Here is a 43,846-nt window from a genome sequence, read left to right as displayed (position 1 = left end):
CGGTCGGCCTGGGCCGGCGTCGAGCGGGTGGGGACGCGGCGCACCGCGGTGCGCCGGCCCGGGCCGTCAGCTCCCGTCCTGCCGCCGCCCGCGCTTGGCCGGGCGGCGGCTCGGCGTCTGCCCGTCCACCGGCAGTCCCAGGTGGGCGAGCACCTCGCGCACGGCCAGGCGCCCGGCCCTGCGGTAGGAGTGCTCGCTGGTGTCCACGTCGTGCACGACGGTGTGCTGCACCACCAGCGCCAACGCCACCGGGACGCCGGGCAGTTGGTCGGCCAGTTCCAGGCGGACGCCCTCGGCCAGCGCGGCGTGGTAGCGGGCGAGGTCCTCCGGGGTCGGGTCGCCGCGCACGGTGGCGCCTGCGGCGACCTCCAGGTGCAGGCCCTCCTCCCACGGCTCGAAGTCCACCGTGGCGTCCGCGACGTCGCTCGGGCAGCCCGCCTGGAACACGTAGCGGGCCCGCACGCCGCGCACGGGGCGGGGCGGGAAGGCCGGCATCGGCTGAGGGTCCATCACGGTTCCGACCGGGTGCTCAGGAGTAGGTGATCTCGACCGAGGTGACGACGACGTCCTCGACCGGGCGGTCGTCCTCGGTGGGCGTGGTGGCGATCGCGTCGACGACGGCCTTGGAGGCGGCGTCGGCGACCTGGCCGAAGATGGTGTGGCGGCGGTTGAGGTGGGTGGGGGCGCCCACCGTGATGAAGAACTGCGAACCGTTGGTGCCCGGGCCGGAGTTGGCCATCGCCAGCAGGTAGGGCTTGGTGAAGAACAGCTCCGGGTGGAACTCGTCCGCGAAGGCGTAGCCGGGGCCGCCGGTGCCGGTGCCGGTCGGGTCGCCGCCCTGGATCATGAAGCCCGCGATCACGCGGTGGAACAGGGTGCCGTCGTAGTACGGGCCGCTGCCCGGCTCGCCGGTGCGCGGGTCGGTGTACTCCCGGGTGCCCTCGGCGAGTTCGACGAAGTTGCGGACCGTCTTCGGCGCGTGGAACGGGAACAGTTCCAGCCGGATCGGGCCGGCCGTGGTGTGCAGGGTGGCGAACCGGGCAGTGGCCACGGGTGACTCCTCGGGTCGTTCAGTCGATCATCAGGGCTTTCGGGTGCGCATCCTGGCACAGTGGGGTGTTCGCGGCCGAACCGGGTGGGCCGGAAGAGGAAAGGGGTGACCGCGGTGATCGGTGCGGTACTGGTGGCGCTACTGGTGCTGGTCGTCGCCGGGTGCGGGTGCGTGGTGTGGGCCGAGCGCGGCGGGCCGCGCTGGGTGCGCGTGGTCGCGGCCGTCACGCTCGGCGCGGGAGAGGCGCTGCGGCACCTTGAGCGCAGTCGGCGCCGTCAGCGCAGGCGGCGCAGGAGTGTGAGCGGCGGGGACGGCGGCGCCGGGGACTGAGCGGCCCGGCGGCTGAGACAAGCGCATCCCCGGCCGTCGCCGTGACGGCGGCGACGGCCGGGGAGGTACGGGGGTGTCAGCTCTCGGCGGAGCGGCGACGGGAGATCGCGACCAGCGCGGCCCCGGCGGCGACGGCCGCGGCGGCGCCGCCGGCCTCCCAGCCGAGCCCGTCGGTGCCGGTGGCGGCGAGCGTGCCGGTGCGGGTGGCGGTGGCCTCGACGCCCACGCCCGTACTGGTACCCGTACCCGCGGCGGCGGCGGCGCCGGAGCCGGAGCCGGTGGCGTCGGTGGTGGTGCCGGTCAGGGCGGCCGGCTGGACGGTCTGCGGCTGCTGGGTGCCCTGGCCCTGCTGCCCGGCGGGCTTGTCGGCCGGCTTGTCGGCGGGCTTGTCGGCGGGCTTGTTCGCGGCGGCCTCGTCCAGAGCGCGGGCCTTGGCCCAGCCCTCGTTGAGGAAGGCCAGGATGTCGGCGTCGCTGCCGTCCATCGCCTTGCCCGCCGCCTCGCGCACGGCCGGGCCGCCGGAGGCCATGATCTGGGAGACCTTCACCCGGTTGTCGTCGGAGCGCAGCTTGGGCAGCTCGACCTGCAGGAAGTGGGCCACGTCGGCCGGGGTGCCGTTGAGCGCCTTCTGGGCGGCCTCGGCAGTGTCCCGGCTGATGTTCTTGTCGGCCAGGACGACCAGCACCGCGACGCGGTCGTCCTCGGCCTGGGCGGCGGGCCAGCCCTCCTTGAGGAACTTGGTGATGTCCGCGTCGCTGCCGTTCATCGCCTTGACGGCCCCCTCGCGCACGGCGCGGCCGCCGGAGGCGATGAGCTGGGCGACCTTCACCCGGTTGTCGATGGCGCGCTGCTGGGGAAGCTCGGTCTCCAGGAAGTGCCGCATCTCGGCGGCGGTGCCCTTGAGGGCCTTCTCGCCGGCCTCGCGCACCCCGGGCCCGGTCTCCTTGTCCGCGAGGATCCGCTGGATCTCGGCGCGGTCCTGGTCCTCGGCCTGGGCGGCGGGCCAGCCCTCCTTGAGGAACTTGGTGATGTCCGCGTCGCCGCCGTCCAGCGCCTTGCCGGCCGCCGCGCGCACGGCCGGGCCGCCGGAGGCCATGATCTGGGACACCTTCACCCGAAGGTCGTCGCCGCGCTGCTTGGCCAGATCGACCTCCAGGAAGTGCCGCAGCTCGGCCGCACCGCCCTTGAGGGCCTTCTCGGCCGCCTCGCGCACCCCGGGCCCGGTCTCCTTGTCGGCCAGGATCCGCTGGATCTCGGCGCGGTCGCGCTGCTCCTGGCCGTCGGTGCCCTCGGTGGGGGCGGCGTCCGGCGCCGAACCCGAGGCGGTGTCAGGGCCGGAGACGCCGGCCGGCTGGGGGGCGTCGGCGGCCGAGGCCGTCGAGGGGAACAGCACGGCGGGGGCCAGGACGGCGGCCGCGACGACGGCGGACACCCGGGGCAGCTTCATGTAGCGGAACCTGTCTTCTTCATGTGAAGGGATCATGAACGCCCCACAGCATAGATCCTCTTTTACTTTTGCCATACCAGGTATTTGTCCGGGCCTCCGGACCCCGCCCGAAGGCGTGTCCCGCCTGGTCAAGTACGCCGCTAGGGTGGGCGGATGAGCTTCCATCTGGTCGTCGGACACGGGCCCGCCGGGGCCGCCACCGCCCGCCTGCTGGCCGAACAGGGCCACCGGGTCCGGGTCGTCACCCGCACCGGACGCCCCGCCGGGCAGGCCGTCGAGGGCGTCGAACACCTCGCCCTCGACGCGAGCGACCCCGCCGGACTGGCGCGGGCCGCCCGCGGCGCCGTCGCGCTCTACGGCTGCGCCGCACCGCCGCTGCCGCAGTGGACCCAGCGCTGGCCCGCCCTCAACTCCGCGCTGTGCGCGGCGGCCGAGGACAGCGGCGCGGTGCTGGTCATGCTCGGCAACCTGTACGGCTACGGCCCGGTCGAGCGTCCGATGACCGAGGACCTGCCGCTGGCCGCGAGCGGCCCCAAGGGGCGGGTGCGGGCGGCTGCCTGGGAGCAGGCGCGGGCGCTGCACGAGGCCGGGCGGATCCGGGCCGTGGAGGTGCGGGCCTCGGACTTCTTCGGACCGGGCGTCACCGACGGCGGCCACCTGGCCGCCCGGGCGATGCCGGGCCTGCTGAAGGGCCGTCCGGTCGCGGTGCTCGGCGACCCGGACACCCCGCACAGCTGGACCTACCTGCCGGACGTGGCCCGGGCGTTGGTCGAGGTCGCGGGCGACGAGCGGGCCTGGGGCCGGGCCTGGCACGCGCCCACCACCCCCGCCCTGTCGGTGCGCGCGATGGTCGATCGCCTGGCCGCCGAGGCCGGCGCCGGCCCGGTCGCGGTGCGCCGCCTGTCCCCCGTCCTGCTGGGCGTGGCCGGGCTGTTCTCCCCGCTGCTGCGCGAACTGCGCGAGGTCCGCTACCAGTTCGACCGCCCGTTCACCGTGGACGCCTCCGCCTACGAGGCGGCGTTCGCGGTCCGGGCCACACCGCTGGAGGAGCAGCTCGCGGCGACGATCGCGTGGTGGCGCGAGCGGCTGGAGTCCTGACGGCACATCAGTGCTTGAGCGCGTCCGCCCCGCGGTAGCCGGCCGGCACGCCCTCGATCAGGATGATGTCGGCGACCATGTGCCGGGTGCGCAGCGACAGGATCTCCCGGTAGGCGGGCGAGTCCCACCAGGCCCGGGCCCGCTCGTGGTCGGGGAACTCGATGACGATCGTCCCGCCCGAACCCCAGCGGCCCTCCACCGTCTCGTACGTGCCGCCGTGGACGATGAAGCGGCCGTCGAAGGGGTCGAGGGTGGCGTCGATGCGCTCCAGGTACTCGACGATGTCGGGGCCGAACTCGACCGAGTGGACCTGGGCGATCGCGTAGGCGGTCATGGCTTGCTCCTGGAGGGTTCGTCGTGGGCGTTTCCGTCTGACGTCTCCGACAGTAGGGCGCGGGGGGCAGGGGCCGAATCAGTCACGTATCGGCAGGGGGACGTAGGAGCCGGGAGCGGGTGCCCTCCTCCTGGCCGACCACCTCCCGGCCCTGGGCCCGCCCCGGCGCAGCAGGCAGAAGCCCCGCACGGCCACAGCCCGTGCGGGGCGCCCCTGCTGCTTCAGCTGGCCGGAAACTCCCCGCCCTTGACCCCCGCGAGGAACGAGGACCAGGCATCGGCCGGGAAGAGCAGGGTCGGCCCGTCCGGGTCCTTCGAGTCCCGGACCGGCACAACGCCAGTCACACCACTGGCCATCTCCACACATTCGCTCTGCGCACCAGAGAACGAGGACTTCCGCCACTCAAGCCCTTCAGCGCCATACGGCGAGAACTCGCTCACAATCCCTAGACCTTCTCACTCGCCACGCGCCCGATGAGCGCGATCGATTCATTGCGGGGAAGCGACTCCGCCAGCGCACGGCGGAACAGATTGGTGTACTTGAAGACTTCGTCGGGCTCCTCAAGGTACAGAGTGCTGAGGAGGCTGTCGACGTACACCACATCCGTCTCAGCAGTCTCCGGAAAGCCGAGGATGGTGACCGGCCCGAAGAGCGCCGCGTGAACCTCCGACGCCTCAGGCAGAATCTGGACGTTGATGTTAGGGCGTTCGGCAGAGGCCGCCAGGGAGAGAAGTTGCTCCCGCATGACCGTCGAACCACCGACCTGATGCCTCAGTGCAGACTCCGAGATCACGGCCCACACCCGCAGCGGCAGGTCCCTGGTGAGGACTGAGCGACGCTCCTGGCGCACCTTCGTCAGAGTCTCGATCTGGTCAGGCGTCGCATCCTCTATCTGCGCCCTCACAACCGCTCTGGTGTAGTCCTCGGTCTGCAAGATCCCTGGCACCAGGAAAGTTTGGATGCTGTACATGTCCGACGCATCGGACTCCAGTGCAATGTAGTCGGCATAGTGCGGCGACAGAGTGTCCGAGTACCGGTCCCACCACCCACGAAGACGACCCTCGCGTGACAGGACTTCCAAACGGTCCCTGGCCTCCGAATCCGTCACTCCGTACAGGTCGAGCAACAGCCTGAGGTCCACCAACCGAATGCCGGACTGGGCGGCCTCGATACGGCTGATCTTGCTCTCGGCGCATGCCAGATGGCGCGCAGCTTGGGCCATCGTCTGGTTCGCCCCGGTCCGCAGCTCCTTGAGCGTTCGAGCCAACCGGCGCTGACGCACTGTCGGATTCCTGTTCGTGGGCACAGCCCGCGACCTCCCCTCTTCTGTGATCTGCCAGTCTGCCCCCATCTCACCTTCGACAACAATCTTGTTCGGCTTTCAAAGTGAAGACTTGCACCATGGAAGCTTCCAGGAGCATGCTACTCACCGTAGTCCGCTACTCGACATAAAGTGATCATGGCGGGCTCATCACCCGGGCATTCCCATGCCTTCCTCAGCCGTCTCACCCCGCACACTCCGGAGGTGGCTCCGCCATGCCTGAAACCGACTCCCCCTCCCCCACCCCCACCGAGAAGGCCTGCCGACTGCCCCGGTGCCGGACCTCCCCCGGTGTCGCCCGGCAGCGGCTCCGTGACTTCCTCGCCCCCTTCCCCGTCGGCGAACTCCTCCTGTCGACCGGCGAGTTGCTCGTCAGCGAGCTGGTCACCAACGCCGTCCAGCACGCCCGGGTCCCGCGCGACCGCCTGATCCACGTCCACTTCCGCCTCACCCCGGACGACACCCTCCGCATCGAGGTGCACGACGCCGACAGCGAGAAGCCCGCGTTCCGCAAAGCCCCCGCTTCCGCCGAGAGGGGCCGGGGCCTGCTCCTCGTCCACGAGCTGGCCCAGAGCTGGGGCTGTTCCCCGCGCGAGGGCGGCATCGGCAAGTTCGTCTGGTGCCACATCACCCCCGAGGGGGCCGCCGCGTGACCACCGTCGTCCGGGCCGGAATCACCGGCATCATGGCGCCCGCCCTCTTCCCCGGCCTCGACCATGCCCTGCCCGTCCTCTGGGAGCGCGTCCGCGAACTCCCCGTCCGGGAGGCCCACCGGGACTTCATCCGGATCTGCATCGGCCCCGGTGGCGGCCAGGGCGTCGCCCGCTGCCTCGCCCGGGGCGGCAGCTGGAGCACCACCCTCTACGTCGGCGGTATGACCGACTGGACCGCCCACCCGATCACCATCACCACCCATCAGCCCTGAACTCCCCCGTCCCCGCCCGGCGTCCGCGCCGGGCGGGGACGGCGCGCAGCTGTCGCCAGTGCCGCACCACGAGGCCGCCGGGGATCCCAACCGAGCAAGATCGGCGGCTCAAGCCGAGGGATCCCCTCACGTCCAAGGATCCTCGAAGCGGTCCCGGGCCGCCGCCTGGTCCTTGTAGTGCAGGAAGCGGGGTACCGGAATGTCCGGAAGGGACAGATCACTCAAGGGCCACTCCTCGAAGTCGTCACGCAGGAGCCGGAGCAAGAACTCAGCCATCCCACAGGGGTACACCGACCATTCGGCATCGACCCTCTTGTAGACAGCGACCGGCCAGCAGTTCGGATCAGGATCCGTGGTGGCCCAGCAGAGGGTGTCCGCGCCCGCGGTCGTGCCCCAGATGAGCATGTCCTCCAAGCGGTAGACCCCCGCCAGCGACGGATCGCTCCAATGCCGCAGCGCACTGTCCGCCAACGCCGCCTCGGAGATCCGTGAAACCCAGTCCCCGCGCAACGGTTCCCCGTGAACGGCCGGTGTGACGAAGTTCAGCGAGTCCTCGATCGATCCGCTGCCGAAGGCCGCCACGAAGGACCGGTAATCAGCCGGGAACGACACACCGTACGCTTCATCGGCCGCGGTCCAGTCGATGTCCTCGCCACGGGTCGGGCCGGGACGTGACACTCGCCGAATGATTTCCGCCACGGCATCCGATGTGCCATAGGTATTGCTGTTCACGCTATTCCACCCATCCGCTTGGCGAATACGCACCCATGTTGTGCCACTTCATGTCCGAGAAGCTGTACATGTCGTTGGGAACAAAGCTGTCGAAGAAGAGCTCGGTACCACCGGTCGAACTGTATCCCGAAGCCTTCATCTGGAACCCGACGGGAATCACTCCGCCCCCGGCGTACTTGGGCGTCACCCAGTAGTGCACGACCTGCCCTGCGTTCACGGCCTTCCTGACCAGGTCCTCGTAATGGGCCATGTTGTCGACGTGGTGGGCCGGGCTTCCGCCCATGGGGGTCGAATTGGCCGTACGGGAACAGCTGGCGATGTTCTCGTACGCCGTCCCCTCACCACCAAGGGAACCCGCGAGCAGATGGCAGATGTTGCGCCAGTTGCTGGTGTCGTTGTGCCCGAGCCACCAGGTGAAAGTGGCTGCCCACACGTGGCCCGGCGGGAGGACTGCGTTGGGTCCGGACGGCTTGGTCGCGATGTCCTTGCCCTTGTTGTGTGTCTCGACGAATGCCTTGTCGAGACAGGCTTCCACGCCAGTGGCACGACCGCCGTTGCCCGCGTCGACCGGCGAGTAGAGACGCCAGCCACCACCGAACCCGTTGCGGCAGTCACTGCCGGGGGGCCGATCCGTGTCCTCTCCCGGCTGGGGGCCAGGGGCCGACGCCACGACGGCCGGGGTGACGTTCTGCTGGGCCGTCAGCATCGCCGAGAGGTCGGCGGAGCTGTAGGAGGCCGCGATGACAGTGGGGGCCTGGTTCGGGTCCGGCGGGGTCCAGTCGAGTTGGGGAGCGGGGCGCTCGACGGCGGCGCGGGTCTTGTCGAACAGGGGCTTGGGGGGCTCCTGGTGGAAGACGGCGGGGCGCACGGGTGACGTGGGCCGCCGGCAGGTGTTGCACGTGCCGCCCGACGAGTGGGGGCGGGCGCGTCCGACGGGCCTCGGCTCGTCCTCGACCGGCTGGCCGGTCGGGTCCTGCGGGTTGTAGGACGAGGAGGGCAGTGGCCTCGGGCGGTGCCGGGCCTCCCACTTCTCCTGGTAGTACTCGCTGAGGTCGTAGGAGCCGTCCGCCGTCGAGCCGTAGTACCCGACGTAGCCCGACGGGTTGGTGTAGGCCGAGGTGTAGGGATTGTTGGTCGGGGCCTTCCCCGTGTAGGAGTTGACCTCGTCGGCGTATGCCTGGGAGGCCCGGGGCCTGCCCGCGGTCTGGCCCTGCCTGATGGTGATGGTGTTGTTGGCGAAATCGATGCCCTGGTAGCTGTTGTTGGCGGGCGCCTCCTGAACGACCTCGGGGCCGGGGACGACGGGCTCGCCGGCGCCACCGACACCACCTTCGCCACCGGCGCCGCCCTTGGGCACTTCGTGCCCGGTGGGGTCGATGCCGTTCAGCGGGCTGCCGTTGGCGTAGGTGTAGCGGTTGGCCCGGGCGGAGGACGTCGGGTCCAGGAGGGCGGAGTCGCGGCTGGTGAAGCCGCCGGTGCCCGGGCGGTACCAGCGCGCGGCCATGTTGACGTCGCCGCTGCTCGGGTCGGTCCAGCCGCTCTGGTAGCCCAGGCTGGTGCCGGTGCCGCTGGTGGCGGTGGGCTTGCCGAAGGGGTCGTAGGTGGTGGAGCCGGTGACGGTGGCGCCGTTGGCATCCAGGGTCGTGGTGACGTCGGTGTGCTGGTCGGTGCGCAGGCGCACGCTGCTGGTGGCGTTGGCGGCGCCGAGCAGGTTGCCGGCGGTGTCGCGGGCGTAGGTCCAGGTGCCGTCGCCGGTCAGCTCGTTGGAGCCGCCGTCGTAGCTGAAGCGGGCGGCGCCCCGGCTGGCGACGCGGTCGAGGCCGTCGTAGGTGTAGCTGGTGGTGCCCTCGGTGATCAGGCGGCCGAAGGCGTCGTCGGCGAGGGTGTCCTCCTTGGTTCCGGTGGTGACGGCGGCCAGGGTGCCGCGCGGGGTGTAGCGGTAGGTGCTGGTGCCGTCCGACTGCAGGCGGTTGCGCTCGTCGTAGGAGGCGGTGGCGGTGCCGTTCCCGGTGCGGTTGCCGGCGGCGTCCCACGTGTAGGCGGTGGTGGTGCCGTCGACGGTCCAGGAGGTGAGGCGGTCGGCCAGGTCGTAGCCGTAGCGGTTGTCCTTGACCGGGTCGGTGGCGCCGCCACTGACGGTCTTGCGGGTCAGGCGGTTGTCGAGGTCGTACTCGTAGGCCGTGCCGGCGAGCGGGGTGCCGGTGCCGCCGACGGCCACGAGCTGGTCGCCGGCCAGGCGACCGAGCGGGTCGTAGCTCAGACGCCGCTCGGACATGACCTGGTCCTTGCTGGTGTCGACCGGGTCGGCCTGGATGTACCACTGCTTGCTCAGGCGGCCGTCGCCGTCGTAGCCGTACCAGTTCTTGGTCTTGAGCTTGGGGTTGTTGGCCCAGTCGAGCTGGCCGTCGGCCTTGTAGCCGAAGACGGTCAGGTCGGTGTCCTTGTCCGTGCGCTTGGTGACGCGCCCGTCGGCGTCGTACTCCCAGGTCTGGGCGGGCAGCGTCAGGTCGGCACCGGCCTTGATGAGCAGGCCGCGGTCGTTGTACGCGTAGTTCTGGCCGTTCAGGGCCGGGGAGTTGTGCCGGATCAGGTGCCCGGCCTTGTCGTAGGCGAACTCCCGGTCGGCGGTGTCGGCCTCCGCGCCGGTGCCGCTCTCGTGCACCAGGCGTCCGAGCGGGTCGTAGGTGCTGGTGCGCACCACGCCGCCCGGTTCGGTGCTGCGCACCGCCTGCCCGGCCACGTCGTAGCTCGTGGTCCAGGTGCGGTCGGCCGCGGCCGGGTGAGCGGTGGTGGCCGGCTCGACGGTGGACTCCGGCAGGCCCCAGGTGTTGAAGGTGTAGACGGTGGTGTTGCCCTTGCCGTCGGTCAGGCGGGTGCGGTGGCCGGCGGCGTCGTAGCCGAAGGTGGTGGTGATGTTCTGGCCGGCGGCGACCGGTTCGGTGAGCTTGACCGGGCGGCCGAGCGCGTCGTAGGCGGTGCTGGTGACGGCGCCGGTGGCCGGGCTGGTGCTGGTGAGCGTCCGCCCTTCCAGGTCGTAGGTGGCGGTGGTGGTGCGCAGCACGGTGCCGGACGGGTCGAGGTCGTCGGTGGCGGTGGGGTTGCCGAGGGCGTCGTAGCGGGTGCGCACGGATTCGCCGAGCGGGGCGATGGTGCGCACGGCGCGGCCGGCCCCGTCGTATTCGGCCTTGCTGACGCGTCCGAGGGGGTCGGTGCTGGTGAGCGTTTGGCCGGCGGGGTTGTAGGTGGCGCTGCTGGTGCTGCCGGCCGGGGTGGTGAGGTTGGCGAGGTTGCCGGCGTCGTCCCAGGTGAGCTTGGTGGTCAGGTTCTGGGGGGTGGGCTGGCGTTCGGCGACGGTCGCGGTGAGGGTGCGGCCGAGCTGGTCGTAGGTGGCTTCGGTGCGGGCGCCGAGCGGGTCGGTGGCGGACAGTTGGAGGCCGGTGGGGGTCCAGGTGGCGGCCCAGGTGGGCGGGTTGTCGTCCATCGGGGGCTGGAGGCCGCCGGTGGAGTTGGGGTCGACGCGCTGGACCTGGTGGCTGAGTCGGTCGTAGCCGAAGGTGGTGCGCCGCCCGGCGGGGTCGGTGGTGGCGGTGACGCGGGAGAGCTTGTCGTACTCGACGCGGCTGACGGCGGTGAGCGCGGTGGTGGCGCCTGGCGGGGTGTAGGAGGGCAGGCGGGTCTCGGTGACGCGGCCGAGCGGGTCGACGGCGATCTTGGTGACCTGGCCGAGCGGGTCCTTGGTGGAGACGGCCTCGCCGAAGGCGTTGTAGCCGGTGGTGGTGGTCGGGCGGACGGTGGTGGCGGCCGCTCCGCCGCTCTCGGCGGCGATCGGCGGCGCGGTGGCGGCGGTCTGCCGGCCGAGGCCGTCGTACTGGAAGGTGGCGGTGTAGGCGGCCGGGTCGGCGCCCGGGGCGTTGCCGTTCGGGGAGGTGGCGGCGGTGAGCAGGCCGCGCTGGTCGTAGCTGAAGGTGCTCAGCGCGGTGGGGCCGCCGGCGGAGGAGGCGAGCTGGCTGCGGGTCAGGCGGCCTGCGGTGTCGTAGGTGTTGGTCTGGACGCTGTTCTCGGTGTCGCTGACCTTGAGGGTGCTGGTGGTGACGCGGTCGTCGGCGTCGTAGCCGAGGGTGGTGGTGCGCCCCAGGCCGGCCGGGTCGAGGACGGTCTGGGTGACCCGCCCGGAGGGGTCGATCGTGCGCACGGCGGTGGTGCGGCCGCCGCCGGTGGTCTGCTTGACCAGGTGGCCGGCGCCGTCGTACTCGTCGGTTTCCAGGACGATGGAGTGGGTGGTGCCGTCGGCCTGGGTGACGCTCTGGGCGGTGACGGTGGCGGGCAGGCCGTCGTCGAAGTAGGTGTAGCTGGTGACGGCGCCCATGGCGTCGGTGAGGGAGGCCAGGCGGCCGGCGGGGTCGTAGGCGCGGGATTCCAGGGTCAGGTCGCGCACGCCCTTGCCGTCGCCGTTCCAGCCCTCGACGACGGTGGTCGCCGGCTGGCTGCGCGGGGTGTAGGTGTAGCGGGTGACCTGGCCGAGCGGGTCGGTGACGGAGGCGCGGCGGCTGAGGGCGTCGTAGCCGTAGCGGGTGACGCCGCCCATCGCGTCGGTGTCACTCTCCGGGCGGCCGGCGCTGTCGTAGCTGCTGCTGGTGGTGCGGGAGCCGTCGGTGCCGGCGATGTCGGCGGTGGTGCTGCTGGTGGGGCGGCCGTCGGCGTCGAAGGCGACGGTGGCCTTGGTCTGGTGGGTGTCGCCGGTGACGGCGTCGGTGACCTTGGGGCCGGTCTGGGCGGTCTGGCGGCCGAGGTCGTCGTACTCGTAGGTGGTGGTGACGCCGGCGGGCTGGGCGTCGGAGGTCTCGGTGGACCAGGTCTTGCGGCCGGCGGCGTTGTAGCCGTAGGTGAGGGTGAGTCCGCTGGGCAGGGTGGTGCGGGCCAGGTCGCCGGTGGAGTAGTAGGTGTAGGTGGTGACGGCGCCGGCGGCGGTGGTGTCGCTGGCGGGCAGCCCGGCCGGGGTGGTGCCGCCACTGTAGGCGGGCTCGGTGCCGGTGGTGTAGGCGGTGTGGGTGGTGCGGCCGTCGGGGCGGGTGGTGGATTCGGGCAGGCCGAGGGCGTTGTAGGCGACGGTGGTGCGGTAGGTGGTGTCGCCGGGGCCGGCGGAGCGGGCGTCGCGGGTCTCGGTGGGCTTGTCGTTGCGCGGGTCGTTCGGGTTGGCGGGGTTGTAGTAGTAGCTGGTGTAGGAGGTCCAGCAGGAGTTGACGTCGCGGCAGGTGGTCAGGGAGACGGTGTTGCCGCGGGCGTCCTGGCCGCTGACGGTGGAGTGGCCGTTGGGGTCGGTGACGGTGTGGACGAAGCCGCCGGTGTCGTAGGTGTAGCTGGTGGTGTTGCCGGCCTCGTCGGTGCGGGAGATGAGGCGGTTGCCGCGGGTGGCGTCGTGGATGTCGGTGGTGGTGTTGCCGGCCGGGTCGGTGAGGGTGACGCGGGAGGCCAGTTCGGTGGCCGAGGAGGCGGAACGTGCCTGGTAGTGGGCGGCGACGCGCTCGGCGCTCAGCGGGTGCTGGTAGATGGCGGCCTCGTCGATCTGGCCGGTGAGCCAGGACCATCCGCCGTTGCCGGCGGGCCAGTTGCCGAGGTAGCCGCCACCGAGGGTGACGCGGTCCATGTCGAGGTGGTTGACGGTGCCGGAGGCGGTGCCGACCAGGGTGCCGTCCAGGTACAGCGACTGGGTGCCCTGGGCGGCGCTGATGACCGCCTGGTGCCAGGAGCCGTCGGTGACGGTGCCGGCGGAGGTGATCGGGCCGTTGGTGGCGCCGAAGAACATGCCGCGCAGCTTGCCGTCGGTGCCGACGTACAGGACGGGCACGGTGTTGCCGCTGGTGTTGTTGGCCTGGTCCAGGAGGATGCCGGTGCCGCTGGTGCGGAACCACAGTTCGGCGGCGAGGTCGGTCTGGCTGCGCAGGATCTGGGCGGGCACCTCGACGTAGGAGGTGTTGGTGCCGTTGAACTCGGCGGCGTGGCCGTCGCCGGGGCCGAACACGCCGGTGGTGCCGGGTTTGACGGCGCTCGCGTAGGTGCCGTTGCCCTTGATGGCGGCGACCTCGCTGGCGGCGGTGGTGCCGCCGGTCTCGTCCAGGCGCCAGTAGCCGCCGGGAGAGTCGGCGACGACGGAGCCGCGGTAGCCGATGCCCTGGCCGCCGACCTGGGCGCTGCGGGCGCGGTAGTGGGCGACGACGTCGCTGTCGGTGAGCGGGTGCTGGTAGATGGCGACTTCGTCGATGGTGCCGGTGAAGTGGCTGATGTCACCCGGGGAGGCGGGCCAGGAGCGGGCGAAGCCGGCGCCGATGTAGGTGTGGCTGTTCTGCTGGTGGTCGACGGTTCCGTTCTGGACGCCGACGATCTGGCCGTCGAGGTAGATGGTCTGGACGGTGCCCTGGACGGAGAAGACGGCGTGGTGCCAGGTGCCGTCGGTGACGGCGTTCGGGGAGGCGAGGGTGGTGTCGGCGCTGCCGTAGAAGCGGTTGCGCAGCTTGCCGTCGCTGCCGATGTACATGACCGGGGTCCAGGTGCCGCCGACGCCGTTCGGGTCGTCGATGGTGCGGCTCTGGTCGCCGATCAGCACGCCCGGGGTGGTGGTGTTGAACCAGAGTTCGACGGCGAGTTCGGTCTTGGCGTGCAGGACGTCCTGGGGGATCTCGATCTGGGACTTGGCGGAGCCGTCGAAGCGGGCGGCGGTGTCGTCGGTGGGGGCGAAGACGCCGGGGGCCTTCTTGGCGACGGCGTCGCCGTAGGTGCCGGCCAGGCCGTTGCCGACCTCGCTGGCGGCGCTGGCGCCGTCGCGTTCGCCCAGGCGCCAGTAGCCGGCCGGGGCGGAGGCCTTGACGGCGTTGCTGTAGAGGAAGGAGCCGCCGCTGTAGGTGGGTTCGGAGATCTTCCAGTCGCCCTTGGCGGCGTCGGTGATCTTGGTGACGCGCTCGGTGGTGGCGTCGTAGGTGACCTGGGCGCTGGTGCGGCCGCTGGGCAGGGTGGTCTTGGTGAGCTGGGCGCTGCCGGTGCGCAGGGCGTAGTGCTCGGCGACGGTCTGTTCGGTGAGCGGGTAGTCGTAGATCGCGGTTTCGGCGATCTGGCCGGTGAACCAGGACCAGCCGCCGTTGCTGGCGGGCCAGTTGCCCGCCCAGTTGCCGGTGTAGCCGCCGCCGAGGTAGGCGCGGTCCATGTTGAGGTGGTCGATGTCGCCGGGGGTGGTGTCGACCAGGGCGCCGTCGAGGAACATCGCGGTGTTGTCGCGGGCGCCGGCCAGGACGACGTGGTGCCAGGTGTTGTCGGTGACGTCCTTGGTGCTGGTGACGGGGGCGTTCGGGCTGTTGAACTTGCCGCGCAGCTTGTTGTCGGTGCCGACGTACAGGGCGGGGACGACGTTGTACGGGGTCTCGCCCATGGCGCGGTTCTGGTAGCTGAGGATGACGCCGGGGGAACTGGTGCGGAACCACAGTTCGACGCTGCGGTTGACGGAGGAGCTGATGGCGCGGTTGGGCAGCTCGACGTAGGAGGTGGAGCGGCCGTTGAAGGTGATCGCCTGGTTGCCGCTGGCGGTCAGCGCGCCGTCGGCGCCGGGGGTGACGTCCGTGGCCGTGGCCGGGGCGCGGTCGCTGACCTGGGCGTCGTTGGTGAGGGTGCTGCCGTCGCCCTGGCCGAGGCGCCAGTAGCCGCTGGGGCCGGCGTCGCGCACGGCGGTGCGGTAGCGCGAGCCGGTGCCGTACTCGTAGCCGGTGCAGCCGGTGGGGGCGGCCAGGGCGACGCCGGGCGGGCAGACCTTGGTGAGCTGGTCGCCGTTGTACTGGTAGGACCAACCGCCGGTGGATCCTGCGGCGGCCACGGAGGTGACGTGGTTGCCGGTCCAGCCGAGCATCAGGGCGCGGCCGGAGGCGGTGTCCTTGACCTGGACGAGGCGGCCGCCGTCGTAGACGAGGTCCTGGGTGTGGCCGGCGACGTCGGTGACGCGGGTGAGCTTTCCGTCGGCGCCGAAGGTGTGGACCTTGCCGGCGCGGTCGGTGAGCGTCCAGCCGCCGCCGTCCACCTTGCGCAGGTCGGCGGCCATGCCGCCGCCGGGCACGTAGGCGTTCTTGCCCGGGTCCCAGCCGAAGCGGGCGCGTGAGCCGTTGGCGGCGGTGAGCAGCACGTTGCCGGGCAGGGCGAGCCAGTTGCTGGACTCGACCTGGATGCGCATGTCCCAGGGGGTGCTCCAGCCGGCGCCGAAGACGCCGTCGGTGCGCGGGTCGAGGGAGTTGTAGCTGCGGGTGACGGACAGCTCGGGGCCGACGGTGGGCAGGGCGGCGTCGGTGGCGGCGGTGGTGTAGTTGCCGGCGGCGGTGTTGACGCTGCGTCCGGCGTCGGCGCTGGTGGTGTACTGGTTGGGCTGGGGCAGGACGGTGCGGATGTAGGAGGCCTGGGTCTGCGGGCTGGAGGCGGCTCCGTCGCCGACCTCCGCGTACCAGGCGTACTGCTCGTTCCAGGTCAGCCATCCCGCGGGCACGACGAACCTGGACGGCTGGTGCCAGGAGGACTGGTGGCAGTCCACGCGTGCGTCCCCGCCCACGACCCGGCAGACCTCGAACCGGTAGTCCACGTCGGGGGCCGGGGCCCGATCGGGGTCCACGCCCTCGGCGGTGAGGGTGGGCTGGAGCTGGTAGACGACCGTGCCCGAGGGCGGGGCGAGGCGGGTCATGTACGGGGGGACGTTGACGGAGGAGATCTGGATGCTGATCGGCGGCACGTAGGCGTCGACCCAGAAGTTGCTGACCTGGTACTGGTCCATGGTGAACGCGACGGTGTACGCGCCCTGCGGGAGGGCGCGGATGTGCGCGTCGACCACGGCGCTGCCGCCCGGGGGGACGTCGCCCGGCATGGACGTCCAGGCGATGTTGGTGCCGTAGTTGGTGATGTTGTTGCCCCACTGGTCGTACAGCAGGTACGACATCTTGTAGTTGCTGGTGGGGGTCCAGGTGTCCATGCCGCGGTTCCACACGCGCAGGCGGACGATGCCCTCCTGGGTGGCGGTCACCGGCTGCTGCAGGCCCCAGAGTTCGTAGTCGGCACCGTAGCGGGACCAGGTGACGTCCAGGGACGGCTGGCCGCCGGACATGTTGACGCTGCCGAACTGCTTCCAGGAGTAGTTGTCCCAGGCGTCGGTCTTGATGGCCAGGCCGTAGTTGGCGGTCCAGTGGTGGGTCCAGGAGTTGACCAGGTTGCGGCCGTCGGCGCCGAGGTCGATCGATTCCCAGGCTTCGGGGCAGGCCCAGGCGCTGGAGGAGCTGGGGCGCCAGCCGTGGGCGAAGGAGGGGGCGGCCAGGGCGGGGCCGGTGGCGGGGGCGTTCGTGGCGCGCACGGACCAGGGTGCCCAGTAGGAGGTGACCTGGTGGACGGTGACGGTGCGCGGGGTGCAGCTGTAGGACCAGGCGTTGTACAGGCTCAGGCGGGCGCTGAGGATGGTGGCGTTGCTGAGCGTGTCCTCGATGCCCGTGAACTTGATGAACGACGTGGCCTGGTGCCCGCCGCCGTCGTTGGTGCCGACCTTGAGGACGGTGTCGCCGGAGAAGTCCTGGTTGTAGTTGGAGTAGGCGTAGGTGGTCTCCAGGGCCCGGACGGAGGAGATCTGCGGGTCGACCTTGACGGGGTAGACGCGCTCGGGGGCGTGCAGCCAGGCCTCATCCAGCTTCACCTTGAGAGCCTGGCCGCCGGCCGACAGCTGGACGAGCTCGTAGGTGACGCCGCCGGTGATCGCGCCTTCCTCGGTGTTGGGCGCGAAGGCGGAGTCCTGCATCCAGCCGGCGGGCATGCGCCCGCGCAGGGTGCCGGCGGCATCGGTGAACTGGACGGAGCCGTCGGCGTCCAGGGAGGCGGTGACACCCTGCAGGCGCAGCGGGAAGACCCACTCGGTGGGCGCGGTGGCGTCCTTGAGGACCAGGTTCTCCTTGAAGGAGGAGCTTCCGGCGATGATCGTCACGTCGGCTTTGGGGCGGGCCTCGGTGTAGGTGATGGCGCTGCCCTGGACGGTGCCCTGGACGGGGGCGGCGCCCTGGAGGCTGTAGCCGGCGGACATGCCGTCGGCGAGCTGGAGCTGCACGAGCGGGTCGGCGTCAGCGGTGAGGCCGAGCTTGAGCTGCTGCTCGGCGGAGGTGGTGGTCCAGGCGTTCTGGACGGGGGCGGCGCGGCCGGCGGTGGCGGTGCCGGCGGGTATCAGGGTGGTGTCGATGGCGGCCCAGGAGCCGTCGGAGCGGCGGAAGTTGACCGGCTCGGGATAGCTGCGGGTGGTGAAGGTCCCGTCGGTGTTCTGGAAAGTGCGTTGCTGCGCGGTGCGCTTTTCGGGGAGTTCCTTGCTGGTGGCCGGATTGAAGCTCTTGGCCGGGTCGACCTTGCCGGCGGGCTTGGCGGCGGGCTTGTCGGCGGGCTTGGCCTCGGTGGCGGGCAGCGCGGCGGGCTTGGGCTCGAGGTCCTGGGCGGGTGCGGTGCCCCCGGTCTTCTCCTCGGGCAGCTCGCCCGGGGCGGGCGCGGTGTCCTTGCGTCCGGAGCCGTCCTTCGCGCTGGTGGCGGCGGTGGTGGCGTCGTGGCCGCGCCCCTCGGCGCTGCCCTGCTGTTGCTTGGGTCGCGGGCCGGGGTCGGCGGGCGCGGTGTCGACGGTCTGGCGCTGCAGGGTCTCGGCGAACGCCGACCCTTCGGCTGTTCCGAGGACGACCATGGTCATGGCCAGCAGGATTGCCAGGGGACGGCGCAGCACTCGGGAAACCCACCAGACAGTCAAGGAGCGGCAAATGAAACGGGAGCAGATATATCTGATTGTCAGTGGACAGATAAAGAGACAATCGGCCCTGAGTGTTGAAGATCACAGCGGAAACACGCACGGCAGGGAACCGATGACCGGGGGTGATGCCGCTCGTCTAGGCTCGGGCGGTGCCGGAGGTCTCCGAAGAGAAGGCGGGCTGCACATGCTGAGGTTCGACGGGAGCGGGTTCCTGCGGGACGGGGTGCCGCACCGGGTGGTGGCCGGGGCGGTGCACTACTTCCGGGTGCATCCCGATCTGTGGGAGGACCGGCTGCGGCGGGTGCGGGCACTGGGGGTGAACACGGTCGACACGTACGTGCCGTGGAACTTCCACGAACGGCGGGCCGGGGAGGTGGACTTCACCGGGTGGCGCGATGTGGGGCGGTTCGTGCGCCTGGCCGGGGAGTTGGGGCTGGACGTGATCCTGCGCCCGGGCCCGTACATCTGCGCGGAGTGGGAGTTCGGCGGGCTGCCGGCCCGCCTGCTCGCGGTGGAGGGGCTGCGGCTGCGGTGCGCGGACCCGGCGTACCTGGCCGAGGTGGACGGCTGGTTCGACGCGCTGGCGCCCGAGCTGCTGCCGCTGCTGGCGAGCCGGGGCGGGCCCGTGGTGGCGGTGCAGGTGGAGAACGAGTACGGCAGCTACGGCGACGACGCCGCCTACCTGCGCCACCTGCGCGACGGCCTGGTGCGGCGCGGGGTGGACTGCCTGCTGTTCACCGCCGACGGCGCCCATGACACCATGCAGCAGGGCGGCGCGATCCCCGGGCACCTGGCCACCGCGACCTTCGGCTCGCGCGCCCCCGAGCGCCTCGCGCTGCTGCGCCGCCACCAGGCGGACGGGCCGCTGGCGGCGATGGAGTTCTGGATCGGCTGGTTCGACCAGTGGGGCCGCCCGCACCACGTCCGCGACCCGAAGGAGACCGCCGCCTCGCTGGACGAACTGCTGGCCACCGGCGCCTCCGTGAACCTCTACATGGCGCACGGCGGCACCAGCTTCGGCCTGTGGTCCGGCGCCAACCACTCCGGCGCCCACCCGTACGACGCCGGCTACGAGCCGACCGTCACCAGCTACGACTACGACGCGCCGATCGGCGAGGCGGGCGAGCTGACCGAGAAGTTCCACGCGCTGCGCGAGGTCATCGGCCGCTACGTGGACCTGCCGGACGGCGAACTGCCGCCCGAGCCGGCGCGGGTGGTCCCGCAGCGGCTGGCGCCCGCCGAGGGGCGGGCCGCGCTGTCGGCGAACCTGGACGCGCTGTCGCAGCCGGTGGAGCGGGCGGCGCCGCTGCCGATGGAGGCCGTCGGGCAGGACCGCGGCCTGATCCACTACCGCACCCGCGTACCCGGGCCGCGCCCCGAACTGCCGCTGCGCATCGACGGGTTGGCCGACCGGGCGCAGGTGTTCGCCGACGGGCGCCCGCTCGGGACGCTGGAGCGCAACTCCCCCGGCACGGTGTTGCCGCTGGCCGTCGGGGAGGGCGGGGTGCAGCTGGACATCCTGGTCGAGGCGCTGGGGCGGGTGAACTACGGCCCGCAGATGGACGACCGCAAGGGCATCACGCGCGGCGTCTCGCACGGGCACCAGCGGCTGTTCGGCTGGCAGATCCGGCCGCTTGCGCTGACCGACCTGTCCGCGCTGCGCTTCTCGGGCGATGCCCTGGCAGCTGACGGGGAGCCGGTGTTCCACCGCTTCACGGCCCGGCTGGACTCCCCCGCCGACGCGTTCCTCGCCCTGCCCGGCTGGGGGCGCGGGCTGCTGTGGGTCAACGGCTTCCTGCTCGGCCGCTACCGGGCGGAGGGGCCGCAGCGCACCCTCTACGCCCCCGCGCCGCTGTGGCGCGCCGGGGACAACGAGGTGGTCGTGCTGGAACTCGAACTCCACGGCGAGGCGGTGGAGTTGCGCGACCAGCCGGACCTGGGGCCGACCACGGACGCGCCCAGCGCCCAGTACTGACCGGTCAGTCCCACCAGAAGTACCAGTGGCGGGAGGCGACCAGCTGCTCGGCGTAGGCAGTGAGGGTGCCGGCGCTCTGGTGGATCTGGTCGGGGCAGAAGGCGGCGTGCTCGGCGGCCAGCGGGAGCGCCTCGGCGAGGGTCGCGGGCGGCGCTGCCACGCTCAACTGCAGGGTGTCGAAGCCGACTTCGACGACCTGGGCGCCGAATCGGCGCTCCCAGTCGGCGAGCACGGCGGCGATCTTCGCGATGTCGTTGTCGTGGTTGAGCGGGCCGGCCCACCCGCACGCCACCAGCGCCTCGGCCCCGCTGGCGGCCCGCACCAGGCCCAGCCGGACGTTGCGCCCCGGCTGCAGTGCCCCGGCCAGCCCCCGGGCCTCGGCGTCGGCGGCCCCGTCGGGGACGGTGGCGGCGGGCGCGAGGCCGGGCCAGGCGGCGCCGTAGGGGGCGAGGGCCTCGAACTCCTCTTCCGTGTCCTCGGGTTCGAGGTCCTCGCCCGGCTCCCACCACTCGCGCAGCACCGCCGCCGGGTCGTGCTCGGCGGGGTCGGAGGCGCGGCCCGGGTCCAGCTCGCCGGACAGCCAGGGCCGGAAGTCCGGATCCACGTCGTTCAGCGGGCTGAGCAGCAGCGGCCACAGTCCGCTCTGCGCGTGGGCGCGGTGCAGCTGCGCCCACAGGCCGGTGGGGGCGGGGGCGTCGCTGATCCACAGCGGGATCGGCCGCCCGTCGCCCTCGTCGGCGACGACGGAACGGCCGGGCGGCAGCGGTACGGGCGGGGCGACATCGAAAGGCCAGGTCATGCGCCCACCGTAGGGGTGGTGACTGACAACGGGGCTGCCGGTCGGGTCGCGCGCCGGCCGCCCTCGTCACCCCTCACCCGGCCCGTACCGTCGGCCACGACTCGCCGCTGCCGCACCTGCGGCGCAGCGAGGAGAACGGCATGTTCGACCGCTTCGCCGAGCACATCGGGGAACTCTGGTCCCGGGGAAGCGACATCCGCACCAGCCCGGCCCGCGCATGGGAGGTCGGCCTCGCCGACTTCCCACTTCCCCGCTCGTCCGGGAGGGCACCGCAGTGAGCGGCAGCGCCCCGATCACCTGGCGCAGGAGCACCCTCGGCGGCCAGGGCGGCGAATGCGTGGAGGTCGCCGACGGCGGCGCCCAGGTCCGGGCCCCGGATGGGTGGCGGGGATGGCGGGGGCGGGCGCGGTATTTGACAGTGGAGGAGCAGGCAGTCCGCCTGCGGCGGTGTGACCTGTGTTTTCCCGAGTGCGGTTGTCGTGCTGGGGCCTGGTGCCCGCTTCCCGATGTGCTTCGTGGAAGAGTGGAAGGGTTTGGCGATGAGAGGGTGTTCACTTCGCGCTGTGCGGGTGGGTGTGGTTTCCGCTGCGTTGGGAGGGGTTCTGGTTTCCGCTGTACCGGCCGTCGCCGTCCCGTCCGGGCGCATAGCCGTTGGCACAGCAACGCGGGCAGAGGCACTGCCCGCCCCCGAACACGGTGTCACCGCGGCCCCGGCAGGTGACACGGACACCAGCGCGCACAACGCCAGTGGCTCCCCGAGCGCCGCTGCCGTCGTCCGCGCCGCCGAGGACGCCTACTATGCCGTTGCCCGTGCCGCGGACGTCGCCCACTGGGCGGCCGTCGATGTGGGCTATTCGTACGACTACGGCTACTACTTCGGCGACGGCGACGGCTTCGGCGGCGGCCGCTATGCCGACGACGTCTACTTCGCCGTTGCCCGTGCCGAGAGGGTCGCCCACCGTGCGGCCGTCACAGCGGCGGCCCACGCCGGGTCCACGGGTTACGCCCCCTGCGCTGCCGGAAAGACCGTCTGCTGACCTTCCGCCGGGCCAAAGGAACGGCGGTGGGGAGCCTGGTCCGGGTGGAGCCGGCCAATCGCGCCCCGCAGGCCATCCGAACATCGTCTCGTCGGAGCCGCTGTTCGTCTCCGGATCGGTCCCCACCGTTCCGAGGACGCAGCGGTGACACCGGGGAGTTCGACGTCCACCGACACCGGCGCCCGGCCCCGCCGCTCGGCAGTCCTTCGTCACCACCGAACGCCGAGCCCGATCCCGCTCCCCTCCCGGCTGCAGATCCAGTAGCTGTTGCCGGCCCGGTGCCTGTGGCGCTCGCCGGTCGGGCGGGTCACCACGAGGTCGCCCTTCTCGTGGGCGAGCCGGTCGCCGGCCGCGACGAACACCGGCTCGTCCAGTCCGACGTGGAAGTCGGAGTGGAGCAGGAACTCGCTGAGCAGCAGCATCCGTGGCACCGGGGTGGCCCCGTCGAAGTTCACGTCCACGGGCCGAGCGTCCTGGAGGTGCCGGGGCCGCCGCCACGGGTTTTCGGTCCCGCACCGACCGGCCGTCAGGCCCAGGGCAGCGAGGAGCGGGTGCGCCAGTAGGCGTCGGCGGGCTCGGCCATGGCGGCGAGGGCGGTGAGGTCCTCGGGGGTGGGGCGCAGGTCGGCCGCCGCCAGGTTGGAGGTGAGCTGGTCGAGGGTGGCGGCGCCGGACAGGACGATGTCGGCCCAGGGCTGGGCGGCGGCCGCGGCGAGGGCGAGGGCGTCGGGGGTGGTGGCGGTGCGGGTGGCGAGGGTGCGCAGGGCGGCGGTGTCGGGGCCGGTGGCGTTGCGGCCGGCCAGGCGGCCGTTGGCCATGGCCTCCTTGACCACGACCAGCCAGCCGTCCCGGTGGGCCTCGGCGAGGGCGGGGGCGGCGGAGGTCTCCAGCAGGTTCCAGGTGGCCTGGACGGCGGTGAACAGCGGTCGGCCGGCCACGGTGACGTCGAGGGCCCGGCGGATGGCGTCGGCCTGGGCCGGGCCACTGGTGGACAGGCCCACCCGCACGCCCTCGGCGGCGAGGACGGCCAGGCGCCCGTGCAGAGCGGGGTCGGTGAGGGCGGGGCTGTCGGGGGTGACCGAGTGGACGAGGTAGACGTCCAGGTGCGAGCCCAGCAGGGTGCGGGTCTCGCGGATCTGGCGGTCGAACACCTTCGTCGAGTGCTCCTTGACCTCGTGGGCGGCGACCCCGCTGGTGCGCCAGTCGGCGGTGTAGGTGTAGCCCCACTTGCTGCCGACGGTCACCTCGGCCGCCGCCTCGGGACGCTTGGTGAGCCACTGGGCGAGGAACTCCTCGGCGCGGCCGTAGGAGCGGGCGGTGTCGAGGTAGCGCACCCCGGCCGCGTACGCGGCGTCGAGCAGGGCGTGGGTGCGCTCGCGCAGCGCCTCGACGGTGCGTTCGGCGGGCAGGTCGGCCTGGCGCCCGAGGTTGATGTAGCCGGGCCGGCCGACGGCTGCGGTGCCCAGCCCCAGGCGCGCGGTGTGCGGGCGGGCGGCGGGGGCGGCGGCGGACTCGGTCGGCACGGCGGGGTCTCCTCGGGCGGGCTCGGGGGTGCTCACCTGCGACTTTAGCGGTGCCCGGGCATCAGCCGGCCTACCCGGTGGGCCGGGCGGTACGGGCGGTCGCGGCCGTGGCCGTGGCGGTGCGGGGGGCGGGCTCGAGGTGTCGATGCCGCGCGCTCTCGCGGGAGTCGGCCACGTCACCGGGGCGAAGAGGTCGTTCGGACGATCCGAGGGGGAACGTCAAGTGTCGTCGACACGCGTGAATGTGATGGCGTGCCGGCGAGGGGTCGGCGGTGCCCGCGGACCGGCTTTCCCGGATGTCGGCCGACGCCACGCGGGTCAACTGGCATTGATAGTGGGTATCTTCGGATCCACGCCAGCTGATGGCCTTCGGCTATCGTGACCTGGCCGGCCCTGCCCCGTCGGGATCGCGACGCGGAGGGCCCGGAGCGAGGAAGGTGGGGCATGGCGGAGTCGACGGGGGACGTCGTTCAGGTGCGGACTCAGGAACCGCAGGGGCCTCAGGGTCCGGAGGGCGGGTCCGCGGAGTCGGGCGGACCCGGGGAGGTGAGCGGGCTCTCGGCCCGGATCGAGGCGCTGTTCCACACCGTCCGCCGCCCCGACCGCGAGCAGTACACCAACGAGGAGGTGGCCCGGGCCTGCCGCGAGGCGACCGGGGAGTCCTTCTCCACCACCTATTTGTGGCAGCTGCGCACCGGGCGTCGGGACAACCCGACCAAGCGCCACCTGGAGGCGCTGGCCCACTTCTTCCAGGTCCCGCCCGCCTACTTCTTCGACGAACGGCAGGGCGCCGAGATCGCCAAGGAGCTGGCGCTGCTGGGCGCGCTGCGCGACGCGGGCGTGCGCAGCCTGGCACTGCGGGCGGTGGGCCTGTCGCCGGAGGGCCTGGACACCGTCAGCGAGCTGGTCGACGTCATCGCCCGCCGGGACGCGGCGCGCAGGCGCCCCTCGCCCTGAGGAGAGACCTGACCACGGAATCAGCAACGGGAGCTCCGCTTGTGGGATGACTTACGGCGTGGCCGGGGCCGCCGGTCCACGCTGCGGCGCTGCCGGCGGATGGCCGAACAGCTGGAGCTGCCGCGCCCGTTCGACCCGGCGGTGCTGCTGGAGCGGCTGGCCGCGCGGCGCGGGCGGCCGATCGAGCTGCTGCCGGTGGCGGCCCGCCCGCACGCCCCGTGCGGGCTGCTGGTCTCCACCCAGGAGGCGGACTACATCGTCTACGCGGCGGACACCGGCGCGCTGCACCAGCGGCACATCCTGGTGCACGAGATCGCCCACCTGATGCTCGACCACGCCGGCTCCGCGCCGCTGGACCCGGCCGCCGCGCTGCTGCCGCACCTGTCCCCCGCGCTGGTGCGGCGGGTGCTGGGGCGCACCCGTTACGACGAGCCGCAGGAGCGCGAGGCGGAGCTGCTGGCCTCGCTGATCCTGAGCCGGGCGGCGCGGGCGGACGCGGCCGGGCCGCCCGGGCCCGCTCCCGGCTCGCCGGGCTCCCTGGACGCGCTGGGCGTTCTGCTGTCCGCCGACGGACCGGAGGCACGGCGGCCGTGAGCGAACTGGCCCTCTACCCGGTCGGACTGTTCTTCGTGCTCAGCGCCGCCCACTTCGCCCGCAGCCGGATCAACCCGCGCGCCGCCGCCCGCCACACCTGCTACGGGACGGCCCTGCTGGGCGCCGCCCTGCTGGTGCTCGCCCCGCCGACCGTACGGGCGGTGCAGGACGCCGGGGTGCCGGTGCTCGCGATCGCGGCGATCGTGCTCGGCGACGCCCTGCGGGACGGCGCGGCCGCGGCGATCCGGCTGCTCGCGCTGGCGCTGCGCACGACCGAGCCCGTACCGGGGCATCGCCTGCCCGGCGGGCCCGTACGAGACGAGCCCTTGCGCCGTGAGCCCTTGCGCCGTGAGCCCTTGCGCGGTGAGGCCCTGCGCGGTGAGGCCCTGCGCGGGGGGCCCTTGCGCGGTGAGCCCGCACGGCGCGCCGTGCGCTCCCGGCTGGCGCTGCTGGGCGTGGTGCTGGGCCTGCGGGTGGTGCTGATCGCCGTCGCCGCGCCCCGGCTGTCCGGCGACAGCCTGACCGTCGCGCCCGCCCTGTCCGCCCGCCTGGCGCTGGCCGGCTACACCGCCGTCGGCATGGTCCACACCGCGCTGTGCCTGACCGCGCTGCTGCGCGAACTGGTCCGGCGCGCCCGCACCGCCGGGCCCGGCCGGCTGGGCACCGGGCTGCGGCTGCTCACCGGCGGGCTGGCGGCCGGACTGCTGTGGAACGCCTGGAGCGTGGACGACGTGCTGCGCGCGGCCACCACCGGCTCCCAGGACGGCCCCGAGGACACGCTGTGCGCCGTCCTGGGCGCGCTGTGCGCGGCGCTGATCGCGGCCGGGCTGGGCAGCACGCTGTGGCCGGCCGTGTCGGAGGCGGTGCGCGGCTGGCTGCGGGCCCACCGCCGCTACCGGGCGCTCGCCCCGCTCTGGCGCGACCTGCACACCGTGCTGCCCGAGATCGCCCTCGACCCGGCCCGCCGCCTGCCGCTGCCCCCGCGCGACCCCCAGTTCGCGCTGTACCGGCGGATCATCGAGATCCACGACGCCCGGTTGATCCTGCGCCAGCACCTGGACCCGCGCGCCTCCGAGTGGCTGGAGCTCGCCACCCGGCGCTTCCCGCCGTCCTCCTCCCACGCCGCCGCCACCGCCGAGGCCGCGGCCCTGGCCGCCGCCCTGGAACGCGCCGCGGCCGGCGCCGGCCCGCACCCCGCCGACCCGTCGGTGGCGGCTACGGGGGCCGTCGCGGAGGCCGACCCGCCGCGCGCCCTGGACGGCGAGGCCGACCACCTCGCCCACCTGGCCCGCGTCTACGCCACCTGCCCCGCCGTCGCCGAGGTCCGCACCCGCGCCCGGGCCCGGGCCCGCGCGGACGAGCGGGCCCGCGCCGAGGGGGCCCTACGGTGAGCCGCCGTCAGCCGCCGACCCTGCTCGCCCAGGAACGGCCGGGCGCCGGCCTGGCGCCGGCGTGACGCGGTATTTGTACCGGAGCTGCACACGCAGCATCACATAAGCTGCGCGAGCTTCAATTAGCCACGAGAACTGGGCTGACCCGTAACCGGTGCCGTCGGGGAGACTGGCGGTGTCCCGGACGTGAGGAGTTCTGATGCAGGTAGCCGTGGTCACCTTCGACGGGTTCAACGAGCTCGACAGTTTCATCGCTTCCGCACTGATCAACCGGTGCCGCAAGAGCGGCTTGGAGGCCTTCATCACGACGCCGACTCCGGTGGTCACGTCGATGAACGGCGTCGAGGTGACCGGGCAGCGCCCGATGGAGTTCGTGACCGACGCCGACGTCGTGCTGATCGGTAGCGGGGTGCAGACGCGAGACGTGGTCGCGGACGACCGGCTGATCTCCCGGCTGCGGCTCGACCCTTCGCGACAGCTGATCGGTGCACAGTGCTCCGGCGCGCTGGTGCTGGCCCGGCTCGGGTTGCTGGACGGCATGCCCGCCTGCACGGACGTCAAGAGTCGGCCCTTCGTCGAAGCCTGCGACGTCACCGTGCTGGACGCGCCGTTCCACGCCGAGGGAAACATCGCCACGGCGGGCGGTTGCCTGGCGTCCCAGTATCTCGCCACGTGGGTGATCACCCGAATGCTCGGGGAGGATGCCGCGCGCGACGTCATCGCCTATGTGGCTCCGGTCGGCGAGAACCAGGAGACCGTCGAGCGCGCCCTGCGTGCCGTCCACGCGGGCGCGGTTGCATCGCGTTGACGAGCCGCTCGCCAGCGCCCCGGGGCTTGCGCACTCAGTCGTCGGTGTGTGGACCGAACATGTTGTGCCAGCGCTGGCCGAGGACATGGCGTTTACCTGCTGCCAACGGCGCGAGTGCTTCGCGGGCGGCGCTGAGCTCCTGGTCCCGCCCGCTCCAGGTGTGAGCCGACGACGGGTCGCTACGGCGATAGACAGCGGAAACCGTGTTCCATTGCCGAAAACCCAGCACTTTCGCGAGTGCGACCCGGTTCTCCGCCCACGTCTGCGCGGTTGGAAGTGGCTGATGGCCGGCTTCCCCACCGTCGCTTCCCATTTCGAGGCGGGCCAGGTCGTCGTCGACAAGGCGGGCGCCTACGAGAGCGTCGGCGAGTTCCTGGCGGATCACCGAGAGCCATCCCCACACAGTGGAGATCAGTCCGCCGACCACGACCCCGATCAGACCGAACCACGCAGCGTTCACGCGGCGATGGTACGTCAATTGATCATGATTTCAGTGTGTTTGACTCGACTGGTCCACGGGCTTCCGGGCGGATTGCGCGGCCTGCACCAATACACCGCCGGCGACTACGGACGGTCACCAGTATCGAGGCCGTGTCCGGGCTGTCCGGCGTCGAGCGTCTCGGTGACCAGCCGGACGGCCTCCGCCACCCCGGCGTGGTCGCCCGGGGGCGCGGGGGCGGGGGCGGCGTGCCTACGCTGATCTCGGGGCCCTGGCCGCGTTCCTGGAGGTGCAGCATGCCTGGCACATCCCGTCGCCGCCGAACGGGGGTCCTGGCCGCGGCGGCACTGCTCTGCGCGGGCGGGCCGCTCGCCTCCGGGGCCGCTCCCGCGGCCGCGGCCGTGACGGTGCCCGTGCGGGCCTGCCCGGCGGAACAAACCGGCCCCGGGCTGCCGCCGCTGGGCGCCGTACCGGCCTCGGTGGCGCTGCCAAACGGCGTCACCCTGCCCCCGGGCGCGGCGGTGTACGGCGCCCGCTACCCGGGCGAGGTGCACTACCTGGTCGCGCCGAGCGGCTGGACCTGCGACGTGGTCTTCTTCTCCGCCGACGGCGGAGAAGAGGCCTACGTCCACCCCGGCGCGCCCGCCGCCGACCCGGCCAACACCCGCTTCGCCTCGGTCGTCCAGGCCGTCTTCATCAGCGGCGGCGCCCAGACGAACATCGACCTGGCCTGCGGCTTCATCCCCCAGGCCGGGGCCGCCCCCAACACCTGCAACGCCCCGCCCCGCCTGCCCGCCGACCGGCTCCACCCCGTCCCCACCCACGCCCCGGGCCCGCTGCTCACCGCCGTCGGCGTCCCGCCCGACACCCGCGAACCGAACCTGCCCGCCACCGGAGGCCCCGACCGCACGGTCGCCCTGCTGACCTTCCAGACCCCCGGCGGCCCCGCCCAGGAGATCACCTGCACCGTCCCCGCGGCCTCCGCCCCCGCCCCCACCTGCCAGGCCGCCCTCGGCCACTTCCTCGCCACCGGCGCCGCCGCCGAGCAACTCACCCCCACCGACCTCACCGCCGCCCTCACCGACCTGAACGCCTTCGTCGCCGCCTACCTCGCCCAGCCGTAGCGCCGGACGGGCGGACGGACGGCCGGGCGGACAGCCGGAACATGGAGCTGCTCGCGCTCCCCGAAGGTGGCCCAGACAGCCCGCACGGAATTGGACCGTGTGATCGGTCAATTCCGCACTACCGTAAGCACAATGACAACAGGATCCACTTCGACCGACCACCCCACGTCCGTGGCCGAGGCGCCGATGCGTCAGGCCCGCAACTCCGCCGCCTTCTGGACCGCGATCGGCCGATGCCGGGGGCATGAGGTGATCCGGCGCCGCGGATTCGTCGCGGTCGACGGCGACGAGCGTGCAGGCCTGCGGATCCTGATCCAGGAGCCCGACCTCGACCCCGGCGAACTGGCCGAGTTGAGCGAGCTGGCCCGCCACGCCGCGGGCCCGGTGAACGCCGAGGATCCGTTCAACTCGACCGACCTGCGCCACCTGGGCCTGCGCGACTGGCAGATGCCGATCATGCTGCGCCCGCCCGGGCCGGTCGGCGAACCGGTGCTGGACGTGATCCGGGTACGGCGGCCCGAGGACCTCCAGGCGGCCGAGCGGATCGTGATCGAGGGCTTCGAGCTGGCCGTATTCGAGCCGTACCGCCCCGGCGAGCTGTTCCCGATGGCGCTGATCGGGCAGCCGGGCGTGGACGTGTTCGTCGCCTCGCACGACGGCGTGGCCGCCGGAGCCTGCGTCAGGCTCGTGGCCGACGGCGTCGCCAGCCATTACTGGGTCGGCACTTCGCCGACGTTCCGCTCGCGTGGCGTGGGTCGGGCCGTCATGCTCGGCTCCCTCGCCGACCTGGCGGATCTGCCGGCCACACTCACCGCTTCGAGACTGGGCAGGCCGCTGTACGAGTCGCTGGGCTACACCGCCGCGACGCTCTCGACCTGGTGGGCCTCTCCTCAGGTGACAGCGTCGCGGTGAAGCCCGCCGGCCCTCCGGTTCCCCGCAGGGCCCCAACCATGTGAACAGATGCGCCGGCAGGCGCTGTGCCCGTGCTGGTTGCGGGCGGATGACTTCGGCGTGGACCGTCGGTCACCGCTTGCCGGTGCGGCGGGCACGGAAGTTGAGGACGGGAGCGGCTTGCGGGCCCGGGGGCGGGCGGGACAGGGTGTGGCGCAGACGTGTGCGCGACCCGAGAGGACCCCGGCCCGTGAACACCTTCGAGTACCTGCTCGGCACGCTGCTGGACGTGCCCGTCCGGGCCCGGGACGCGCTGCGCCGTCGCCGGCCCGGCGACGGGCGGCTGCGCGCACTGGCCGACTCCCCGCAGGCGCGGGCGCTGCGGGAGGCGGAGCGCGAGCGCTTCCGGGGCCTGGTCGCGGGGCTGGGGGCGGTGGACGGGGTGGAGCACCTGCTGACCCGGGTCGCCGACCACTGCGACCGGCCGTCCTCCTTCGGCGCGCTCGGCACCACCGTCGAGGGGCGGGCCGCGATGCTCTGCCGGATGTCCGCGAGCGCCTACTTCGTCACCCGGGAGGACATCCGCGTCGTGCTGGAACGGGTCGAGGCGGCGGGCCTGGCCGACTGGGGCTCGCCGGACGGCCGGGCCGGCACGGTCGCGCACGCGCTGCGCTGGTACCGCGACGGCGGTCTCGGCCCCGAGGGGCGACGGATGGACTCCCCCGGCCTGACCAGTCCCGGGGCGGACCTGTCCTGGGACCTGCCGGGCATCCCACGCCCGGATCCGTACTGGAAGCGCCTGAGCAGCGCCGTCCGCTTCCGCAACGAGCAGACGCCCGAGGACGCCGACCCGGCCGCCGTGCTGAGCGCGGCCCGCGCGGACGGGGGCGGGCTGGTCCTGGAGCTGGAGCTGCGCACCGGCTGGCGGGAGGGCTGCACGTACTACACGGTGACGCGCGGCGGCCCCGCCGGGCGCGGGCGCGCCTGACCGTACGGCCACCGGCGGCCGTACGGTCAGCCGTTCAACCGTTCAGCGGCTCAGCACTGGGGGCGGCGGCCGTGGTTGGCCCCGCGCCTGGCCCGGGCCTTCTTCTTGCGGCGGCGCTTCGACGACATGGCGACTCCTCTCGCGACCGGGTCCCCCGGTCTTCCCACCGTTCCACACCCCGCTCGCCCCGGCCCGTCGAGCGGCCCTCGGGCCCGGGGCCCCCGGGCCCCGCTCAGGCGGCGGTGCCCGCCAGGGCGGCGCGCCAGGCGGGGCTGTCGACGTAGTGGTTGTCGAAGCGCTCGGCGGAGGCGGCGATCGCGCCCGGGTCGCTCTCGCCTCGCATGACGCCGCCCAGCAGGCACAGGTAGTCGAAGCGGTCCATGCCGGAGGTGAACATGAACAACACGTCGGCCTCGGCGCCCGGGGCGGCGGCGAAGGCGTGCGGGGTGTGCGGTGGCACGGCCAGGAAGTCGCCCGCGTCCAGGACGGTGACCTCCTCGCCGACCAGCACCCGCAGCGAGCCGCTGATGACGAAGAACAGCTCCCACGCCCGGGTGTGGAGGTGCGCGGGGGCCCCGACCGCGCCCTGGGCGAAGGTGGAGCCGTAGACGGTGAAGCCGCCCTCGCCGGAGGCCGTTTCGGCGAGCAGGGTCATGGTGGCGCTCGGGTCCGCGCAGGTCTCGGCCTCGGCGCGGCGGGCCAGGAGGGGGGCGGGGGCGGTGTTCTTCGTCGTCGTCATGTGACCAGGCTAGGCGCGGAAAGACCCACGATGACGTGGCAATCGATCACCGTTTCTACGGGTCAATTCTGCGCTCCGGGCTCGTGCCGGCCTGGCCCGGTGACGACCACCCCGACCGCCCCGACGACGGACGGGAGGTCACCCCACCGCCGCGCCCGTCATGTCCCGCACCACCGCGCGCAGCAGCCGGTTGAACGCGGCGGGCTGCTCCTCGTGGATCATGTGGCCGGAGCCCTCGACGACGTGCAGGCTGCCGTGCGGGGCGAGGTCGGCGAGGGTGCGGGAGACCTCCAGCGGGATCTGGGTCTCCTGGTCGCCGTGGAGGAAGGCGATGGGCAGGTCGAGGGTGGGGAGCAGGCCGCGCGGATCGTAGGCGGCGGCCTCGGTGAAGAGGTTGTCGACGGCGGGGCTGGAGTCGAGGATCTGCCCGATGGTGCGCTGGTGCAGTTCGGGGCCGGCGGCGGTCCCGTACCAGGTGGGGATCCACTCCCGTACCAGGGCGGCGCGGTCGGCGGCGAGGCGCGCGCTGAGTTCGCGCAGTTCGGCGACCATGCCGGTGCCGGGCCAGTGGCCGGAGCCGTCGACGGAGACGACCCCGCCGACGAGTTCGGGTGCGGCCGCGGCGGCCGCCAGGGCGAAGGTGGCGCCGATCGAGCTGCCGACCAGGACGGGCGAGTCGAGGTCCAGGACGTCGATCAGGCAGAGCAGGTCGGCGACGTTGGCGGCCAGGGTGTGGCCGTCCTCGGGGCGGTCGGAGCGGCCGCAGCCGCGGCAGTCGAGGGCGATCACCCGGTGGTCGGCGGCGAGGTCGGCGAGCTGGGCCTCCCACACCCGGCCGCTGGTGGCCCAGCCGTGGACGAACAGCAGCGGGCGGCCGGCGCCGTGGTCGCGGTAGAAGAGTCGGGTGCCCTGGACGGTCGCGTACGGCATGGTCGGTGCTCCTCGGATCGTGGTGGCCGGTCCTGCTGGTGGCCGGTCTTTCTGACGGGGTCCAGTCGACCGCTTCCGGGGCGCGCGTCCAAGGCGCATCCGGCTCGTACACTCATCAGGGATCGTGATCAATCAGGGGGCGGGTGTGGAGCTGCGGCAGGTCCGGTACTTCGTGGCGGTCGCCGAGGAGTTGCACTTCGGGCGGGCGGCCGAGCGGCTGCGCATCGTCCAGCCGACGGTGAGCCAGCAAGTTCGGCGCCTGGAGCGCGAGTTGGGTGTGGAGCTGTTCGACCGCACGACCCGCGCGGTGGCGCTGACGGCGGCGGGTGGCGCGTTCCTGCCGCACGCCCGGGCGATCCTGGCGGCCGAGCGGGCGGCCGTCGAGGCGATGGCCGAGCAGCGCGGCGAGCCGGCGCAGGTGCTGCGCATCGGCACCAACATCGGGCTGGGCGCGCGGCTGGAGCGCCTGCTGGCGGCACTGGCCGAGCGGGCCCCGCAACTGGTGGTGGAGCTGTGCAGCGCGCGGGCGTCGGTGCGCCTGCAGCAGGTGCGCGACGGGGAGTTGGACGCGGCCTTCGTGCGCGGCCTGGAGCGCAGCCCGGGCCTGGAACTGCTGCCGGTGTGGCCGGATGCGCTGGTGGCGGCGCTGCCGGCGGACCACCCGCTGACCGCGGCCGAGGCGGTGGCGGTGGCGGACCTGGCCGCGCTGCCGTTGCGGATCGCGCCGCGGGAGGCCAACCCGTACCTGGTGGACCTGGTCACCGGCGCCTGCCGGGCCGCGGGCGTGGAGCCGCTGCTCGGGCCGGAGTTCACCACCGACCAGGACACCCTGGCCGCGATCGGCGCGGGCCGGCCCAGCTGGACGGTCTTCTACGCCTCCCAGGCCGAGGTCCTGCCGAGCGGCCGTACGGTGTTCCGCCCCTTCGTCGAGCCGCTGGCTCTGCAGACCTACCTGGCCGTGCGTCCCACCGCGTCCGCGCGCCGGCTGGCGCCGCTGCTGGAGGCCTGCCGGAGCGTCGCGGGGGCGGCCGGGCGCTGAGGCCTGTCTCCCGGGTCGGCGTCTCGGCGACCGCTGTCAACGGTGATGAAAGGAGCCACAGCTGACGGTTCATCGGAGCTGTCTAGAGTGGACGGCATGAAGACCGCGCTGGTACTCATCGCCGCTCTCGCCCTGTCCGCCTCCCTCGCCACCCCTTCCGCTTCCGCCTCCACCGCCGCCGATCCGCTGGACCGCCTGCGCCACCAGGCGCTCGCCTGGGGGCCCTGCCAGGAGCCGCGGCTGGCCGCCGCCGGGGCCGAGTGCGCGACGCTGACCGTCCCGCTCGACTACCGCGAGCCCAGCGGCCGCACCCTCGCGCTCGCCGTCTCCCGCATCCGCGCCGCCGACCCCGCCAAGCGGCGCGGCATCCTGCAGACCAACCCCGGCGGGCCCGGCACCCGGGGGTTGGACATGCCCGCCGCGCTTCGGGCCCAGATGGCGCCCGAGACGGCGGCGGCCTACGACATCATCGGCATGGACACCCGGGGCGTCGGCGCCAGCGGCGGCCTCGACTGCGGTCTGAACCACGGCAGTTGGCTGCGCTCGGTCGGCACCGAGGAGGCCGGCTTCCGGCAGGCCTGGCGCCTCGCCAAGGCCGACGCCGACGCCTGCCAGAGCAAGTACCCCGACCTGCTGCCCCACCTGAGCACCCGCAACATCGCCCGCGACGTCGACCTGCTGCGCGCGACCCTCGGCGAGCAGCGCACCTCCTTCTTCGGCCAGTCCTACGGGGCGCTGCTGGGCGCGGTGTACGCGCAGCTGTACCCGCGGCGCGTCGACCGCCTGGTCCTGGACAGCGCGCTGGACCCGGCCCGGTACGGCATCGGCGCGTTCCAGGACATGGGCGCGGCCAACGAACGGGCTCTGGACGACTTCGCCGCCTGGGCCGCGCCCCGCGACGGCCGGTACGGCCTGGGCGCCACCCCGGCGGCGGTGCGGGCCAGTGTCGAGGGCCTGGTCCGCCGCGCGCAGGCGGCGCCGATCGCGGTCGACGGCTTCCGGCTCGACGGCTACCTGCTGCCGTTCCTGCTCACCGTCTGCCAGGGCGACGACCGCGACAGCGCCGACTACGCGGGCGTGCTGCGCCAACTGCTGGACGCGGCGGACGGCAAACCCGTCCAGGCGAGCCCGGCCCTGCACGAGTTGCTGACCACCGTCCTCGCCCCGGACCCCGACGGCGGCGCCGACCTCGCCGCCGCGATCGGCATCCTGTGCGACGACGTCGCGATGCCGCGCTCGCAGCGGTGGTACCGCGAGGCCGTCGAACGCTCCCGCCCCACCCGGCCGGTCTTCGGCCCCGTGTTCAACGCTCCTACCCCGTGCGCCAGTTGGCGCCAGGCCCCGCGCGAGCCGTTCGTCGAGGTGCGCAACGCGGTGCCCGCGCTGCAGATCCAGTCCACCGGCGACACCCACGCCCCCTACCAGGGCGCCCTCGCCCTGCACGCCCGGATGAGCGCCTCCCGCCTGCTCACCGTCTCCGGCCGGGTCCACACCGTGTACCTCAACGGGTACCGCCCGTGCACCCAACAGGCCGTCGATGCCTACCTGTTGACGGGCTCCCTGCCGGCGGCCGACGCCACCTGCTGAGGCGGGGCGGTATGGCGCTCGCCGAAGCCGGCGAGCGCCGCCCTCACTGGCCCACCCGGCCGTCCACGCACTCGCGCAGCAGGTCGGCGTGCCCGCAGTGCCGGGCGTACTCCTCGATGCGGTGCACCAGCAGCTCCCTCACCGAGACCCCGTCCTTGCCCAACCGCTCCCCCAGGTCCGGGTGTTCGGCCAGCACGGCGTCGGTGGCGGCCTGCTCCCGCGCCAGGTCGCGCCACGCGGCCTCCACCACGGCCGCATCGGCCACCGCCCCGTCGAAGTCCGCGTCCCGCGCGCCGTACAGCTTCGGCAGCGGCTCGCCGTCGGTGATCCAGTTGCGCCAGTCCCGCTCCACCTCGGCCAGGTGCCGCACCAGCCCGAGCAGCGACATCGTCGACGGCGGCACCGAGCGCCGGGCCAGCTGCCCGGCGTCCAGGCCTTCGCACTTCATCCTCATGGTGAGGCGGTAGTTGGCCAGGTAGTCCTCCAGCGTGGCGAGTTCGCCGTCCGGCGAGGGGCCTTCGCTGTTGCGGGGGTCGTCGGCCGGATCGGCCCACATGTCGGGGTGGACGCTCGCCTGGGTCCATCGCTCGGGTTGCTCGGTCATACCTCGCATGATCACCCGCAACGCCCGCTTCCCGCCACCGAGTTACCGCCCGTTGCTTGAACCGGTCCCGTGAACGCGCTCGAGGACTCCGGAAGCGGGGAGCAGCACGGCCGCGAGCGCGGTCTCTCATTCCCCGCGCCCGCCCGTAGGAACCGCAGGAACCCGGCGACGGCCGGCGCCGTGCGCTGCCCCCGTCGCGTCGCCGTGTAGACGTGCCGTACGGGGGTGTCGTCCGGGTGCAGCGGGACCAGGGCGATGTCGGGGCGGGCGGCGCGGGCGGCCAGGGAGGGGATGAGGGTGGGGCCCATCCCGGCGGCGACCAGGCCGAGTTTGGCGGTCCAGGCGCCGACGGCGTACTCGATCCGGGGCTGGAAGCCGCTGCGCAGGCAGGCGGCGAGCAGGGTGGTCTCGGGGTGGCGGCGGGCGGCGATCCACGGTTCGTCGGCGAGTTCGACCAGTCGCAGGCGGCGTCGGCGGGCGAGGCGGTGGCCGCGCGGCAGGGCGACCAGCACCGGGTCGTCGAGCAGGGGATGCAGGTCGAACTGGTCGGTGTCGTAGGCGTCTTCGGGGTCGGTGGCGTAGGTGGCGACCACGGCGAGGTCGATCGAGGTGTCCGCGAGCTGGTCCAGCAGGTGCGCGGAGAGGCCTTCGGTGAGGCCGATCTCCACGTGCGGGTGGGCGGCGTGGAAGGCCGCGAGCGCGCGGGGGACCAGTTCGGCGTTGGCGCTGTCGAAGGCGCCCACGCGCAGCCGTCCGGCGCTCAGGTCGGTGAGCGCGGCGAGGTCGCGCCGGGTGGTGTCCAGGCGCTCCAGCAGGGCTTCGGCGTGCGGGAGCAGCGCGCGGCCGTGCTCGGTGAGCCGTACGCCGCGGGCCAGTCGGTCGAACAGCGGGGTGCCCAACTCGGTTTCCAGGGTGGCGATCTGGCGGGAGATCGCGGACTGGGTGAAGCCGAGGCGCTCCCCGGCGGCGGTGAAGGAGCCCAGGTGGGCGACGGTGCGGAAGACGTCCAGCCAAGTCATGTCCATTCCGCATGGCTATCATGCGGGACATTCGTTTGTCGCTTGGCTCTTGGCTGCCTAGCGTGGTGGCCATGGACAAGATCGCTTTTCTGGGCCTGGGCCGGATGGGGCGGCCGATGGCCCGTCGCCTCTCGGCCGCCGGCTATCCGTTGACCGTCTGGAACCGTTCGCCCGGCCGTGCCGAGGGCCTCGCGGAGGCCGGGAGCCCGGCCGAGGCGGTGGCCGGGGCGGACGTCGTGGTGACCATGCTGTCCGACCCGGCGGCGTTGGCCGAGGTGGCCGGGCGGTTCACGGCCGCCCTGGCCCCGGGCACGCTGTGGATCGACATGTCCTCGGTCGGGCCGCGCGCGGTCGCCGAGCTGCGTGCCCAACTGCCGGACGGTGTGGGCATGGTGGACGCGCCGGTGATGGGCAGCGTGGGGCCGGCGGCCAGCGGGGACCTGGCGGTGTACGCGGGCGGCGAGGACGCCGACCTGGAGCGCGCCCGGCCCGTCCTGGAGCACCTGGGCCGGGTGCGGCACTGCGGCGGCCCGGGTGCGGGGGCGGCGCTGAAGGTGGTGATGATCGGCGCGATCGTGGCCTCGGTCACGGTGGTGGGCGAAGTGCTGGCGGCGGCCGGTGAGTTGGGCGTGGCGCCGGAGGTGGCCGTGGAGGCGCTGGCGTCCGGGCCGCTCGCGGGGGTGGTGGCCCGGGCGCACAGCACGCAGTCGGACTTCCCCGTCCGTCTGGCGGCCAAGGACCTCGCCCTGGCGGGCGGCGGCCCGGTGCTGGCGGCGGCCCGCCAGGTGCTGCTGGCGGACCCGTCGATCGCGGAGCGGGACCTGTCGGCGGTGGTGACGGCGCTGCAGCGGGGCCAGGGCATGTCCGACGCTCCCTAGCGGTCCCCTCCTCCGCCGTCAGTTTCCGCACCGCTGTTCACCCGATCAGGGGGGCTGGTGTGCGTCGCGGCGCTGCTGGGACGTAGCGTCGGGGCGGCAGGGCGGCGGAGGACCTGGGGAGGGCGGTAGGAGTGCGGGAGATGTGGGCTGGGCTGCGGCGGAGCGCGGCGGCGCTGGCGGTGGCGACGGCGGTGCTGGTGGCGTCGGCCTGCGGGGCGCCGCCGTCCGCCGACGGGCCTGGCGACGACGGCGGTGGCGGCGTATCCCGCAGGGGCACCCCCGAAGCGATGGTCCCGGGCGGCGGCCCGCTCGCCCTGGTCTACCGGGGCCCGGCGGCCTGCGACGGCTGCCCGGAGGCGGCGCACGACATGCTGGAGCACGACGGCTTCACGGTGCGCTACATCGGCCCGGAGGAGGAGACGCGCTTCGGCCCGGACGCGCTCGCCGGGGCCGCCCTGTACGTGCAGCCGGGCGGCACCAACGGCCAGGAGGTGACCACCGCCTGGGGCCTGCTGGAGCGCGACCGGGGCTTCTCCCCGGAGCTGGTGCGCGCCTACGTGCGCGGCGGCGGGCGCTACCTGGGCCTGTGCATGGGCGGCTACCTGGCCGGCGACGACCCGGGCTACGGCCTCCTGCCGGGCGACTCCGGCCAGTACATCCGTTCCCAGGGCGCCGCCGTCACCGACGACCAGGACCACCTGGTCGACGTCGCCTGGCGCGGGCACCCGCAGCGGATGTACTTCCAGGACGGCCCGTACTTCGACGTGGACGGCCCGGGCGTGGACGTGCTGGCCCGCTACACCAACGACCGCGCCGCCGCCGTGGTCGCCTCCTACGGCGCGGGCCGGGTGGCGGTCAGCGGCCCGCACCCGGAGGCGCCCTCGGAGTGGTACCGCGACTACGGCCTGTCGGACGAGTCGCACACCGGCCTGGGCCTGGGTGAGGACCTGCTGCACGCCCTCATGGGCACACCCGCGAACCCGACCTCCTGACGCCCCCACACGCCCGCGCCCGCACCCGGTTCGTACCGGGTGCGGGCGCGGGCGTTCGGGCGCGGGCTCAGTGATCAGCGGGGCGCGCCGGGCGGCGAGCGGCGGTGCGCGCCGGGCGGGGGCGTGCGCGCACTAGTGCACCCCGCCGGGCCGGCCGCCTGCGCAAAACCCGTACGGCCGCCGGGAAACCGCCCCCGCGCTGCCCCGAAGCACCCTAGTGCACTAGTGCTCCAATCTCAAATAACCGCAGTACAGGGCTTGTTGGGCGCTATGCGTACGGCGTACGGTTTCGGGCATGGAGAACACCGACATCCTCATCTCCGGCGCCGGCATCGCCGGCCCCGCCCTCGCCTACTGGCTGCGCCGCCACGGCTTCCACCCCGTCGTCGTCGAACGCGCCCCCGGCCCGCGCCCCGGCGGGCAGACCGTCGACCTGCGCGGCGCCGGACGCACCGTCATCGAGCGGATGGGCCTGATGGAGCGGGCCCGCGCGCTGTGCGTGGAGCAGCGCGGCATCGCCCTGGTCGACCGTCGCGGGAGGCTGACCGCCCGGATGCCCGTCGAGCTGTTCGAGGGCGAGGGCATCGTCTCCGAGATCGAGATCCTGCGCGGCGACCTCGCCGACCTGCTCCGCCAGGCCACCGACGACGTCGAGTACCGCTACGACGACACCGTCACCGCCCTGGCCCAGGACGCCGAGGGCGTCACCGTCCACTTCGAGAACGCCCCCGCCCGCCGCTTCCACCTCGTCGTCGGCGCCGACGGCCTGCACTCGGTCGTACGGCGCCTGGCCTTCGGCCCCGAGGAGAACCACTACCGCCCGCTCGGCGGCTACACCGCCTGGTTCACCGTCCACGACCCGGCCCTCGCCCGCGGCCTCGACGGCTGGTTCCTGATGTACAACGCCCCCGGCGGCCTGGTCGCCGCCGCCCGCCCCGGCCGGCTGCCCGGCGAGGTGAAGGTCGCCCTGAGCTTCCGCTCCGACCCGCTCACCTTCGAACGCCGCGACGGCGCCGCCCAGCGCCGGCTGCTCACCGAGCGCTTCGCCGGCACCGGCTGGGAGGTGGACCGCCTGCTCGCCGGGATGTCCACCGCCGAGGACTTCGCCTTCGACTCCTACGGCCAGATCCACCTCGACCACTACACCCGCGGCCGCGTCGCCCTGCTCGGCGACGCCGGCTACAGCCCCAGCCCGCTCACCGGCCTGGGCACCAGCCTCGCCCTGGTCGGCGGCTACCTGCTGGCCGGTGAACTCGCCGCCTGCGCAGGCGACTTCGCCGCCGCCTTCGCCCGCTACGAGGAGCTGATGCGCCCCTACGTCACCCGCGCCCAGGAACTGCCGCCCGGCGGCATGAACGGCTACGCCCCCGACACCGCCCTGATGATCCGCCTGCGCGCCGCCTCCATGCGCTGGATGGGCCGCTGGCCGCTGCGCACCATCCTCGCCGCCCAGTTCGCCAAGGCCGGAGACATCGCCCTGCCCGACTACCCGCTGCCCGCCCGCGCCTGAGCCCGCGCGCGAACCCGCACCCGGCCCCGGGCTTGCACCTCACGCGGCGTCAGGAGGGATGCTCGTGCCATGACCTCCTCCGAACAGACCTGGAAGGTCGGCCCACTCGCCGAAGCGAGCGGCCTGACCGTACGCACCCTGCACCACTGGGACCAGATCGGCCTGCTCAGCCCCTCCCGGCGCACCGCCTCCGGCCACCGCGCCTACACCGAGCAGGACGTGGTGCGCCTCTACCAGATCCTCGCCCTGCGCCGCCTGGGCCTGGGCCTGGAGACCATCGCCACCTGCCTGGACGCCGGCGTCGACCCGCTGCGGCTGGTGCGCGAGCACCTGGCCGCCACCGAGGCCTCCCTCGCCGCCCTGCACACCCTGCGCGAGCGCCTCGCCCACGTGCACACCGAACTCGCCGCCGAACGCTCCCCCGGCACCACCGACCTGCTGCGCCTGCTCCAAGCCGTCGGCGGCACGGGACCCGCCGCCGACGAGGCCCTGCGCCGCCACCTCGACGAGGACCAGCTGCACGCCCTCGCCGACCACGCCGCCGCCCTCGGGCCGGCCGCCCACTACCTGCTGGAGGTCGAATGGCCCCAGCTCTACCGCCGCGCCGAGGAGCTGCGCAGCGCCGGCACCGACCCCGCCGACCCCCGGGTGCGCCGCATCGCCGACCGCCTGGACGAGCTCTCCCGCCTCTTCAGCGGCGGCGACACCACCCTGTCCGCCGCCGTGCGCACCGCCTGGCGCGAGGACCCGGCCGCCATGTCCGGCGACCCCGCCGCCCCCGCCGACGCCTGGGCCGACCTGCGCACCTTCCTCGACCACGCCCGCCGGGCGTCATGATGACCAGCCCGATGCCCCACCGCGTCCGGCTGCGCGTCAGCCTGCTGAGCACCCTGCCCGTCCTCGCCGTCGCGGCGCTCGCACTGCCCCCGCTCGCCCTGGCCGGCCTGCTGCCCTGGTCGGTGCTCCCGGCCGTGGTCCTGGCCCAGGGGGTGCAGGCCTGGCTGGTCTTCCACCGCCTGGGCCGTCCGACGGGCGGGAGCTGACGGCTACTTCGCGCGCGGCTGGTTGAAGCGCAGCATGTTGCCCGCCGGGTCGCGGAAGGCGCAGTCGCGCACCCCGTAGGGCTGGTCCATCGGTTCCTGGAGCACCTCGGCGCCGGCCGCGCGGATCCGCTCGAAGGTGGCGTCGCAGTCGTCGGTGCGGAAGATGACCCCGCGCAGCAGGCCCTTGGCCAGCAGTTCGGCGGCGGCCTGGCGGTCGTCCTCGGAGGCGTGCGGGTCGGCCAGCGGAGGCTCCAGGACGATCTCCACGCCGGGCTGGTCGGGGGATCCGACCGTCACCCAGCGCATCCCCTCGAAGCCGACGTCGTTGCGCACCTCGAAGCCGAGCACGTCGCGGTAGAAGGCGAGCGCCTTGTCGTGGTCGTCGACGGCGATGAAACACTGGGCGAGTTCGATGCTCATGCCCGTCACGCTACGGGAGGGGGCCCGCCCTACGCCTGCGTACGCCGCACCGGGCGGGTGCGGATCTTGGCGACGCACGCCGGGATCGGCTCGCCGTCGGCGTGGTCGCGGGCCCGGTAGGCGCTGGGGCTCTCGCCCACCAGCTCGGTGAAGCGGGTGCTGAACGAGCCCAGTGAGGTGCAGCCCACCGCCATGCACACCTCCGTCACACTCAGGTCCCCGCGCCGCAGCAGCGCCTTGGCCCGCTCGATCCGGCGGGTCATGAGGTAGCTGTACGGGGTCTCCCCGTACGCGGCGCGGAAGCTGCGCGAGAAGTGCCCCGGCGACATCAGCGCGGTACCGGCCAGCGCCGGCACGTCCAGCGGCTGGTCGTACTCGCGGTCCATCCGGTCACGGGCCTGGCGCAGGCGCACCAGGTCGGCCAGGGGCACACGGGACGCGCGGGGCGTACGGGAGGACACACCGGCCACCGTACCCAGTGCCTGCGACAACCGTCCCCTCCCCAGGTCGGCGCAGCGGCGGCGGGCACGGGCGCCCCGGGCCCCGGCGGGCAGCCCCCACCTGCGGCGTTCTAGGGTGGCAGGCATGATCCCCTCTCCGATATCCGGCCCGATATCCGACCCCGACGAGGCGCTGCGGGTGCTGTTGGAGGGCAACGCCCGGTTCGTCGCCGGCGGCCCCGAGCACCCCAACCAGGACGCCGGGCGCCGCGCGGCGCTCGCCCCGGGGCAGAAGCCCTTCGCGGTGCTGTTCGGCTGCTCGGACTCCCGCCTGGCCGCCGAGATCATCTTCGACCAGGGTCTGGGCGACCTGTTCGTGGTGCGCACCGCGGGCCACGTGACCGGTGCGGAGGCGCTGGGCAGCATCGAGTACGGGGTGGCGGTGCTGGACTGCCCGCTGGTGGTGGTGCTGGGGCACGACTCCTGCGGTGCGGTGGCGGCGGCCCTGGACTCGCTGGAGCAGGGGCGGCTGCCGGGCGGCTTCGTGCGGGACGTGGTGGAGCGGGTGACCCCGAGCGTGCTGTCGGCGCGGGCGGCGGGCATCGAGGACCCGGACGCGATCGTGGACGAGCACATCCGCCAGACCGTGGACCTGCTGCTGGAGCGCTCCCAGCTGTTGGCCGCCCGGGTGGCGGAGGGCCGGGTGGCCGTGGTGGGCCTGTCCTACCGGCTGCGCGACGGCCAGGCCCGTACGGTGGCCGCCCGCGGCCTGGCCTGAGGCGCCCCGGGCGGGAAGAAGGGGGCCGGCCGGGTTCGACGGTGCGAGGCCCGGCCGGCCCGACGCGTGCGGGGGCGGCTGACGCTACTGCCCCGCGTTGCGCTCGCTCGTCCTGCGCTGCATCTCCATCAGCATGGCCATGGTCTCGGGGTGGACCGCGCCCCGGCCCTCGTCCAGGTCGTCGTCGTCCAGGTCGTCGTCATCGTCGTCGTCCGTGTCCTGCGGATTCAGCCGTGCCTGCGGGAGCAGTTCCTCGTAGCGGGGGTCGCCGGGCTGGATCTTGTGCCACCCGTCGTAGAGGTACCCCTCCGCGGTCCTGCCGCCGTACCGCTGCCAGATGGTGACGCCGTCGGCGTCGAGCATCGGGTTCCCGGCGACCTCGTAGGGCTCAGAATGCTCGCTCAAAGTACTCCTTCAGGATCTTCGCCGCCTCGCGGTCGCCGAACGTGAACTTCTTCAGCGTCCCGGCGGTCCAGTTGTTGAACGCCTCGGCGAAGTACTCGTGCGGCTGGCGGATGTACGCGTCCAGTTTGTAGCCGATCCGGTCCATGACCTGCTGCTGCGCATGCTGCCAGTCCGGCTGGCTGCTCTTGTAGCCGTAGGCCTCGTCGACCGCGTGCCCGAACTCGTGGACCGCGACGCTGCTCGGCGTCTCGGCACTCGAGTTGATCAGGAGCCTGCGCTGGTCGGGCAGGTACATGCCGGGTACGTGTTCCGCCGGTGAGCTGCCTCCCACCGGCCTGACGCCGCCGAGGCCGAAACCCCCCGGAAGCTCCGTGATGGGCCGGGGGCCGATGCTGATCCCGCCGCCCGGGACGGCCTTCAGGTAGTCCCAGACCTTGTTGAAGACCTTGGGCGGCACGCGCGCCAGCTCCGTGGTCACCTTCGCGACGCTCGGGTGGTCCTCCACGTACTCGCGCGGGGGCAGCCGGCCGGGCATCGGCAGCTCGACCGGTGCCGCGTGCTTGGGCACGTACGGGCCGCTGTCGACGGGACCCTTGCGTCCCCCCGGCGCGGCCGCGCCGCCGACGGCGCCCAGGACGAGGTCCAGCGGCATGACCGGGCCGGTCTGGAAGGCCGCGTCGTAGCCGTAGCTGAGGCCCGCCCCGGTGATCATCCGGCCGGGCATGGAGTCGGCGGCGCCCGCGACCTTGGCCAGGCCGGCCAGGGCGACCGAGGCGCCCTCGGCGCCGCCGGCCGCGGTGGAGACGGCGCGGGCGCCCGCGCCGAAACCGCCGCCGGCGCCGCCCATGATGCCGCCGGTCTCGGCGGAGTCGACGGCCTCGTTGAAGCTGTAGCCGCCGTCGTCGAAGAGTTCGACGCGGAT

General features: G+C 73.2%; 40 protein-coding genes and 2 pseudogenes. 22 read left to right on the top strand and 20 right to left on the bottom strand.

Translation table 11 applies throughout. From position 1 onward, the window contains the following. Positions 1–66: 66 nt before the first annotated feature. Both ACFVWU_RS30000 and ACFVWU_RS29995 read right to left on the bottom strand, forming a co-directional pair. Positions 67–495 (bottom strand): hypothetical protein, encoded by a 429-nt coding sequence (locus tag ACFVWU_RS30000; protein ID WP_387626775.1) that lies wholly within the window; start codon positions 493–495, stop codon positions 67–69. Between the two features lie 34 nt (positions 496–529). Then, positions 530–1,051 carry a peptidylprolyl isomerase gene (locus tag ACFVWU_RS29995; RefSeq protein WP_387626772.1) on the bottom strand — a complete coding sequence of 174 codons (522 nt, stop codon included), beginning with the start codon at positions 1,049–1,051 and terminating at the stop codon, positions 530–532. Positions 1,052–1,165: 114 nt separating this feature from the next. On the opposite strand from ACFVWU_RS29995, the gene ACFVWU_RS29990 reads away from it, so the two are divergent. Further along, entirely contained in the window at positions 1,166–1,381 is a 216-nt protein-coding gene (locus ACFVWU_RS29990) for a hypothetical protein (protein ID WP_387626781.1), read from the top strand. 76 nt (positions 1,382–1,457) lie between these two features. On the opposite strand, the gene ACFVWU_RS29985 is transcribed toward ACFVWU_RS29990, so the two are convergent. Further along, positions 1,458–2,828 carry an ALF repeat-containing protein gene (locus tag ACFVWU_RS29985; RefSeq protein WP_387626769.1) on the bottom strand — a complete coding sequence of 457 codons (1,371 nt, stop codon included), beginning with the start codon at positions 2,826–2,828 and terminating at the stop codon, positions 1,458–1,460. 153 nt (positions 2,829–2,981) lie between these two features. Here ACFVWU_RS29985 and ACFVWU_RS29980 point away from each other — a divergent pair, with 153 nt between their 5' ends. After that, positions 2,982–3,926 (top strand): NAD-dependent epimerase/dehydratase family protein, encoded by a 945-nt coding sequence (locus tag ACFVWU_RS29980; RefSeq protein WP_387626767.1) that lies wholly within the window; start codon positions 2,982–2,984, stop codon positions 3,924–3,926. Between the two features lie 7 nt (positions 3,927–3,933). Here the strand turns inward: ACFVWU_RS29980 and ACFVWU_RS29975 are convergent, their stop codons facing one another. The 3 genes from ACFVWU_RS29975 to ACFVWU_RS29965 form a co-directional block, all read right to left on the bottom strand. Continuing rightward, the gene (locus ACFVWU_RS29975; protein WP_387626765.1) at positions 3,934–4,260 is read right to left on the bottom strand and encodes a DUF1330 domain-containing protein; all 327 of its coding nucleotides are present in this window, start codon (positions 4,258–4,260) and stop codon (positions 3,934–3,936) included. Between the two features lie 221 nt (positions 4,261–4,481). After that, positions 4,482–4,700 (bottom strand): DUF397 domain-containing protein, encoded by a 219-nt coding sequence (locus tag ACFVWU_RS29970; protein WP_387626763.1) that lies wholly within the window; start codon positions 4,698–4,700, stop codon positions 4,482–4,484. Positions 4,701–4,705: 5 nt separating this feature from the next. Beyond that, the gene (locus ACFVWU_RS29965) at positions 4,706–5,542 is read right to left on the bottom strand and encodes a helix-turn-helix domain-containing protein (protein ID WP_387626761.1); all 837 of its coding nucleotides are present in this window, start codon (positions 5,540–5,542) and stop codon (positions 4,706–4,708) included. Between the two features lie 254 nt (positions 5,543–5,796). On the opposite strand from ACFVWU_RS29965, the gene ACFVWU_RS29960 reads away from it, so the two are divergent. Further along, the gene (locus tag ACFVWU_RS29960; protein ID WP_387626759.1) at positions 5,797–6,234 is read left to right on the top strand and encodes an ATP-binding protein; all 438 of its coding nucleotides are present in this window, start codon (positions 5,797–5,799) and stop codon (positions 6,232–6,234) included. Beyond that, positions 6,231–6,506, top strand: a complete 276-nt coding sequence (locus ACFVWU_RS29955; RefSeq protein WP_387626757.1) for a hypothetical protein — start codon at positions 6,231–6,233, stop codon at positions 6,504–6,506. The genes ACFVWU_RS29960 and ACFVWU_RS29955 overlap by 4 nt, the downstream gene beginning before the upstream one ends. 126 nt (positions 6,507–6,632) lie before the next feature. Here the strand turns inward: ACFVWU_RS29955 and ACFVWU_RS29950 are convergent, their stop codons facing one another. Beyond that, positions 6,633–7,238, bottom strand: a complete 606-nt coding sequence (locus ACFVWU_RS29950) for a hypothetical protein (protein ID WP_387626755.1) — start codon at positions 7,236–7,238, stop codon at positions 6,633–6,635. Between the two features lies 1 nt (position 7,239). Then, the gene (locus tag ACFVWU_RS29945) at positions 7,240–17,958 is read right to left on the bottom strand and encodes a LamG-like jellyroll fold domain-containing protein (RefSeq protein WP_387626753.1); all 10,719 of its coding nucleotides are present in this window, start codon (positions 17,956–17,958) and stop codon (positions 7,240–7,242) included. Positions 17,959–18,199: 241 nt separating this feature from the next. On the opposite strand from ACFVWU_RS29945, the gene ACFVWU_RS29940 reads away from it, so the two are divergent. Further along, on the top strand, positions 18,200–19,990 hold the full coding sequence (locus ACFVWU_RS29940) for a beta-galactosidase family protein (RefSeq protein WP_387626751.1): 1,791 nt from the start codon (positions 18,200–18,202) through the stop codon (positions 19,988–19,990). A 4-nt stretch (positions 19,991–19,994) separates the two neighbouring features. Here ACFVWU_RS29940 and ACFVWU_RS29935 read toward each other — a convergent pair whose 3' ends face one another. After that, positions 19,995–20,789 carry a DUF4253 domain-containing protein gene (locus ACFVWU_RS29935; protein WP_387626749.1) on the bottom strand — a complete coding sequence of 265 codons (795 nt, stop codon included), beginning with the start codon at positions 20,787–20,789 and terminating at the stop codon, positions 19,995–19,997. 59 nt (positions 20,790–20,848) lie between these two features. On the opposite strand from ACFVWU_RS29935, the pseudogene ACFVWU_RS29930 reads away from it, so the two are divergent. Together ACFVWU_RS29930 and ACFVWU_RS29925 are read left to right on the top strand one after the other, a co-directional pair. Beyond that, a pseudogene (locus ACFVWU_RS29930) lies at positions 20,849–21,067 on the top strand (hypothetical protein); the annotation flags it as partial. A 237-nt stretch (positions 21,068–21,304) separates the two neighbouring features. After that, on the top strand, positions 21,305–21,826 hold the full coding sequence (locus tag ACFVWU_RS29925) for a hypothetical protein (protein ID WP_387626748.1): 522 nt from the start codon (positions 21,305–21,307) through the stop codon (positions 21,824–21,826). 209 nt (positions 21,827–22,035) lie between these two features. On the opposite strand, the gene ACFVWU_RS29920 is transcribed toward ACFVWU_RS29925, so the two are convergent. After that, on the bottom strand, positions 22,036–22,287 hold the full coding sequence (locus ACFVWU_RS29920; RefSeq protein ID WP_387626746.1) for a hypothetical protein: 252 nt from the start codon (positions 22,285–22,287) through the stop codon (positions 22,036–22,038). 65 nt (positions 22,288–22,352) lie between these two features. After that, positions 22,353–23,348, bottom strand: a complete 996-nt coding sequence (locus ACFVWU_RS29915) for an aldo/keto reductase (protein ID WP_387626744.1) — start codon at positions 23,346–23,348, stop codon at positions 22,353–22,355. Between the two features lie 546 nt (positions 23,349–23,894). Between ACFVWU_RS29915 and ACFVWU_RS29910 the strand changes: the two genes are divergently transcribed. The 4 genes from ACFVWU_RS29910 (at position 23,895) to ACFVWU_RS29895 (ending at position 27,098) form a co-directional block, all read left to right on the top strand. Beyond that, entirely contained in the window at positions 23,895–24,305 is a 411-nt protein-coding gene (locus ACFVWU_RS29910) for an XRE family transcriptional regulator (RefSeq protein ID WP_387626742.1), read from the top strand. Between the two features lie 99 nt (positions 24,306–24,404). Beyond that, the gene (locus tag ACFVWU_RS29905; protein ID WP_387626740.1) at positions 24,405–24,899 is read left to right on the top strand and encodes a ParH-like protein; all 495 of its coding nucleotides are present in this window, start codon (positions 24,405–24,407) and stop codon (positions 24,897–24,899) included. After that, positions 24,896–26,290 (top strand): MAB_1171c family putative transporter, encoded by a 1,395-nt coding sequence (locus ACFVWU_RS29900; protein WP_387626738.1) that lies wholly within the window; start codon positions 24,896–24,898, stop codon positions 26,288–26,290. The genes ACFVWU_RS29905 and ACFVWU_RS29900 overlap by 4 nt, the downstream gene beginning before the upstream one ends. Before the next feature lie 199 nt (positions 26,291–26,489). Then, positions 26,490–27,098, top strand: a complete 609-nt coding sequence (locus ACFVWU_RS29895) for a DJ-1/PfpI family protein (protein WP_387626736.1) — start codon at positions 26,490–26,492, stop codon at positions 27,096–27,098. A 34-nt stretch (positions 27,099–27,132) separates the two neighbouring features. Here the strand turns inward: ACFVWU_RS29895 and ACFVWU_RS29890 are convergent, their stop codons facing one another. Further along, complete coding sequence (locus tag ACFVWU_RS29890; RefSeq protein WP_387626734.1) at positions 27,133–27,558, bottom strand: hypothetical protein; 426 nt, start codon at positions 27,556–27,558, stop codon at positions 27,133–27,135. 275 nt (positions 27,559–27,833) lie between these two features. Here ACFVWU_RS29890 and ACFVWU_RS29885 point away from each other — a divergent pair, with 275 nt between their 5' ends. The 3 genes from ACFVWU_RS29885 (at position 27,834) to ACFVWU_RS29875 (ending at position 30,540) form a co-directional block, all read left to right on the top strand. Beyond that, entirely contained in the window at positions 27,834–28,661 is an 828-nt protein-coding gene (locus tag ACFVWU_RS29885; protein ID WP_387626732.1) for a hypothetical protein, read from the top strand. Positions 28,662–28,793: 132 nt separating this feature from the next. Further along, on the top strand, positions 28,794–29,573 hold the full coding sequence (locus ACFVWU_RS29880; RefSeq protein WP_387626730.1) for a GNAT family N-acetyltransferase: 780 nt from the start codon (positions 28,794–28,796) through the stop codon (positions 29,571–29,573). 229 nt (positions 29,574–29,802) lie between these two features. Continuing rightward, positions 29,803–30,540: a hypothetical protein gene (locus tag ACFVWU_RS29875; protein WP_387626728.1), complete on the top strand. Its 738-nt coding sequence runs from the start codon at positions 29,803–29,805 to the stop codon at positions 30,538–30,540. A gap of 232 nt (positions 30,541–30,772) precedes the next feature. Here the strand turns inward: ACFVWU_RS29875 and ACFVWU_RS29870 are convergent, their stop codons facing one another. Together ACFVWU_RS29870 and ACFVWU_RS29865 are read right to left on the bottom strand one after the other, a co-directional pair. Then, positions 30,773–31,279, bottom strand: a complete 507-nt coding sequence (locus tag ACFVWU_RS29870) for a cupin domain-containing protein (RefSeq protein ID WP_387626726.1) — start codon at positions 31,277–31,279, stop codon at positions 30,773–30,775. A 138-nt stretch (positions 31,280–31,417) separates the two neighbouring features. Then, positions 31,418–32,209, bottom strand: a complete 792-nt coding sequence (locus ACFVWU_RS29865) for an alpha/beta fold hydrolase (RefSeq protein ID WP_387626724.1) — start codon at positions 32,207–32,209, stop codon at positions 31,418–31,420. Between the two features lie 145 nt (positions 32,210–32,354). Here ACFVWU_RS29865 and ACFVWU_RS29860 point away from each other — a divergent pair, with 145 nt between their 5' ends. Continuing rightward, positions 32,355–33,248, top strand: a complete 894-nt coding sequence (locus ACFVWU_RS29860; protein ID WP_387626779.1) for a LysR family transcriptional regulator — start codon at positions 32,355–32,357, stop codon at positions 33,246–33,248. Between the two features lie 96 nt (positions 33,249–33,344). Beyond that, positions 33,345–34,835 carry an alpha/beta hydrolase gene (locus ACFVWU_RS29855; RefSeq protein ID WP_387626722.1) on the top strand — a complete coding sequence of 497 codons (1,491 nt, stop codon included), beginning with the start codon at positions 33,345–33,347 and terminating at the stop codon, positions 34,833–34,835. A 43-nt stretch (positions 34,836–34,878) separates the two neighbouring features. Here the strand turns inward: ACFVWU_RS29855 and ACFVWU_RS29850 are convergent, their stop codons facing one another. Both ACFVWU_RS29850 and ACFVWU_RS29845 read right to left on the bottom strand, forming a co-directional pair. After that, positions 34,879–35,448, bottom strand: coding sequence for a DinB family protein (locus ACFVWU_RS29850; RefSeq protein ID WP_387626720.1), 570 nt, complete (start codon positions 35,446–35,448; stop codon positions 34,879–34,881). Between the two features lie 2 nt (positions 35,449–35,450). After that, on the bottom strand, positions 35,451–36,458 hold the full coding sequence (locus tag ACFVWU_RS29845) for a LysR family transcriptional regulator (RefSeq protein WP_387626718.1): 1,008 nt from the start codon (positions 36,456–36,458) through the stop codon (positions 35,451–35,453). Positions 36,459–36,529: 71 nt separating this feature from the next. On the opposite strand from ACFVWU_RS29845, the gene ACFVWU_RS29840 reads away from it, so the two are divergent. The 5 genes from ACFVWU_RS29840 (at position 36,530) to ACFVWU_RS29820 (ending at position 40,881) form a co-directional block, all read left to right on the top strand. Then, entirely contained in the window at positions 36,530–37,336 is an 807-nt protein-coding gene (locus tag ACFVWU_RS29840; RefSeq protein WP_387626716.1) for an NAD(P)-dependent oxidoreductase, read from the top strand. A 140-nt stretch (positions 37,337–37,476) separates the two neighbouring features. After that, complete coding sequence (locus ACFVWU_RS29835) at positions 37,477–38,328, top strand: hypothetical protein (protein ID WP_387626714.1); 852 nt, start codon at positions 37,477–37,479, stop codon at positions 38,326–38,328. 295 nt (positions 38,329–38,623) lie between these two features. Continuing rightward, entirely contained in the window at positions 38,624–39,838 is a 1,215-nt protein-coding gene (locus tag ACFVWU_RS29830; RefSeq protein ID WP_387626712.1) for an FAD-dependent monooxygenase, read from the top strand. A 69-nt stretch (positions 39,839–39,907) separates the two neighbouring features. Further along, on the top strand, positions 39,908–40,675 hold the full coding sequence (locus tag ACFVWU_RS29825) for a MerR family transcriptional regulator (RefSeq protein WP_387626710.1): 768 nt from the start codon (positions 39,908–39,910) through the stop codon (positions 40,673–40,675). An 11-nt stretch (positions 40,676–40,686) separates the two neighbouring features. Further along, positions 40,687–40,881 (top strand): hypothetical protein, encoded by a 195-nt coding sequence (locus ACFVWU_RS29820; RefSeq protein WP_387626708.1) that lies wholly within the window; start codon positions 40,687–40,689, stop codon positions 40,879–40,881. Positions 40,882–40,884: 3 nt separating this feature from the next. Here the strand turns inward: ACFVWU_RS29820 and ACFVWU_RS29815 are convergent, their stop codons facing one another. Both ACFVWU_RS29815 and ACFVWU_RS29810 read right to left on the bottom strand, forming a co-directional pair. Beyond that, positions 40,885–41,301 (bottom strand): VOC family protein, encoded by a 417-nt coding sequence (locus tag ACFVWU_RS29815; protein WP_380616913.1) that lies wholly within the window; start codon positions 41,299–41,301, stop codon positions 40,885–40,887. Positions 41,302–41,330: 29 nt separating this feature from the next. Further along, positions 41,331–41,687 carry a helix-turn-helix transcriptional regulator gene (locus ACFVWU_RS29810; protein WP_387626777.1) on the bottom strand — a complete coding sequence of 119 codons (357 nt, stop codon included), beginning with the start codon at positions 41,685–41,687 and terminating at the stop codon, positions 41,331–41,333. Positions 41,688–41,886: 199 nt separating this feature from the next. Between ACFVWU_RS29810 and ACFVWU_RS29805 the strand changes: the two genes are divergently transcribed. Continuing rightward, the gene (locus tag ACFVWU_RS29805) at positions 41,887–42,519 is read left to right on the top strand and encodes a carbonic anhydrase (protein ID WP_387626706.1); all 633 of its coding nucleotides are present in this window, start codon (positions 41,887–41,889) and stop codon (positions 42,517–42,519) included. Between the two features lie 84 nt (positions 42,520–42,603). Here ACFVWU_RS29805 and ACFVWU_RS29800 read toward each other — a convergent pair whose 3' ends face one another. Both ACFVWU_RS29800 and ACFVWU_RS29795 read right to left on the bottom strand, forming a co-directional pair. Continuing rightward, entirely contained in the window at positions 42,604–42,924 is a 321-nt protein-coding gene (locus tag ACFVWU_RS29800) for a hypothetical protein (RefSeq protein WP_387626704.1), read from the bottom strand. Then, positions 42,908–43,846: pseudogene (locus ACFVWU_RS29795) on the bottom strand (hypothetical protein); the annotation flags it as partial. The pseudogene ACFVWU_RS29795 and the gene ACFVWU_RS29800, both read right to left, overlap by 17 nt.

The sequence above is a fragment of the Kitasatospora sp. NPDC058190 genome (assembly GCF_042883685.1).
Lineage (GTDB): Bacteria > Actinomycetota > Actinomycetes > Streptomycetales > Streptomycetaceae > Kitasatospora.
The sequence above is the reverse complement of the archived record's forward strand: the minus strand, read 5'-3'. Positions and strand labels throughout refer to the sequence as shown.

What these genes read in the sequence shown, in the direction of transcription:
- ACFVWU_RS29960 (WP_387626759.1), top strand. Translation starts at nt 5,797, where the DNA reads ATGCCTGAAACCGACTCCCCCTCCCCCACCCCCACCGAGAAGGCCTGC.
- ACFVWU_RS29880 (WP_387626730.1), top strand. Translation starts at nt 28,794, where the DNA reads ATGACAACAGGATCCACTTCGACCGACCACCCCACGTCCGTGGCCGAG.
- ACFVWU_RS29855 (WP_387626722.1), top strand. Translation starts at nt 33,345, where the DNA reads ATGAAGACCGCGCTGGTACTCATCGCCGCTCTCGCCCTGTCCGCCTCC.
- ACFVWU_RS29845 (WP_387626718.1), bottom strand. Translation starts at nt 36,458, where the DNA reads ATGACTTGGCTGGACGTCTTCCGCACCGTCGCCCACCTGGGCTCCTTC.
- ACFVWU_RS29905 (WP_387626740.1), top strand. Translation starts at nt 24,405, where the DNA reads ATGGCCGAACAGCTGGAGCTGCCGCGCCCGTTCGACCCGGCGGTGCTG.
- ACFVWU_RS29940 (WP_387626751.1), top strand. Translation starts at nt 18,200, where the DNA reads ATGCTGAGGTTCGACGGGAGCGGGTTCCTGCGGGACGGGGTGCCGCAC.
- ACFVWU_RS29945 (WP_387626753.1), bottom strand. Translation starts at nt 17,958, where the DNA reads ATGACCATGGTCGTCCTCGGAACAGCCGAAGGGTCGGCGTTCGCCGAG.
- ACFVWU_RS29835 (WP_387626714.1), top strand. Translation starts at nt 37,477, where the DNA reads ATGTGGGCTGGGCTGCGGCGGAGCGCGGCGGCGCTGGCGGTGGCGACG.
- ACFVWU_RS29935 (WP_387626749.1), bottom strand. Translation starts at nt 20,789, where the DNA reads ATGACCTGGCCTTTCGATGTCGCCCCGCCCGTACCGCTGCCGCCCGGC.
- ACFVWU_RS29820 (WP_387626708.1), top strand. Translation starts at nt 40,687, where the DNA reads ATGCCCCACCGCGTCCGGCTGCGCGTCAGCCTGCTGAGCACCCTGCCC.
- ACFVWU_RS29850 (WP_387626720.1), bottom strand. Translation starts at nt 35,448, where the DNA reads ATGCGAGGTATGACCGAGCAACCCGAGCGATGGACCCAGGCGAGCGTC.
- ACFVWU_RS29885 (WP_387626732.1), top strand. Translation starts at nt 27,834, where the DNA reads ATGCCTGGCACATCCCGTCGCCGCCGAACGGGGGTCCTGGCCGCGGCG.
- ACFVWU_RS29840 (WP_387626716.1), top strand. Translation starts at nt 36,530, where the DNA reads ATGGACAAGATCGCTTTTCTGGGCCTGGGCCGGATGGGGCGGCCGATG.
- ACFVWU_RS29830 (WP_387626712.1), top strand. Translation starts at nt 38,624, where the DNA reads ATGGAGAACACCGACATCCTCATCTCCGGCGCCGGCATCGCCGGCCCC.
- ACFVWU_RS29825 (WP_387626710.1), top strand. Translation starts at nt 39,908, where the DNA reads ATGACCTCCTCCGAACAGACCTGGAAGGTCGGCCCACTCGCCGAAGCG.
- ACFVWU_RS29895 (WP_387626736.1), top strand. Translation starts at nt 26,490, where the DNA reads ATGCAGGTAGCCGTGGTCACCTTCGACGGGTTCAACGAGCTCGACAGT.
- ACFVWU_RS29810 (WP_387626777.1), bottom strand. Translation starts at nt 41,687, where the DNA reads ATGGACCGCGAGTACGACCAGCCGCTGGACGTGCCGGCGCTGGCCGGT.
- ACFVWU_RS30000 (WP_387626775.1), bottom strand. Translation starts at nt 495, where the DNA reads ATGCCGGCCTTCCCGCCCCGCCCCGTGCGCGGCGTGCGGGCCCGCTAC.
- ACFVWU_RS29985 (WP_387626769.1), bottom strand. Translation starts at nt 2,828, where the DNA reads ATGAAGCTGCCCCGGGTGTCCGCCGTCGTCGCGGCCGCCGTCCTGGCC.
- ACFVWU_RS29805 (WP_387626706.1), top strand. Translation starts at nt 41,887, where the DNA reads ATGATCCCCTCTCCGATATCCGGCCCGATATCCGACCCCGACGAGGCG.
- ACFVWU_RS29865 (WP_387626724.1), bottom strand. Translation starts at nt 32,209, where the DNA reads ATGCCGTACGCGACCGTCCAGGGCACCCGACTCTTCTACCGCGACCAC.
- ACFVWU_RS29870 (WP_387626726.1), bottom strand. Translation starts at nt 31,279, where the DNA reads ATGACGACGACGAAGAACACCGCCCCCGCCCCCCTCCTGGCCCGCCGC.
- ACFVWU_RS29975 (WP_387626765.1), bottom strand. Translation starts at nt 4,260, where the DNA reads ATGACCGCCTACGCGATCGCCCAGGTCCACTCGGTCGAGTTCGGCCCC.
- ACFVWU_RS29980 (WP_387626767.1), top strand. Translation starts at nt 2,982, where the DNA reads ATGAGCTTCCATCTGGTCGTCGGACACGGGCCCGCCGGGGCCGCCACC.
- ACFVWU_RS29815 (WP_380616913.1), bottom strand. Translation starts at nt 41,301, where the DNA reads ATGAGCATCGAACTCGCCCAGTGTTTCATCGCCGTCGACGACCACGAC.